This window comes from Diaminobutyricimonas aerilata (assembly GCF_002797715.1).
Taxonomy (GTDB): Bacteria; Actinomycetota; Actinomycetes; order Actinomycetales; family Microbacteriaceae; genus Diaminobutyricimonas; species Diaminobutyricimonas aerilata.
On record NZ_PGFF01000001.1, the window covers coordinates 1524279 to 1581256 of the forward strand.

Below are 56978 nucleotides of genomic sequence, written 5' to 3' on the forward strand. Positions count from 1 at the left end.
CGGCGAGCGGTGAGGCGAGGATCGACTGGGTGTCCTCGACGTTCTGCCGGCGCTTGAAGCCGTTGACGATGCGATCGACGACGGCGCGGATGACGAAGTGCAGGATGATGCGCACCACCGCGAGGATCGCGATGATGATGAGCACCGTCAGGAACTTGCCGAGCGGCGACTCCCAGTTGAAGACCGCGTCGAGCATGTCTTGCGGGCCCGGGCTCGGGGACGGCGGGGCTTCGGTCGCGAACATACGCCCTCCAGTGTAGGCAGCACCCGCTGGGCGGGTCCCCGGACGCCGTGGCGCCGGGGACCCGCCGCGATCAGGCGCGGTCGCGCTGCTGCGCGGCGAGGGCGCGCTCGACGCCCGCGAGGTTCTCGCTCACGAGGCGGCGCAGCGCCGGGATCTCGTCGTTCGCGTCGAGCCAGGCGCGCGTCGCGTCGACGAGTTCCTGCGAGGCGAGCGGCGTCGGGTAGAGACCGACGACGACGTACTCGGCGATCTTGTACGAGCGCGAGTTCCAGATGTCGGTGAGCATCGCGAAGTACGGCTCGATGAGCTCGCCGAGCACCGCGGGGTCGCTCACGTGCTGGAAGCCCATCGTGACGTTGCGCACGATCGCGTTCGGCAGTTCGTCGCTCGTGACGAGGGAGTCGAACGCGGCGCGCTTGCCCTCCGCGGTCGGCAGCGTCGCGCGGGCGCGGGCCGCCGCCTGCTGGCCGTTCGCGGTGTTGTCCGCCTCGAGCGCCGCGTCGATCGCCTCCGCGCCGGCGGCGCCGGTGAGCACGAGGCCCTCGAGCAGCTCCCAATCGAGGTCGGTGTCGACCGTCAGGCCCGGCAGCGTGATCGAGCCGTCGCGCAGCCCGCGGAGTGCGGCCGCGTGCTCGTCGGTGCTCGCGACGCTCGCGAAGAACTTGACGAACTGGAACTGCGCGTCCGAGCCGGCCTCGGCCGACTGGGCGAGCGCCCAGAGCCCGTCGGCCACGGCGCGCACGGTCTCCGAACGCGTCGCCGGGTCGACGTAGAGCCGCGCGACGGTCGTCAGCTGCGTCAGGGTCGTGCGGATGGTCGTCGACTCCGTCTCGGACGCGATGTTCCCGAGGACGAGCCGCACGTAGTCGCGCGGCGCCGTCTCGGCGTCGCGCGTCGAGTCCCACACGGAACCCCACACGAGGGAGCGCGCGAGCGGGTCGCTGATCCGCGAGAGGTGTTCGATCGCGACCGCGAGGGAGTCCTCGTCGAGACGGATCTTCGCGTAGGCGAGGTCGTCGTCGTTGAGGAGCACGAGCGCCGGCTTCGACTCGCCGACGAGTTCGGCCACCTCGGTGCGTTCGCCGTCGACATCCAGCTCGATCCGCTTCACGCGCACGAGCGCGTCGTCCTGCAGTTCGTAGAACCCGATCGCCATGCGGTGCGGGCGGATGGTGGGGTAGTCCGGGTGCGCGGACTGCAGCACGGCGAACGAGGTGATGGTGCCGTTCTCGTCGGTCGCGATCTCGGGACGGAGGGTGTTGACCCCCGCCGTCTCGAGCCACTGCTGCGACCACGACGACAGGTCGCGGCCGCTCGTGGTCTCGAGCTCGGTGAGCAGATCCGTCAGCTCGGTGTTCGAGAACTCGTGCTTGGCGAAGTAGGCGGCGACGCCGGAGAGGAACGCCTCACGTCCCACCCACGCGCTCAGCTGCTTGAGCACCGAGCCGCCCTTGGCGTACGTGATGCCGTCGAAGTTGACCTGCACGTCCTCGAGGTCGTTGATGGTCGCGACCACCGGGTGTGTCGATGGCAGCTGGTCCTGCCGGTACGCCCAGCTCTTCTCCATCGCCTGGAACGTCGTCCACGCCTCGGTCCACTCGGTCGCCTCGGCGGTCGCGAGGGTCGAGATGTACTCGGCGAAGGACTCGTTGAGCCAGAGGTCGTTCCACCACTTCATCGTCACGAGGTCGCCGAACCACATGTGCGCGAGCTCGTGCAGGATCGTGACGACACGACGCTCCTTGATCGCATCCGTCACCTTGCTGCGGAAGACGTAGGTCTCGGTGAAGGTGATCGCTCCCGCGTTCTCCATCGCGCCCGCGTTGAACTCGGGCACGAAGAGCTGGTCGTACTTCGCGAACGGGTACGGGTAGTCGAAGATGCGCTCGTAGAACTCGAACCCCTGGCGGGTCTTCTCGAAGATGTAGTCCGCGTCGAGGTATTCGAAGAGCGACTTGCGGGCGAAGACGCCGAGCGGGATGACGCGGCCGCTCGCGCTCGTGAGCTCGCTGTGCACCGACTCGTACGGTCCGGCGACGAGCGCGGTCACGTAGCTCGACAGCACCGGGGTCGGCTCGAAGTGCCAGGTGGCCGCATCCGTGCCCTCGACGGGCGCCGGCTCGGGGGTGGGGGAGTTGCTGACGACGCGCCAGCGCGCCGGAGCGGTCACGTGGAAGGTGAAGGTCGCCTTGAGGTCGGGCTGCTCGAAGACGGCGAAGACCCGGCGGCTGTCGGGCACCTCGAACTGCGTGTAGAGGTACACCTCGCCGTCGACCGGGTCGACGAACCGGTGCAGGCCCTCGCCGGTGTTCGTGTACTCGGCGTCGGCGTCGACCTCGAGCACGTTCTCGGCGGCGAGGCCGTCGAGACGGATGCGCACGCCGTCGCTCACCTCGGCGGGGTCGAGCTCGCGGCCGTTGAGGGTCACGGCGTGGACGGTGCGGGTGAAGGCGTCGATGAACGTCGACGCGCCCTCGGAGCCCGTGAACTCGACCCGGGTGCGGGAGCGGAACACCTCGTCGCCGGTCGTGAGGTCGAGTGCGACGTCGTAGCTGCGCACGTCGATGAGCGCCTTGCGCTCCTGGGCTTCGAGGCGGGTGAGGTTCTCTCCTGGCACGGCGGCGTCTCCTGCGGCTTCGGTGGGGTGCGGCGGCGCGCGGACGCGCCTGAACCACCCTAACCGGGCTACCGCGCGAGTGCCGTGGGCCCGGAGGCCGGAATCCGCTGGGCCGGTGCAGGAGTGGGCGGCGTCGTGACCGGCCGCGTCGCGAGGGCGACGTCGATCGCCTCGGCGAGCAGTGCGCGCAGGCGCCGCGACGGGTCGGGCACGCACGCGGTCGCGATGCCGAGCAGCGCCGTCTCGACGAGCTGATCGGTCAGCCGCGCCTCGGCGCGCCGGCTCAGCCGCGTCCCCAGCCGACGCTGGAAGTCGCGCGCCCACCGGGTCGCGTGCGGAACGAGCTCGAGTGCGTCGGCGATGCGGTCGCGAAGTTCGGCGGTCTGCGCGTCCTCACGGCGGAGCAGCATGACGTCGATGCTCAGTAGGCCCGCGGCGAGGGCGCGCTGGCGGGTCTCGTTCGCGATCGGCAGGGCATGCACGGCGGCGGTGACCGCGACGGCGGTGGCGATGGCGCCGTCGTCGTCGACGAGCCCGACCACCGAGGGGATGAGCCGCACGAGATCGCCGCGGTCCTCGTCCGGCACGAGGTCGTTGACGCCGCGGGCGAGGAGGGCGAGGGTGCCGTCGGTGCAGCGCGGATGGTCGCTCCAACGCTCTCCGGCGAGGTACGACGCGTACTCCATGAAGCAGGCGCCGCCGAGATGCAGGCGGTGCCGCCCTGCGCTCAGAACGGGCATTCCGTCGGGTGCGATGTGAGCCATGGGGACGCCTTCCTCGAGCGCCGGAACCGGGACACGATTCTTCTCCGGTCGCCCGCGTCGCACCAGGGCCCGAGGGCGGATCGCAGCGCGTATTCAGGTAGCGGACGTCCCTAGACTGCTGGCATGCGCATCCACATCGCCACCGATCACGCGGGTCTCGAGTTCAGCAGCGATCTGCAGGAGCACCTGACCCGCGAGGGGCATGAGGTGGTCGACCACGGACCGCAGAGCTACGACCCGCTCGACGACTACCCGAGCTTCTGCATCAACGCGGCGCGCGCCGTCGTCGCCGACCAGGAGGCGGGCGTGCAGGCGCTCGGAATCGTCTTCGGCGGATCGGGCAACGGCGAGCAGATGGCCGCCAACAAGGTGCGCGGTGCGCGTGCGGCACTCGTCTGGAACCTCGCCACCGCGAAGCTCGCCCGCGAGCACAACGACGCGAACGTCATCGCCATCGGCGCACGCCAGCACTCGATCGACGAAGCCGTGCTCTTCATCGACACCTTCATCGCCACGCCCTTCCCCGGCGAGGAGCGGCATGCGCGCCGCATCGCCCAGCTCGCCGAGTACGAGACGACCGGCGCGATCGCGGGCCGCGAGATCGACTGACCCATGCCCGAGGGTCATTCCGTCCACCGCATCGCCCGCCAGTTCGCCCGGCACTTCGTCGGGCACGAGGTCGCGGCGTCGTCGCCGCAGGGACGGTTCGCGGCGGGCGCGGCCCGGATCGACCGGCGCACCATGATCGACTCGCGCGCCGTCGGCAAGCAGATGTTCCTCGAATTCGACACGGGCGACTTCCTGCGCGTGCACCTCGGCATGTACGGCGCGTGGGACTTCGCCGGAGAGGTCGCCCTCGACGCGACGGCCGCCTCGGCGAACGGGCGGATGGGGCAGACCAACCAGCGCGGCACGGTCGTGGGCGCCTTCGAGGACTCGCTGTCGAGCATCGGTGCGCCGCGGCGCACGCGGTTGCGGATGGCCGAGCAGGAGAGCCTGCGCGACGACGGTGCCGCCGTGCCGGACGTGTTCCCCCCGGATCCGATCGGGCAGGTGCGCGTGCGCCTGCTCACCGAGACGGTCGTCGCCGACCTGCGCGGACCGACCGCGTGCGACGTGCTCGAACCCCTCGAGGTCGCAGCCGTCATCGCGAAACTCGGCCCCGATCCGCTCGTCGACGACCTCGACGAGGGCGAAGCGCGATTCGTCGCGACCGTGCGTCGCAAGCCGACGCCCATCGGGCTGCTGCTGATGGACCAGTCGGTCGTGAGCGGCATCGGCAACGTCTACCGCGCCGAACTGCTGTTCCGTGCGCGGCTCAACCCGCACACCCCGGGCCGCAACCTCACGGACGAGCAGGCCCGCGGGCTCTGGCGCGACTGGGTGCACCTGCTGCGCGTCGGGGTCGACACGGGGCAGATGATGACGATAGAGGACCTCGATCCGGAGGCGTACGCGCGGGCGCTCGCGAGCCGCGACGACCGGCACTGGGTGTACCACCGCACCGGTGAGCCCTGCCGGGTGTGCGGGACGCCGATCGTGATGGAGATCGCCGCCGGCCGCAAGCTGTACTGGTGCCCGAAGGACCAGGCATGAGGCGCACGCCCGCGTTCCTGCTCGAGGACGAACGCGAAGTACGACGGCTGGTCACCGAGAACCCGTGGGCGACCATCGTCTCGGCGCCGGAATCCGGACTCGTCGCGTCGCACTACCCGTTCTTCATCGACGACGAGGCGGACGGCCTCACCCTGCTCACGCACGTCGGACGCCCCGACGAGACGCTCCACGAGCTCGGCCGCCACGAGGTGCTCGTGATCGTGCAGGGGGCCCACGGCTACATCTCGCCCGGCTGGTACGGCACCGAGGAGTTCATCCCCACCTGGAACCACGTCACGGCGCACCTCTACGGCACACCCGAGATCCTCTCCGACGAGGAGAACCTCCGCGTGCTCGGCGAACTCGTCGACCGGTTCGAACAGCGGATGCCGGAGCCGCGCAGTCTCGCGATCGACGCCGACTACGCCGCCCGCATCGCGCGCGGCACCGTCGGCCTGCGCATCCCGATCACGCGCATCGACGCGCGGCTCAAGCTGAGCCAGAACAAGCCGCCGAAGGTGGCCGCGCGCATCATCGGCGCGCTCGAGGGCGACGGCCCCTACGCCGATCCGGCGCTCGCCCGCGAGATGCGTCGCGTGCACGGGGACCCCCATGCTGCTCTCTGAGGCGCGCCTCGGCGACTGCGTCGTCGACGTGCGCATCGAAGGCGGCGTCATCCGAGAGATCGGCGACCTCGGCGGCGGCGGTGTGCCGCTCGGCGGGCGGTGGCTGCTGCCCGGGCTGTGGGACGAGCACGTGCACCTCACCCAGTGGGCGGCGAGCCGGCGTCGGATCGACCTCTCGGCGGCCGCGTCCGCAGCGGACGCGGCGCGGCTCGTCGCCGACGCCGCGGCGACCTCGGCCGGGACGGTCGTCGGTCGCGACTTCCGCGACGCCTTGTGGCCGGACCGCCCGACCGCCGCGGTGCTCGACGCGGTCGTTGCCGACCGGGACGTCGTGCTCGTGAGCGCCGACCTGCACAGCTGCTGGCTGAACAGCCGCGCCCTCGCGCGCTTCGGACACACCGGCTCCGACGGCCTGCTGCGCGAGGAGGACTGCTTCTCCGTCGTCCGGCGGCTCGACGAGGTGCCTGTCGAGGAGTCCGACGCGTGGGTCGCCGATGCGGCGGCGGCCGCGGCCGCCCGCGGGGTCGTCGGCGTCGTCGACCTCGAGATGGCGTGGAACATCGACGTGTGGCTGCGCCGACGTGACGCCGGCTTCGCGGCGCTGCGCGTCGACGTCGGCGTGTATCCGCCGCACCTGCAGCTCGCCGGCGACCGGGGGCTGCGCACCGGTCTCCCGCTCGACGAACTGATCACCGTGGGTCCGGCGAAGATCATCACCGACGGGTCGCTCAACACCCGCACCGCCTACTGCGTGCACCCCTATCCGGGAGAGACCGAGCATCCCTACGGTCTGCTCACGGTGCCGCCCGACGAGCTCGAGCGCTGGCTGCGCGCGGCACACGAGATGGGCATGACGCCCGCGGTGCACGCGATCGGTGACGAGGCGAACCGGCTCGCGCTCGACGCGTTCCAGACCGTCGGATGCCCGGGCCGCATCGAGCACGCGCAGTTGCTGCGCTGGGAGGACCTGTCGCGGTTCCGCGAACTCGGCGTCGTCGCGAGCGTGCAGCCCGAGCACGCCATGGACGACCGCGACGTCGCCGAGAGGCACTGGGCCGGACGCACCGACCGCGCCTTCCCGTTGCGCAGCCTGCTCGAATCCGGTGTCGAGCTGCGCTTCGGCTCCGACGCTCCGGTCGCGCCGCTCGACCCCTGGGTGACGATCGCCGCGGCGGTCGGCCGCACCCGCGGGGACCGGGCTCCGTGGCATCCGGAGCAGACGATCGGCGTCTCCGACGCGCTCGCTGCGAGTGCGCGCACCCGCGTCGAGGTGGGCCAGCCGGCCGACGTGTGCGTCGTCGAGCGGGACCCGTGGGCGGCGTCGCCCGAAGAGCTGCGGACGATGCCGGTCGCCCTCACGGTGCTCGCGGGTCGCGTCACCCACGACGCCCTCTGACGGCGGCACCGGTCCGTTCCCTGAGCCTGTCGAAGGGAACCGTCCGCACTACCCGCTTCGGCAGGCTCAGCGAGCGTGGTCGTGCGCGTGCCGGTCGGGGGTCCACGTCGGCCCGTCGCGGAGCCCGAGAACGGTCACCGACGTGCTCGTCGGCGGCACCGACAGCGGAATGGTGTCGCGGCACGCCGCCCGGGGAGGGGCGAGCGCGGGGTGTCGACCGGATCGTCCGCGCTCAGTGCCGTTCGACCGCCGGCCGCGGGGTCCTGGAACGACGAACGGCCGCCCCGAGGGGCGGCCGTCCGTGAGTGCGGAGCTCAGCTGGCGCTGATGTGCGCGAAGAGGAACCAGCGGTCCTTCTCGAGCGCGCGGGCGATCTCGATCGCGACGTCCTGGCTCACCGGATCCAGCTCGGCGAGCTCGTCGATGGCCGTGCGCAGCGAGCCGAGGGCGGCGTCGATTGAGGCGATGACCTCCGCGATGGCCTGCTCGGCGCGCTGGAAGCCCGGCGTCATGACGGGCGTCGAGGTCTTCGCGCCGACCGTCTGCACGCGGGCGTCGACGGGCAGCCCGAGGGCGACCACGCGCTCGGCGGCCGTGTCGGCGTACTCGCGGGCGTGGTCGACGATCTCGTCCAGCAGCAGGTGCACCGCCTGGAAGTTCGCGCCGCGCACGTGCCAGTGCGCCTGCTTGCCGTCGACGGCGAGGGCCGTCAGGTCCACGACCACCGGGCCGAGGAACTGGGCGACGCCCGACGTGACGTCAGGATCGATGGAGCTCTGGGGGACCGTCTGCACGGTGCTCATGCGGTGTTCCTTCCTCGCGGAGTGCCGGTTACGCTTCCGAAATTACGCCGCTGGGAGATTTCCGCAAGCAAGCTGAGGCTGCACTAACCCTCACTTCACGCCCGCGGGATGCGCACCGTCACGATCTCGAACGGCCGCAGCCGCAGGAGCGTCGGGTCCTCCGGCTGCGTCGCGAGCGGTCGCTCCAGCAGGTCGGTGCGCACCGCGGCGCCGGCCGGGAACCCCGGCGTCAGACGCGCCGTCGACCGGCCGCCGGTGGCCTCGTAGAGGCGCACGACCACGTCGCCCGAGCCGTCCTCGGCGAGCTTGACCGCCTCGACGACGACCGCCGGGTCGTCGACGGTGACGAGCGGCTCGACCGGTGCCGACCCGCGCACCGCACGCACCGGGAGGTTGAGCCGGTAGCCCTGCTCGGCGGCGCCGAGCGCATCGACCCCGATCCGCACCGCGGTGCGGAGCACGTGTTCGCCCTGATCCGCTCCGGGATCCGGGAACAGCGGGGCGCGCAGCAGCGACTCGCGCACGACGGTCGTCGTGCCGCCGCCCTCGCGGGTGTGCCGCGTGATGTCGTGTCCGTAGGTCGAGTCGTTCGCCACGGCGACCCCGAATCCCGGTTCGCCGACGTGCACCCAGCGGTGCGCGGAAGTCTCGAACCGCGCCACATCCCACGACGTGTTGGCGTGGGTCGCCCGGTGCACGTGACCGAACTGCACCTCGTACGACGCGCGGTCCGCGTGCACGTCGAAGCCGAACGCGAGCTTGAGCAGCTTCTGCCGCTCGTGCCAGTCGACGGTCGACTCGAACAGCAGCGCGCCGCTCTCGTCGTCGAGGGTCACGACCTGCCGCACGCGCGACCCGCCGAAGGTGCGCACGATCTCGAGCGCCTCCCCGGCCGAGGTCGACACGACGCCGATCCGTTCCACCTCGACGAGGTCGGTGCCGACGCGCGAGTACGCCGCGTCGATGTCCCACGCGTCCCACTGGTTCGGGGTGTCGCGGAAGAGCTGCAGCAGGTTGCCCGGCTCGCCCGGGGCGACGCTCTCACGGCCGCTCACGAGGTCGACGAGGGAGACGAGCAGGCCCGCCGCATCGAACTCGGCGCGGACGCGCGAGCCCTCGAACACGAACCGGTCGCCGTCCGCGGAGACACGCACACCGCGTCCGTCGGTGGACGGGGCGGCGCCGAGCGCCGGGGCGCCGTGCACCGGGAACGGGCTCGCGTTGAACACGAGTTCCGTGTCACCCTCCCCGGCGAGCGCGCCGATCGAGCTCGCGATGAGCTGCTCGAGCTCGATCGCGACGCGCGCGTACTCGCGTTCGGCCTGCTGGTGCACCCACGCGATGGAGGAACCCGGCAGGATGTCGTGGAACTGCTGCAGCAGCACGGTCTCCCATACCGAGCGGAGGGCGTCGGCCGGATACTCCGCGCCGGTGCGCACGGCGGCCGTCGCCGCCCACAGTTCCGCCTCGCGCAGCAGGTGCTCGCTGCGGCGGTTGCCCCGCTTCGTGCGGGCCTGCGACGTGTACGTTCCGCGGTGGAACTCGAGGTAGATCTCGCCCGACCACACGGGCGGGTTCGGCAGGGTGTCGCGCGCCTCCTCGAAGAACGCGGTCGGGGTGTCGAGCCGCACGCGTGGCGACCCCTCGAGGTCCTCCTTCCGGTGGGCGGTCGCGAGCATCTCGCGGGTGGGACCGCCGCCTCCGTCGCCGTAGCCGAAGGGCACGAGCGAGAGGTCGGAGACCCCCTTCTCGGCGTACTGCCGTTCCGCCCGGTCGAGGTCGACCGCGGAGAGATCGGAGTTGTACGTGTCCACCGGCGGGAAGTGCGTGAACACCCGCGACCCGTCGATGCCCTCCCACAGGAAGGAGTGGTGCGGCATGACGTTGGTCTCGTTCCACGACGCCTTCTGCGTGAGGAAGAACTCGCTCCCTGCCGCCTTCACGATCTGCGGCATCGCCGCGGAGTAGCCGAACGAGTCCGGCAGCCACACCTCGCGCGGCTCGACGCCGAACTCCCGCAGGAAGAAGCCCTTGCCGTGCACGAACTGGCGCGCCATCGCCTCACCGCCCGGCAGGTTGGTGTCGGATTCGACCCACATGCCGCCGACGGGCACGAAGCGTCCCTCGGCGACCCGCTCCCGGATCCGCTCGAACAGCTCCGGGTAGTACAGGCGCATCCACTCGTACTGCTGCGCCGACGAGCAGGCGAACACGAAGTCCGGGTCCTCGTCCATGAGGTCGAGCACGTTCGAGAACGTGCGCGCGCACTTGCGGATCGTCTCGCGCACGGGCCACAGCCACGCGGAGTCGATGTGGGCATGACCGACGGCGACCACGCGGTGCGCGGTCGGGACGGCCGGCCGGTCGAGGGCGTCACCGAGCACCTCCCGGCCGGCCGCGGCGGTGCCGCGCACGTCGTGCGGATCGAGCACATCGACGGCGCGCTCGAGGGTGCGGAGGATCGTCGCCCGCCGTGCGCTCTCGGCGGGCAGGGTGCCGAGCAGGCCGAGGAGCGTCCACATGTCGCGCTCGAGCTCCCACGCGTCGCTGTGCACCTGCACGATACGGGCGTGACCGAACCGGTAGAGCGGCTCGTCGCCGGCGGTCTCGAGGTCGCCGAGCGGTGTCGGCTGAAAGCTCCACTCACCGCCGATGTTCGGGTTCGACGCCGCCTCGATGAGCAGTTCCACGTCGTCGCCGGGCTTGCCGTCGAGGCGGACGTGCCCGTTGAGCGGCTCGAGCGCCTTCAGGATGCGGCCCTCGGTCGTGTGCACGAGTCCCTCGGCCTGGAACCCCGGTCCCGCCCCCGTGAAGCCGAGGTCGACCGAGAGCTCGATCGCGCCGTCGTGCTTGGACCAGTCCTCCGGGATGGTGCCGGACACCCGGAACCACGTCGTGCCCCACGGGCGGCCCCACAGCGTGCCGGGCTCGAACGGCTCGAACTGCTGGGTCACCGCCTCGGCGAACGGCACCGGCTCGCCCGGCACCGTGTACGCGGCGATCGCGAGCGGCACGTGACGGGCGTGAGCGGCTCCGACGACGCGCTCGCGGTAGAAGCGCTGGATGCGGGCCTCGACGAGGCGGGAGTTGTCGTGCATGGGGTCCTTTCGAGGGTCAGCCCTTGACCGCGCCGGCCAGCGCGAACGAGCCCCCGAGCGTTCGGGAGACGACGGCGTACAACGCGATCACGGGAATGGAGTAGAGCAGCGAGAACGCGGCGAGCTGCCCGTAGGCCACCTCGCCGTACTGCCCGAAGAACGAGTAGATGCTCACGGCGGCGGGTTGGGCATCCGGGCTCAGCAGCAGCAGGAACGGCACGAAGAAATTCCCCCACGCCTGGATGAACACGAAGATGAACACCACGCCGATGCCGGGCCGCATGAGCGGCACGACGATGCGGATGAGGGTCTGCCACATCGAGGCGCCGTCGACCCAGGCCGCCTCTTCGAGGCTCACCGGCACCGAATCCATGAAGTTCTTCGCCATCCAGATCGCCATCGGCAGGCTGCTCGCCGCGAGGAACAGGATGACGCCGGGAACCGAGTCGATGAGGTTGAGGCTCACGAACAGGCTGTAGACCGGCACCATCATCGCCGTGATCGGCAGGCAGGTGCCGAACAGGATGCCGTAGAGGAACGGCTTGTTGATCCGCAGCCGGTACCGCGAGAGCGGGTAGGCGGCGAGGATGGACACGACGACGGTCACGACCGCGCATCCGCCCGACAGGATCAGGCTGTTCAGCAGCGGCACGAACGAGATCTCCGGCGTGAGCACCGCGGCGAAGTTGTCGAAGGTCACCCGCTCGGGCAGGTCGACCGAGAGCGTCGCGGTCGGATCGACCGAGGCGAGCAGCAGCCAGGCGAGCGGCAGCAGGAACGCGATCGTGACGAGCACGAGCACGCCGTTCGAGACGACCCTCAGCGACCGGCGGCTGGGGGAGGAGAGGGCGGTCAACTCAGTCCACCTCCGGCTTGAGTGCCCGGATGTACGCGATCGAGAAGATCGCGCCGACGAGCAGCATGATGGTCGCGATGGCCGTGCCGAAGCCGAGTTCCGAGAACCGGAACGCCTCCTGGTAGGCCAGCAGCGGCAGGGTGGAGCTGTCGGTGCCGGGACCGCCGCCGGTCATCACGAAGATGAGCGTGAACACCGACAGGGTCTGCAGCGTGGTGAGCATGAGGTTCGTCGAGATGCTGCGGCGGATCATCGGCAGCGTGATGAACACCAGCCGTTGCCACCCCCGCGCCCCGTCGACCTCGGCGGACTCGGTGATCTCCGGCGGCACGTCGTTGAGCGCCGCGGAGTACACGAGCATCGAGAATGCGGCGCCGCGCCAGATGTTGGCGAGGATGACCGAGAGCATCGGGTACTCGTAGAGCCAGTTCGCCCCCGTGCCGCCGACCATGCCGAGCAGCGTGTTGAGCGTGCCCTCGTCGGCGAAGAACGCGTACGCCGCGAACGACGCGACGATCTCGGGCAGCACCCACGCCACGACGACGACCGTGCCCACGGTCGTGCGCACGAAGCGATTCGCGCTGCGCATGAGGATGGCGAGCCCGAGTCCGAGCACGTTCTGACCGATGATCGCCGAGGCGATGAGGAACACGAGGGTCAGCACGACGGACTTCGGGAAGTCCTCGTCCTGGAAGAGGTCGATGTAGTTCTGCAGGCCCACGAACTCGGAACCCTGCGCGGCAGCGCCGGTCAGCGAGCTGTTCGTGAGCGAGCCGTAGAAGCTCGTGATGACGGGGCCGGCGAGGAAGATCGCGAGGAGCACGACGGCCGGCAGCAGCGGGATCCCGCGCGCGAACTCGCGGCCGCCGCGCCGGGCGCGGGGAGTCCTCCCCGCGCCCGGCCGGGCCGACGTCGGTGGCGTCTGCGTGACGGTCATCCGTTCAGCCCTTGGTCGTGTTGTCCTCGCCGACGATGCCGATCACGGCTTCGTCGTACTCGGCTGCGGCCTCCTCGGGTGTCTGCTGACCGGTCATCACCGCCTCCATGGCGACCGTGATCTCGTTCGAGATCTTCGAGTAGTCGGAGGTCGCCGGACGGAAGTGGGTGTACTCGACGATCGAGGAGAAGAACTCGAACGAGGGGTTCGCCTCGACGTAGGCCGGGTCTTCCGACACGTCGGTGCGCACCGCGATCTGGCTCGCCGCGATGTCGTACGCCTGCGAGTTCTCCTTGTTGAGGGCCATCGCCATGAACTCCCACGCGAGGTCCTTGTTCTTCGACTTCTCGCCCATCGCGAGCGTCCAGCCGCCGGACATGCTGACGGCGCCGGGCTCCTGGCCGTTCTGCGTCGGCATCGGCGCGGTGCCCATCACGTCATCCCATTCGGGCCACGGCACGTTGCCGCTCTCGAGCCACGTGCCGCTCGTCCACGAGCCGTCGAGGTTGATGGCGAGCTGGTCGTTCGGCAGCCACTCTCCGACGACCTTCGTGCCGATGTTCTTGTCGAGCGCCTGCTGCGGGGTCGGTCCGAGGCCTCCCTGATAGACGTCGGCGATGAACTGCAGGCTGTCGATGAAGCCCTGCGAGCCGACGACCCACTTCTGCTCGTCCTCGTCGTAGAGGGTGTCCTCGGTGCCGTAGAGCAGCATCTCGAAGCCCTGCATCGCGGCGGCCTCGCCCTGCGGTTTGCCGGAGTAGATGTTGAAGGGGACCACCTCGGGCAGCTTCGACTTGATGGTCTCCGCCGCGCTCAGCACGTCGTCCCAGGTCTTCGGCTCCCACGGCACGGGGATCCCGGCCTGCTCGAAGAGCTTCTCGTTGTACCAGAGGGCACGGGTGTCGGTGCCCATCGAGACGCCGTAGATCTTGCCGTCGTCGCCTTCGCCCGCCTGCTTGGCGTTGTCGAAGAACTGATCCCAGTCCTCCCAGTCGGCGAGGTACTCGTCGAGTGGAGCGAGATAGCCGGCGTCGACGTCCGACTTGATCATGAACGTGTCCTCGTACATGACGTCGGGGGCGGTCGCGTCCGACCGGTTCATGAGCGCCAGCTTGGTGAAGTAGTCGTTCTGCTGCGCCTCGATCGGCACCAGCTCGACGGTGACCCCTTCGTTCTCGGCCTCGAAGTCCTCCTTGACCTGCTTCATGTGCTCGTCGAGCTGCACGAAGTTGCCGAACTTCTGGTAGGCCACCTTGATCGTGTTCGGGTCGTCCCCTGGACCCGCGCATCCTGCGAGGGTCAGACCCGCGACCGCCGCGACCGCGGCGAACGTCATCCTTCTCATCGAAGCTCCTTTGCTCGGACGGTTCCCGTGGGTGGGCACGGGTGATGGCATTACTCAAACGTATGGATAAATTGCTGTCAAGGCTTTCGGGCCCTCGGATGCGGGACAGCGCAGAGGTGCGCTCAGCGCCCGATGAGCAGGGTCGACGGCCGAGGCGAGAACGTGTTGTCGAGCACGAGGCATGCGGCGCCGATCGCGGCGACGTCGGCTCCGACCGCGGACGAGGTGATGCTGATCGGGGCGAGCCGGATGAGCGCCGAGGAGTCGGCGACGTGCCGGGCGACGCGCTCGAGCGCCACACCCGCGAGGCGGTCCCAGAACGGGCCCCCGAACACGACCCGCTGCAGGTCGAGGAGGTTGACGATCGTCACGATGCCGCGGGCGAACCGCCGGCAGAGCTCGTCGATGAGCGCCACGGCCTCCGGCTCCCCGGCGGCGGCGGCCGCGGTGACCTTGCCGAACAGCTCGTCGATCACGGGGAGGGTGAGCGCGCGCGGGGGCTCCGCGATCACCCCGCGCGCGATGGCGTCCTGCACGACCGTGCGCGGCAGCGTCAGATCACCGAGGCACCCGCGCTGGCCGCACCGGCACACCTCGCCCTCGTCGCTCACGATGATGTGGCCGGCGTCGCCCGCGTTGCCGCTCGATCCGCGCACGGGCGCATGGTCCACCGCGATGCCGAACCCGACGCCCGTGCCGTAGTAGAAGAAACCGACGTCGTCGCTGCCCGCCTCGTCGTGCATCCAGAGTTCGGCGGCGACGGCGGCGGTGACGTCCTTCTCCAGCAGCACGGGCAGTCCGAGCGCCTCGAGCAGGCTGTCGCGCAACGGCACGCGGTGCCACCCCTCGAGCAGCGGCGGATCGACCACGACGCCGAGAGCGTCATCGATCGGGCCCGGGGCGGCGATGCCGAGTCCGAGGATCTGCTCGGTGCGCACCCCCGAGGCGGCGATGAGCGACGAGATCGCCTGCGCCATCGATTCGACGAGGCGCGGCGGGCGCGCCGCGGACGGCGTGCGGGCGCGCGACTGCGCGACGACGGTGCCCTCGAGGTCGAGCACGACGTAGGTGATGACGGCGGGATCGAGGTGCACTCCGATCGCGTACCGCGACTCCGGCTCGAGCTGCAGGATGGTGCGCGGCTTGCCGGGACCATTGATGCGTTTGCCCGCTTCGCGCACGAGTCCGGTCTCGATCAGTCGGCGGCTCACGTTCGTGACGGTCTGCGCGCTCAGCCCGGTGAGCTCGGCGAGCTCGACCCGGCTCAGCCCGTCTCGTGAGCGGCGCACCCGGTCGAGGATGACGGCCTGGTTGAACTCGCCGACGGCGGGCAGATTGGTGCCGCGACGCATCCGACTCCTTCCACCGTGGTGGGAACCAGTATGCACAGGCGGCCCCGCCGGCCGGAGCGGGGGGAAACCCCACCATGCATCCGGGAGGCCGTCGGATGGGGGCCGCGGGCGCGCCCGGCGAGGCTCGATGCATGACTCCGCGCCCCGTCCTCCGACCTGCCGCCGCCCTCGCCGCCGCGGTGCTCGTCACGGTGACGAGCGCCTGCGGACTGACCGGCGGCACTCCGATCAGCACCGTCGGCGAGGTCGAGTTCGAGCGTCCCCTCGCCGTGCCCCCGCTCGCCCCGTCGAGGGTGGATGCGGACGGCGTCCGGGTGTTCTCCCTCACGGCGCAGCAGGGCGAATCCGAGTTCGAGGAGGGGGTGCGCACGACCACCTGGGGGTTCAGCGGCGCCCACCTCGGCCCGACCCTGCGGGCGAGCCGAGGGGAGCGCGTGCGCGTCGAGGTGACCAACGAGCTCGAGGAAACGACGACCGTGCACTGGCACGGGATGCACCTCCCGGCGGCGATGGACGGTGGACCGCACCAGCCGATCGCCCCCGGTGGGACGTGGGCGCCGGAGTGGGTCATCGATCAACCGGCCGCGACGCTGTGGTACCACCCGCACCCGCACGGGGAGACGGAGGAGCACGTCGCACGCGGGCTCGCCGGGGCGTTCCTGCTCGACGACCGGGACGCATCCGCTCTGCCGCTGCCCCGCGAGTACGGCGTCGACGACGTGCCCGTCATCGTGCAGGACGTGCGCTTCGACGGTGACGGCGAGTTCGAACGCGGTCAGGGCGACTTCGTCGGCCCGCTCGGCGACCGGCTGCTCGTCAACGGGACGCTGGGTCCGTTCCTCGACGTGACGACCGAATCCGTGCGGCTGCGGCTCGTGAACGCGTCGCCTGCTCGCGTGTACGACTTCGCCTTCGCCGACGACCGGTCGTTCGACCAGATCGCGACGGACGGCGGACTGCTCGCGGCGCCCCACCGCACCGACCACGTGCGGCTCTCGCCGGGTGAGCGCGCGGAGATCGTGGTCCGCGTGGGGCCGGGCGAGCGGGTGGTGCTGCGCTCCCGGCCTCCGGAGCTCGGCGGCACGGTGCCGTTCGGCGGCTCGAACGGCGGAGGCGACAGCTTCGACGTGCTCGAACTCAGAGCCGCGGATGCGCTGCGGCCCTCGCCCGCCGTGCCGACGTCCCTCGTCGCGCTCGAGGACATCCCGGATCTCGACCGGCCCTCGGCGGAGCGTCGGTTCACGCTCGACAGCACCCAGATCAACGGGCAGAACATGGACATGGCGCGCATCGACGAGGTCGTCACGCTCGACACGACCGAGATCTGGCACGTGCGCAACGACATGGCGATGCCGCACAACTTCCACGTGCACGACGTGCAGTTCCGCGTACTCAGCGTCGGAGGCGAGGTCCCGCCTCCCGAGCTGAACGGGTGGAAGGACACCGTCTACCTGCCGCCTCAGGTGGAGTTCCGGCTCGGACTGCGCTTCGAGGACTACGCCGACCCGGCCTCGCCCTACATGATCCACTGCCACCTGCTGCGTCATGAGGACACCGGCATGATGGCGCAATTCGTGGTGGTCGAGAAGGGGCAGAAGCCCGCCATGATGATCGGAGAGAACGATGAGCACCACACCCACTGAGCGTCGCCCGCTGTACCCCCGCCTCTGGGCGGGGGTGCCGCGCGAGCTCGGCTACCTGCTGCCGCTCCTGCCGATCGTGATCGTCTCGCAAGTGGTGCTCGCGGTGCTGTTCTCGCTCGGGATCGGTCTGCTTCCGATCGTGCTGGGAGTGTTCGTGCTCGTCGGAGCGCTCTACACCGCGCGCGGCGCCGGGACGTTCGAGCTGGCGCGGCTACGACTGGCCGGAACCCCGCCCATCCGCAGGCCCTCGTGGTCGTCGAGCGATGACGGCGGCTTCTGGCGACGGCTGACCCGCCCGATCATCGGCGGTCACTACTGGCTGTACCTGCTGCACTCGGTGCTCGTCGTGCCGATCGTCGGCTCACTCGTCTGGTCGGTCACGATCGCGTGGCTGTCGATCGCGCTCGGGGGGACGTCGTACTGGATCTACTCGCGATGGATCCCGTCGGAGCGCGACTGGAACTTCCTCGACATCACCGTCGGATTCCTGTTCCCGGGCTCCGACCCGTCGACGGAGCAGCGGCTCGCCGACAACGTGTTCTTCTTCATCATCGGGGTCATCGCCCTCGTCACCCTGCCGTTCGTCACGCACGCCCTGACGCGACTGCAGTGGGCGATCGCGCGGGTGATGCTCGCCGCGTTCGACAGCGAAGCGCTCCAGCGCCGGGTCGCGGAGGTCTCCGCCTCGCGCACCGCCGCGGTGGCCGCCGAGGGTACCGCCCTCCGCCGGCTCGAGCGCGACATCCATGACGGACCGCAGCAGCGTCTCGTGCGCCTGCAGATGGATCTCGCCGCGGCGGAGCGGCAGCTCGAAGGCGACCCGGATCGCGCGCGGGAGCTCATCGCGGAGGCACGCCGGCAGTCGAAGGATGCGCTCGACGAGCTGCGTGCCCTGTCGCGCGGCTTCGCACCGCCGCTCCTGCTCGACCGGGGGCTCGTCGCCGCGCTCGATTCGCTCGCCTCACGGAGTCCGCTGCCGACGACGTTCGTCGACGAGAGCCCGGCCGGGATCGACCTGCCCGACGAGGTGCAGCGCGCCGCCTACTTCGTCGGGAGCGAGGCCCTTGCGAACGCCGCGAAGCATGCGGAGGCGTCGAACGCCGAGATCCGGGTGGCCGTGCGCTCCGGAGAAGAACCGGCATCGGGATGGCTCGACGTCATCGTGTCGGACGACGGCCGCGGGGGCGCGAGCGCGGTCGAGGGGCACGGGCTCGCGGGGCTCGACGAGCGGGTGCGCGGGGTCGGCGGCACCCTCGAGGTGTTCAGCCCGGCCGGTGGCCCGACAATCCTGTCGGCCCACCTGCCGGTGGGCATCCCGGTGGCACCGTGACCGCACGGTGACCACTGCGGAGTCCTACGCTGGCGGGGTGAGTTCCGCCCGCGTCGTCGTCGCCGACGATTCCCTGCTGTTGCGCGAGGGTCTCGTGCGCATCCTCGAGGAAGCCGGCCACGAGGTGGTCGGCGCCTTCGGCTCGGCCGATGCACTGCTCGCGGAACTCGCCGACCTCGCGCCGGAGCTCGTGGTGCTCGACGTGCGCATGCCGCCCGACTACCGCGATGAGGGGGTGCGGGCGGCGATCGAGATCCGTCGCCGCTCCCCGGAGGTGGGCATCCTGCTGCTGTCGCAGTACGTCGAGGTCACCTACGCGCAGGAACTGCTGTCGTCGGGGCGCGGCGGCGTCGGGTACCTGCTGAAGGACCGGGTCGCGTCGCTGTCGGAGGTCGCCGAGGCGATCGACCGCATCCGCGACGGGGGCACGGTGCTCGACCCGGAAGTGGTCGCCCAGCTGCTCGGTCGCCGTCACGACCCGCTGTCGACCTTGACTCCTCGGGAGCGCGAGGTGTTGACGCTCATGGCGGAGGGGCGCACGAACGCCGCGATCGGCGAGCGGCTCGTGATCGGGGTGGGTGCGGTGGAGAAGAACGTCACCGCGATCTTCTCGAAGCTCGGGCTCGAGGACTCGGGCACCGATCATCGGCGGGTGCTCGCGGTGCTCGCCTGGTTGCAGCACAGCGCCTGAACCGGCCGCGTTCGGACGGCTGCGCGGATCAGCGCAGCGCGGAGATGCCGCGAATCGCGTCGCGCACGTTCTTGCGGCGCTGCTCGTAACGGGCGGCGAGCACGGTGAGCAGGATGCCGCCGAGAGCGAGCCACAGCCACGGCGGCACGGTCTCGTACACGGCGCGGATCTGCGGCGCGAACGTCGCGATCGCGTGCACGAGGGTGACCGCGATGCCGATCAGGAACGGGGCCTGCAGCCGGCGTACGACGCCGATGACGACGACCGCCACACCGGCCACGCCGAGGGCGACGAGCCGCCACAGCGGCCGATCCCACAGGGTGGCGACGAGCGAGGGGATGAGCAGCACGGCCACGCCCGGTCCGTACCAGGGCCAGCTGCGGGCGCGCGGGTCGCGGGTCATCACGATCGTGCCGCCGGCGAGCAGCACGAGGGCGAGCGGCACGCTGCCCCATTCGACCGGCTCGAGTGCGGCCACCGCGACGCCGGCGACCGCGGTCGCGCCTGATCCGCCGAGGGCGACCCAGCCGACGACCCGGTCGATCGGCGGGCGGGGCGCGGCGAGCCCGGCGAGGTGCACGAGACCGAGGACGGCGATGAGGGCGAGCGCCCGGAGGCCACCGAGGGTGCCGTCGTCGAGCAGCGGCAGTTCGACGAGGAGTGCGGCGGCGATCGCGGCGAGCACGAGGGCGCTCGCCACCCGCGCGCGGGCCGGGGAGGGGGTGCCGTGCGACTGCAGCGCGGCGACGATCGCGAGCGCGGCGACGACAGCGATCGCCCAGAGGTCGGGTTCCGGCCCGGTGCTGCCGTGGCGGCTCGTCCACAGCGCTCGTCCGACGCCCGCGATGGTGATGCCGAGCACACCCGCGGCGACGACAGCGTCGAGGTACGGCCGCGCTCCCGTCGACGGGCGGAACGCGCTCGCGAGGATCGCGCCGATCGCGCAGACGGCGGCGATGACGACGATGCGGAGCGATCCGCCGTCGAAGGCGTCGAGCGCGAGCGGGACGACGGAGACCAGGAGGGCGGCGAGGGTGAGCGAGGGCGGCACGAGCTCGGCGGCACGCCCCGAGCGTCGCGCCCGCCACAGCAGTGCCGCGACCGCGAGCAGCGCACCCGTCACCGGCAGCAGGTAGGCCTCGAGCGCGTCGACCCCGTCGCCGCCGAGCCGCCACCAGAGGCCCCCGATGGCGAGGGCGAGGGCGAGCCAGCCGAGGTGCCGTCGATTCGAGCTCGAGCCGAACAGTCCGTCCCGGTCCACGGCCGCGATCAGCACGGCGACCGCCGCGAGTACGAGCACGAGCCACCCCGAGTCGTCTCCGCGCCCGAGCGCGGTCGCGACGGCGGGGAATCCGACGACGAGCGCGCCCGCCTCGCCGGCGATGCGGGGGACCCCGGGGTCGGTGCGGACGGCGCGGGCGAGTGCGGCGGCGGCCACGAGCAACGCCGCGACGACCGGCACGCTCAACGCGGCGACAGCGTGGATCCCGGTGAGCCGAGCGAGCGCGTCGAGGGCGAGAAACAGCGCGGGTCCGGTGGCGACGGCGGCCGCGACACGCTCCGGGCGCAGCGGGCGGAGCGACGGCGCGGCGGACCAGAGAGCGAGAGCGACCACGAGGGCCGAGCCCACGACGAGCGAGCTGAGCGGCTCGAGGAGGAGTTCCGGCGTCGCCCCGGCGTTCAGCGCCGCGGCCAGTGCGGCGAAGGCCGGCAGGCCGATGACGAGGCCCGACCAGAACAGGGCGCGTCGCTCGAGCGCCGGGATGCGGGGGAGGACCGCAGCGGTGAGGAGCACGACGACGGCGAGCACGGTGACGAACCGGTGGCCGTCGAGGGTCAGCGCCGGCTGCGGCGCGGCGACCGCGGCCGCGGCGAGGCCGATCGCGAGCCCGGTGGCGACACCGACGCTGAGGGCGACGGCTGTCGTCCGTGCGATGACGCCGGCCCCCGGCGTGGACCGGGCGAGCACGAGCAGTGCGATGACGATGAGGCCGGTGGCGATCCAGGTGCCGTCGGCCGCCCACCCGGTGAGGTAGCCGAACAGCGACGCCACCGGTGCCGTCACGGCGAGGGTGAGGGCCAGCGCCGGCCGCCCACGCACGGCGGCCGAGCGCAGAGCGGCCATGGCCGCGAGCGCGATCCCGAGCCACAGCGCGGTGCGCACGAGCGGGACGGGCACCGCGGTGACGGCGAAGACGACGACGACCGCCGAAGCGGCGAACACGATGCCCAGCGGTCGCAGGTGCCCGCCGAGGCGGCGGGCCGCCACGAGGAGGCCGACGACGGCGGCGAGCCCCGCGATCGACCACGGCAGCGTCGGGTCCGTGTCGACGACGACCTGGACGGGTTCGACCGTCCACGCGCCGACGACGGCCTCCGCCAGCACGACGAGCGTGCGGATCACCGCGACACCGAACGGAACCAGCAGGATGAGTGCGGCGAGCACACCGGCGGCGATCGCGGCGGCGGTGAGCGCGGAACGGGCCCTCCCGGCCCGCGCACTCGCGACGTCGGCGCCGAGCGCCACGGCGGCGGTCGCGAGGGGCGCGATGGCCAGGAACGGCTCCGGATCCTCGACCCGGGTCGCCATGAGCGGCGCGATCGCCGCGAGCGCGACGGCCGCCCCCACGGCGAACAGGTGGGGACGGATGCGGGGCGGCGTGTCGTCGCGCAGCGCGCGGAACGCGACGGCGGCCCACAGCACGGCCGCGACGCCGAGCGCGACGCCGACCTCCCAGGCCCGGTCACCGACGAGAGCACCAGTGGCGAGGGCGCCCGTTCCCGCCAGGGCGGCGCCGACGAGCACGACGTAACGCTCGAACACTGCAGGCCGACGCTCGGCGAGCACCGCGAGCGGGATGAGCAGCGCGACGAGGGACGCCACGAGCGAGGCGGCGAACGCGCGCGTGGTGTCGGGGAGCTCCGCGGCGACGCCGGCGGTGAGCAGCCCGACCCCCGGAGTGACGAGGAGGGCGGCGGCGACGAGCGGGGTGCGCAGTCGAGCCGCTCGGCTCCAGACCGCCGCGCCGACGGTCACGACGGTCAGGCCCGCTCCCCAGTACAGCGTGCTCTCCGCGCCGGCGGCGCCGAACAGGTCGTTGGCGCGGACGGCCCAGACGTCGAGCAGCACGAGGACGACGGCGAACACGGCGATGCCCTCGCCGGTCGCGTCGAGCCCGCGCCGTCGCAGCAACGTGGCGACGGCGATCGCGGTGAAGGTGACGGCCGCGATGACGATGCTGCGGCCGACCACGCCGAAGGTGAACAGCGCCAGCACCGTGAAGACGATCGCGGCGATCGACAGGAGCGAGATGCCCGCGATCAGCAGGAGCACCTGCACTCCGGACCGGCGCCCGCGGGGTTGCTCCGCCGCGGGCGGCGGGCTCCCGAGACCGGGGGGCGCGGGACGGTCGGCGGACGGAGCGGAGGAGGGTTCCGCGGGCGACGCCCAGGGGGCTGGGGAGGCGACCGGTCCGGTGGGGGGCACGGGCGGGCGCGGAGCGACCGGGGAGGGCACAGGGGGAGCGGCCACCGGGCGAGGTGCGGCGACGGCGTTCGACTGCGCGGATACGGGGCTGGACGCTGCCGCGGGCGCCGGCGCGGGGATCGGGGGCGCCGTGGGCGTGCCGGGTGCCGTCTCGGCAGTCGGGGTCACCGCAGCAGGGGCCGGATGCGCGGTCTCATATCGGATGCGCCCGATGATGCGCAGGCGCTCGTCGAGCAGTTCCGCGGCCCGGGTGGACGCGGAAGCGAGCTCCGTGGACGCGGGGTGGGCGAGGTCGAGCCCGCAGACATGACAGGTCGACGCGCGCAGTGGGGTGAAGCACGCGGGGCAGCGACCGGTGTCCGTCAGATCCCGCGGTTCACGGGGGAACAGCACGCGCCCCACGTAACGGAGGTAGTCGATTCCGGCCATGCTCCCGTTCCCCTGTCGTCGCCTCACGTTAGCGGCGTTCCAGCGTGCAGGTGAGTGCTCCTCGCCGCAATGGGGAGAACGACCCACCGGTTCACGAAGGGGGAGGAGACACCAGCGCCGCCGGGCACCCCCCTTTCAGGGGTCACTCAGGTGCCTCTCATAGGAAAGACATGCGGGTTGAAGCCGACCCGCAGGAACAGGGAGGAACACCATGCCTCGTCAAGCGCGTCCCGTCACCGAAGCGGACATCCGCCTCACCCCGATGCCCGGCGGTTGGGCTGTGCGCGATCGCCGTGCCCCGGCGACCGGCCTCGACGGCCTGCTCGCCTTCGTCACGCAGCGCGGCGACCTGTTCGAGGTCGTCTGCGTCGGCCGTGCCGACGTCCGCAGCTACTGCTCCTCGATCGAGGACGTCGCGCGCCAGGTCGTGCGACGCCATGTCTTCATGCCTCCGCTGCCCGCCCTCATCCCGCCGATGCGGGCGACCGAGAAGGCGACGGCGGAGCCGGAACCGGCTCGGCAGCGACGCCTCGCCGCCGCCTGATACCGACCGGCCTGTCCCGGGAGGGGCGGGCCGTTCCCGCATGCGGCAGCATGGCGTCATGATCCTCGAACACGCGCCGCTCACCGTCCGACCGGGCATGGAGGACGACTTCGAGCGTGCGTTCGCCCGTGCATCCGCGATCATCGCGTCGATGCCGGGCTTTCTCGACCTGGCCCTCGCGCGGTGCGTCGAGCGACCGAACGGCTACCTCCTGCTCGTGCACTGGGAGAGCGTCGAACACCACGAGGTCGGGTTCCGCGGTTCGCCCGAGTATCAGGAGTGGAAGGCGCTGCTGCACCACTTCTACGACCCGTTCCCCACGGTCGAGCACTTCGAGACCGTGCTGACCGCGGACCCCCGATGACGCGGTGGCCGGTCTGGCTGCGCAGCGTCGTCGTCGCCGTCTGCACAGCGGTCGTGGTCATCGACATCGCCGCGTTGCCCTTCGCGCTCAGCGTCGGCTCGTCCCTCGCGGCGTTCTTCGTTGCTCCGCTGACGGTCGTCTGGCTGGCGCTCGGCTTGTGGCCGCACCTCCTCGCCCCGGTGTTGTTCGGCGCGGCCGCGCCGGCCCTCGCGGCACGGTGGCCTTCCCGCGGGGGCCGGCTCGCGGCGGTGGCACTCGGTGGCGCCGCGCTGTTCGCCGTGCTCGCGACGATCTACTCGAGCACCGACGGGAGGGGCGGGACCGCGGTCCTCACCGGGATGGCCGTCGCGGTGATCGGTGCGCTCACAGCGGTCCATCCGCAGATGGAGGTGCCCGGGCAACCGCTGACGGGGCGACAGTGGAGGGGATGACGGGAATCGAACCCGCACCATCAGTTTGGAAGACTGAGGCTCTACCATTGAGCTACATCCCCGCGGTCGCCGAGGCGACTGCGGACCTACTGTACCGGACGCGTGAGACCGGCGCCGTCGCATCCGGAATACCGCGGCGCGAATCGGGCTAGACTTCACGAGGCCTTTTTCGGACGATCCGCATCGTGTCGATCGGATTCGGCCGTACCGCATGCCGGGGCGTAGCTCAGCTTGGCTAGAGCGCCCGCTTTGGGAGCGGGAGGTCGCAGGTTCGAATCCTGTCGCCCCGACCATCCGGACCTGACACCCCTACCTCAGGAGACATCGAATCGTGAAGACCACGGTTGAGAAGCTCAACCCCACCCGCGTCAAGCTCACCATCACGGTGACCCCCGACGAGCTGAAGCCCAGCATCGACCACGCCTACAAGCACATCGCGGAGCAGGTGAACATCCCCGGCTTCCGCAAGGGCAAGGTGCCGCCGCCCATCATCGACCAGCGTGTCGGTCGCGGCGAGGTGCTCAACCACGCGGTGAGCGAAGGCCTCGACCGGTTCTTCCGCGACGCGGTCGAGCAGGAGAAGGTGCGTCCGCTGGGTCGCCCCGAGGCGGACATCGCCGAGTGGCCGAGCGAGAAGGACTTCTCCGGCGACCTGCTCGTCACCGTCGAGGTCGACGTGCGTCCCGACTTCGAGCTGCCCGAGTACGAGGGCCTGCAGGTCGAGGTGGATGCGGCCGAGGTGACGGATGACGAGGTCGAGCAGGAGCTCGAGAACCTCCGCAGCCGCTTCGGCACGCTCGTCACCGTGGAGCGTCCGGCGAAGTCCGGCGACTTCGCCCAGATCGACCTCATCGCCCGCATCGGCGACACCGAGGTGGACACGGCTCAGGGCATCTCGTACGAGATCGGCTCCGGCGAGCTCATCGAGGGCATCGACGAGGCGCTCGACACCCTCACCGCCGGCGAGACCACCACGTTCGAGTCGAAGCTGCTCGGCGGCGACCACGAGGGCGAGACCGCGCTCATCGAGGTGACGCTCACGTCGGTGAAGGAGCGCGAGCTGCCCGAGGCCGACGACGACTTCGCGCAGATCGCGAGCCAGTTCGACACGCTCGACGAGCTCAAGGCCGACCTGCGCGAGCAGCTCGCCAAGTCGAAGGTGTTCGGCCAGGGTGCCTCCGCCCGCGACAAGCTCGTCGAGGCGCTGCTCGAGAAGGTCGAGATCCCGGTGCCGCCGTCGCTCATCGAGCAGGAGGTGCACCGTCACCTCGAGAACGAGAACCGCCTCGAGGACGACACCCACCGCGCCGAGGTCACCGAGGCGAGCGAGAAGACGTTCCGCAACCAGCTGCTGCTCGACGCGATCGCCGAGAAGGAGGAGGTCAAGGTGAGCCAGCAGGAACTCACGACCTACCTCGTGCAGGGTGCCGCCCAGTACGGCATGGAGCCGGGCGAGTTCATCCAGGTGCTCGACCAGAACGGCCAGATCCCGGCCATGGTCGGCGAGGTCGCGCGCTCGAAGGCGCTCGCGGTCGCGCTCGGCAAGGCGAAGGTCGTCGACACCAACGGCAACGAGATCGACCTGAGCGAGTTCACCGCCGCGGGCTCCGCGCCGGTCGACGAGCCCGTCGAGATCGACGAGCACGCGGGTCACGACCATGACCACGACCACGGTCACGAGGGCCACTCGCACTGATCGCGAGCCTCTCCACCGAACGCCGACCGGATCCGTCCGGTCGGCGTTCGTCGTTCCAGGGCCGGCATTTCCCGTCGCGAAATGCGGGTCGGGGAAGCCACGACCCGCAATGTGCGACGGGAGATCGACCGGGGGAGGTGGGGGCCCGGTGGCTCAGGATGCCCGGGCGGCCGACCCGGGTGGTCAGCTTGCGGGCGTCCCAGCCTCGGTGGCGGCCGCGGATCCGGCGGTCTGTGGACGCAGCGGCACGTTCCGGATCGTGAGCGCGAAGAGCACGACCGCGCCGACGAACAGGGCGATGTCGGCCACGTTGCCGATGAACCAGTCGAAGTAGGCGATGAAGTCGACCACGTGTCCCTGGCCGAACGACGGCGCGCGCAGCAAGCGGTCGCCGAAGTGCGTCACCGCGCCTCCGAGCAGCAGGCCGAGGCACACGGCCCAGAGCCGCGAACGCACGCGCACCACGAACCACGCGATCCCGAGCATCGCGAGGCCGGCGAGGATCGTGAAGACCCACGTCACGTCCTCCCCGAGCGAGAACGCCGCGCCCGGGTTGTAGGCGAGCTGGATCCCGAGTGCGTCGCCCAGCACGGGGGTGCGGGTGCCGAGCTCCAGATTCTGCTCGGCCCAGAGCTTCGAGAGCTGGTCGACGACGACCACGACGAGAGCGATCGCGGAGGCGATCCAAGGGGCGCGGTCCGACCAGCTGGCCGGCCGCCCCGCGCCGTCCGGATGGGTGCCTTCGGCGGTCGGCGTGCCGGCTGTGTCGCTCATCCCGATGATTCTCTCAGCCCCGACGGCATGTCGGTGCCCCGGCATAGCCTCGCCGCATGGACGTCATCCTCATCCCCGGTTTCTGGCTGCGCGGCGACTCGTGGGACGGCATCGCGCCGGCCCTGCGGGATGCCGGGCACACCGTGCACACGCCGACCCTGCCCGGACTCGAGAGCGCGGAGGCGGACCGGTCCGAGGTGACCTTGCGCACTCACATCGATTCGGTCGTCGCCCTCGTCGACGCGATCGAAGCACCCGTCGCGCTCGTCGGGCATTCCGGTGGCGGCGTCATCGCCTACGCGGTGACGGACGCGCGACCCGAACGCATCTCCCGCGTCATCTATGTCGACTCCGGCCCGCTCGGCGAGGGGGACAGCATCAATGACCAGCTCCCCAGCGACGGTGCCGACATCCCGCTGCCCGACTGGACGTTGTTCGACGACCGGCAGCTCGTCGGTCTCACCGACGAACTCCGGGCCGCCTCCGTGCCCGCGCGGTGTCGCAGCCGGCGCGGGTCGCGATGGACCCGCTGGAGCTCTCCGGCGGCGACGCGCACCGCGACATCCGCTCGGTGGTGATCACGTGCACGTTCCCGGCCGAGCAGTTCCGTGCCCTGATCGCCCAGGGACACCCGTACACGACGGAGCTCGCGACACTGCGGGACTACAACCTCGTCGAACTCCCCACCGGGCACTGGCCGCAGTTCACGCGTCCGGCCGAACTCGCCGCGACGATCGTCGCGGCGCTCGGTCAAGACAGCTCGCGGGCGTAGCGGGCCACCGCGCCGCCGAACTCCGGCAGCGTGGGAGCGAGTGCGGTCAGGGCAGCCGCAAGGGCATCGTCCGGTCGACCGGCGTCGCGCAACGTGAGCGCACGGAACGCCGCGGCCGCGGGAGCGAGCGGATGCCCGTCGTCGACACCGTCGAGCACCTCGAGTGAGGCGTCGTAGTCCGAGAGGTTGCGCAGCGTGCTACCCAACTGGATGAGCGCGCGCGTACGGAACGGCTCGTCCAGTCCGGCCTCGAGCGCCTCCCGGTACAGCGGGGCGGCTTCCGCCTCGAGTCCCGCGTAGTCGCGGCCTGACGCGGCCTCGAAGAGCGCCTCGGCGTCGTCATCCGGCCGCTCGGCGACGAGCGCGTCGATCGCCGCGAGCACCTCCGCATCCGACAGCTCCGACGTGCGATCCCACACGTGCTCGACCCGATCGCGCCAGTGCTGTTCCATCACGGGAGCCCACGCTATCGCCGCATGCGGCCACCGGATCGAGGATTCCGGAACCGAACATGTCGATCCGGCCGATCTCGCCCGTCAGAGAGGTGACAGCAACCTCAACGAACGAAAGGATCGGACCATGACGACCTACGCCGTGCTGCTGCCCGGGGACGAGGCGGTCTGGGAGGCCGCGACACGGGAGGAGCGGGAGCAGACCTACGCCCGCCACGCCGAGTTCGCTCGGCTGCTCGCCGAACGCGGCCACCGGATGACCGGGGGCGCGGAACTGACCCACTCGCGCACCGCGAAGGTCGTGCGGTCGACCGGAGACGGCGACCTCACGATCACGGACGGCCCGTACGCGGAGACTGTGGAGCAGCTCTCCGGCTTCTACCTCGTCGACTCCGACGACCTCGACGACCTGGTGCGGATCTGCGGGATCATCGCCGGCTCGGACGGCGGCGTGGAGGTCCGCGCCGTCGTCGACGGGAGCACCCCGGACGGCGCTGAGCCGGCCGGAGGAACCGACATCGTCGACGAAGCGGCGGTGACCTCGTGAAGTTCCTCGTGCTGATGACGGAGCCCGACCACTTCGACCGTTGGGACGCGAGTAGCGACGCGGACCAGCAGGCGGTCTTCGACGCGTTCCGTGCCTTCACCGACGCGGTCCGCGCGCGCGGTGTGCTCCGCTACGGCGACGCCCTGAGCCGACCGGAGGAGGCCGTCACGCTGCGGCCAGGATCCGCCGCCGGCCGTCCGCTGACGCACGGGCCGTACGCGGAGTCGGTCGAGCAGGTGGGAGGGTTCTACGTCATCGAACTCCCGGATCTCGACACGGCGGTGGAGATCGCCCGATTACTGCCTTCGGAGTACACCGTCGAGGTGCGTCCGCTCCTCGACGTGTACCCGGACGTCGCCTGGGGCGACCGACGGGGCGTCGACTGAGGTGAGCGACGCGATCGGGCCGGCGGAGGTGCTCGCGCTCGTCCTCCGCGAGGAGTGGGGGCGGCTGCTGGCACTGCTGGCCGCGGGATCCCGCCGGCTCGATCTCGCCGAGGATGCGCTGGCGGATGCGTTCGAGGCGGCGGCGCGCACCTGGCCGGTCGACGGCGCACCCGCACAACCGGCCGCGTGGCTGCTCATCGCCGCCCGACGTCGGCTCGTGGACCGCGTGCGGGCGGAGGCGGTCGCCGCGCGCACGCTGCCGCTGCTGCGCGTGGACGCGGAACTGCACGAGTCCGCCCGCGCCGCCCTCACCGACCCGGTCGGCATCGCGAGCCGGGAGGAGGGTGGCGAGGTGAAGGAGCGGCCCATTCCCGACGAACGGTTGCGTCTCGTGGTGCTGTGCGCGCACCCGAGCCTTCCGCGGCATGCCGCGGCGGCCCTGACCCTCCGGCTCGTGCTCGGCATTTCCACGGACGACCTCGCCCGGCTGTTCCTGGTCCGTCCCAGCACGATGGCCGCGCGGCTCACGCGTGCCCGCAAAGCGCTCGCCACGCAATCGTTACGACTGCCGGGCGGACGCGAGCTCGCGGAGCGGATCGCGGTCGTCGCCGACATCGCGTATCTCGCCTTCACCTCCGGCTACGCGCCCGGCTCCGGCGTCGACGCCCTACGCGCGGACGTCGCCGGAGAGGCGATCCGTCTCGTCCGCGTCGTGCGGCAGCTGCTCGACGGAACGCACGAGGCGGACTCGGTGGACCGTTCCGAACTCGACGCCCTCCTCGCCCTCCTGCTCCTGCAGCACGCCCGCCGGGACGCGCGGGTGCGCGACGGCCGGCTCGTGCTGCTGCCCGAGCAGGACCGCAGCCTGTGGCGGACCGACGAGACGCTCGAGGCGCTCGCGCTGCTCACGCCGCTCGCCCACGCACCCGCCGCGCCGTACCTCCTCCAAGCGCTCATCGCGGCCGAGCACGCGATCGCCCCGAGCGCCGCCGAGACCGCGTGGGAACGGATCGTGCAGCGCTATGACGAACTCGTGACACTCACCGACTCGCCGGTCGTGCGACTCAACCGGGCCGTCGCGATCGCCGAACTCCGCGGTCCCGAGGCGGGGCTCGCCGAACTGGACGCACTCCCGCCCGAGCACGTGGATGCGCTCACTTCGCCCGGGCATCGATTCCCTGCCGTGCGGGCGGAACTCCTTGCCCGGGCGGGACGCCCCACCGAAGCGGTCGCGGCCTACGACGACGCGCTCGCCCGATGCGCCAACGACGCCGAGCGTGAGCACCTGACACGACGGCGCTCCGACGCCGTCCGCGCGCGCCACGCCTGACGTCGATCCACCCACGGCGCAGTGTCGATCTGCCCACGGCGAACAGTCCATTTCGGATGCGTTGGCTCCGATAGATTCGACACCACAACGAGTGATAGGGAGCTCTTCACATGGCCGAAGCAACACTGGCCCCCAGTGTTTTTGACCGACTTCTGAAAGACCGCATCATCTGGCTGGGCTCCGAGGTTCGCGACGACAACGCCAACGAGATCTCGGCGAAGCTGCTGCTGCTCGCGGCGGAGGACTCCAATAAGGACATCTACCTCTACATCAACTCGCCCGGCGGCTCGATCACGGCCGGCATGGCGATCTACGACACCATGCAGTTCGTGCCGAACGACATCGTGACCGTCGGCATCGGCATGGCCGCGTCGATGGGTCAGCTGTTGCTCACCGCGGGCACCAAGGGCAAGCGGTACATCACGCCCAACGCACGCGTGCTGCTGCACCAGCCGCACGGCGGCTTCGGCGGCACCAGCTCCGACATCCAGACGCAGGCGCAGCTCATCATCGACATGAAGAACCGCCTCGCCGAGATCACCGCGGAGGCGACCGGCAAGTCGGTCGAGCAGATCAACCGCGACGGTGACCGCGACCGGTGGTTCAACGCCCAGCAGGCGCTCGAGTACGGCTTCGTGGACCACATCCGCGAATCCGCCAGCGACGTCATCGGCGGCGGCGGAACCAACGACAAGTGACCGCCCGATCGACTAAGGACACCTTCATGAACATCCCCACCTTCGGCGGCACCGCGGCGAACATGCCCGAGAGCCGTTACGTGCTGCCCTCGTTCGAGGAACGCACCGCCTACGGCTACAAGCGGCAGGACCCCTACGCGAAGCTCTTCGAGGACCGCATCATCTTCCTCGGTGTGCAGGTCGACGACGCGTCGGCCGATGACGTGATGGCCCAGCTGCTCGTGCTCGAGAGCCAGGACCCCGACCGCGACATCGTGATGTACATCAACTCGCCCGGTGGCTCGTTCACCGCGATGACGGCGATCTACGACACGATGCAGTACATCCGCCCGCAGATCCAGACCACCGTGCTCGGCCAGGCCTCGTCGGCCGCGGCGGTGCTCGCGGCCGCAGGTGCCCCCGGTAAGCGGCTCGCGCTGCCCAACGCCCGCATGCTGATCCACCAGCCGGCCACCGGTGACGCCGGTCGCGGTCAGGCGTCGGACATCGAGATCCAGGCCCGCGAGGTGCTGCGCATGCGCACCTGGCTCGAGGAGACGCTCGCCAAGCACTCCAACCGCACGCAGGAGCAGGTGAACGCCGACATCGAGCGCGACAAGATCCTCTCCGCGCAGGAGGCGCTCGAGTACGGCCTCATCGACCAGGTGCTCACGAGCCGCAAGAGCGGCACCGCGTTGGTCAAGTAGTTCACGCGCCACGCGAAACGGCCCCGCATCCTTTCGGATGCGGGGCCGTTCCCGTATGCCGACGTCAGTCGGCCCGGCGACGTCCCGCGACGAGCAACGCGACCACCACGGCCGCCGCGACGGCGAGCACGGCACCGCCGATCCAGAGCAGATCGGCGAGCGGCACAGCGGCCCCCGCGTCGTCAGCCGGCCCGTCGGCGTTCCCGCCGTCCGCCTCGGACGGCGGGGCCGGATCGACGGTGCCGCCGCAGTCTCCCGGGGAGTCCGCCCCCTCGGCCGGCGCGTACCCGGCGGGCGGCGCCCATTCGAACGAGAGCTCGTCCGACACGGTGTGACCGTCCGCCGAGACCACCTGCCAGCCGAGCGTGTACGCGCCCGGCTCGCCGAGCTTCGCCGTGGTGGACACGGTGGCCCCCTCGATCGTGAGGCAGCCGTCGCCGTAGTAGCGACCGTCGGCATCGCGCACCTGCAGGGCGAAGCCGGCCGCCTCGCCGGTGACGTCGAGCACGTTCTCGTTCATGGTGACCGAGAACAGCTCCGGCGCCTCCGTCACGGTACTGTCGGCGACCGGTGTCGAACCCACGAGATAGCTGTGGGCGGAGGCCGCGAGCGGTGCAGCGACCGCGACGCCCACCCCGAGGGTGAGCGCCGCGATCGCGACGAGGGGCCGTCTCACGCGGCCCGCCGGCGTGACAGGAGCGCGATGACGACGCCGACCGCGCCGACGACGAGACCGAGCACCCCGAGCACACGGGCGAGCACGTCGACCGGCGCCGCATCCGTCGTCTGCGCGGCGGAGTCGGTCTCCGGTTCGGCGGCGTCCGATCCGTGGTCGTCCGCCGCGGCACCGTGGTGGCCCCCGGCGGGCTCATCGTTCACATACAGCGCGGGAGCGGGGTGCTCGGCGTCGGGGTCCTCCTCGCTCCAGCTCACCACCTCGCCGTCGGTGTAGGTCTGGTCGGTGGGCAGGAGTACCGTGCCCGTGTCGGGCACCGGTCCGAGGGACAGCTGGAAGGTCTGCAGCTGGCCGTCGGCGATCTCGGATCCCGGCGCGGCGGTCCACACGACACGGGTGACCGCCTCGGTGATCTCGTTCTCGCCGACCGTGACGGGCTCATCGAGCGTCTCCCGCTGCAACTCGACGGTCCACCCGGGCACCGGCACGAAGCGCACGCTCGTGAACGGGGTGTCGGAGGGGAGTGTCATCGCCACTTGCGAGGTTCCGGCGGTCGCCGACTCGTTGGGCACCTTGACGGTGACGAGGGCGTAGTCGCCGGGATCGACATCATCCGGTGCGACGGTGACGTGGGCGGAGGCGGCGAGCGGGGCCGCCACCGCGAGCGCGCCTCCGGCGAGGAGGGCGAGTGCGGGCAGGGTGAAGGTGCGTGTACGCATGCGTGTTCTTTCGGTTCTGTTCGCCGCGGAGCGCGGCGCGGATCGGGGTCGCGGAATCCGCCCGATCCGGGAACCGGGTCAGGCGGATGCGGCGAGCGGGGGACCGCGGCGGGGGAGCTGCGCCACGGCGCGGGCCACGAGACGCGGCACGTCGCGCCCGATCGGCGGAGCCGGGGGGACGGATCGCGGCGGGGCGACCACGACGGGACGCAGCCGCCGCAGCAGCAGTCGGGCGAAGGCCGAGGCGCCCCAGACGACGCGTTCCGCGCTCCGCAGGGCGATGACCGTGATCATCGCGGCGACGCCGTGGGCCAACCACATCATCGGTCCGGAGTGGTGGGCGACCGCGTCCGCCTGTCCGGCGGCGAGATGCAGCATGCCGTGGTGTCCGGCACTCGTGACGGCGACATCGCCCGTGCCGGCCAGGGTGAAGACGAGGTGGAACATCACCTGCCCGAGCGCGACCGCCGCGGCCAGCCGACCGGTCGAGAGGGTCCGGCCGATGAGAGCCATGCCGCCGAGCCCGGAGAAGGCCGCCGCGAGCAGGATCGCACCGATCGGGGGGAACCCGCCCCCCGCCGACGCGTGCAACACCGCGGCGACGACACCCGTCACCGCGGCGCCGGACCACGCGCGCACGAGACGTGCCGAGCGGCTGAGCATGCGACGGGCCTCCACGCGGATGATTCGCAGCGGACGCTGCACCGGTTGGGTCGCCACCACCCTACGGGGTTCGCTGACGACGAACTGAGCCGCAACATGCGTGCACAGTGGCCTCCCGGGACGGAGGATCGGGTTAGGCTCGGGTACACGCGGTACTCGGCACGAGGGAGGCACGGTATGGCGAGGATCGGGGAGAGCGCCGACCTGCTCAAGTGTTCCTTCTGCGGCAAGAGCCAGAAGCAGGTGCAGCAGCTCATCGCGGGTCCCGGGGTGTACATCTGCGACGAATGCGTCGAGCTGTGCAACGAGATCATCGAGGAACGACTCGCCGAGGCGAGCGAGGAGACCTCGAGCGAGTTCGAGCTGCCCAAGCCCAAGGAGATCTACTCCTTCCTCGAGGAGTACGTCATCGGACAGGAGCAGGCCAAGCGCGCGCTCTCCGTCGCGGTCTACAACCACTACAAGCGCATCCGCTCCCGGCAGACGCTCGCCGCCGCCGACGCGGTGATCGACGATGTCGAGATCGCCAAGAGCAACATCCTGCTCATCGGGCCGACCGGTTGCGGCAAGACCTACCTCGCCCAGACCCTCGCGAAGCGGCTCAATGTGCCCTTCGCGGTCGCCGACGCGACGGCGCTCACCGAGGCCGGCTACGTCGGTGAAGACGTCGAGAACATCCTGCTCAAGCTCATCCAGGCCGCCGACTACGACGTGAAGCGCGCGGAGACCGGCATCATCTACATCGACGAGGTCGACAAGATCGCCCGCAAGGCGGAGAACCCGTCGATCACCCGGGACGTGTCGGGCGAGGGTGTGCAGCAGGCGCTGCTGAAGATCCTCGAGGGCACGGTCGCCTCGGTGCCGCCGCAGGGTGGACGCAAGCACCCGCACCAGGAGTTCATCCAGATCGACACGACGAACGTGCTGTTCATCGTGGCGGGCGCGTTCGCCGGTCTCGAGGACATCATCTCGCAGCGTGCGGGCAAGCGCGGGATCGGCTTCGGAGCCCCGCTGCACAGCAAGAACGACGACGTGAACCTCTTCAGCGAGGTGCTGCCGGAAGACCTGCACAAGTTCGGGCTGATCCCCGAGTTCATCGGTCGTCTCCCGGTCGTCACGACGGTCACGCAGCTCGACCAGGTCGCGCTCATGGAGATCCTGACGGTGCCGAAGAACGCGCTCGTGCGGCAGTACCAGCGCATGTTCGAGATCGACGGGGTCGAGCTCGAATTCGATCAGGGCGCGCTCGAGGCGATCGCCGATCTCGCCGTGCTGCGGCAGACCGGTGCGCGCGGTCTCCGCGCGATCCTCGAGGAGGTGCTCGGGCCGATCATGTTCGAGGTGCCCTCCGACGACGAGGTGGCTCGAGTGGTCGTCACCCGCGCGGCCGTGCTCGAGAACGCCGCCCCCACGATCGTTCCGCGCACGCAGCTGCGCACCGAGAAGTCGGCCTGAGCCGTCCACGGAGCGCCGATTGGCCTCGCGGATGAGCGCGGCCTGACCCCTCCGCGTGCCTAGGCTGGGGGCTCGCCCGACGGGAGTCGCCGCATGATCCAGCCCCTCGCCGCCGGCGTCATCGGCGCCGTCACCGGCTTCGCGAGCTCGTTCGCGATCGTCATCGCCGGTCTGCAGGCCGTCGGCGCCACCCCCGCGCAGGCCGCATCCGGTCTGCTCGTGCTCTGCATCGGACAGGGGGTGCTCGCGGTGCTGCTGAGCTGGCGCACCCGGCTGCCGTTGTCGTTCGCCTGGTCGACGCCCGGTGCGGCGGTGCTCGTCAGCGCGCACGCCGTGACCGGCGACTTCCGCGCGGCGGTCGGGGCGTTCCTGGTCTGCGGCGTGCTCATCCTGGCGACCGGATTGTGGCCGTGGTTGCGCCGCACCGTCGTGCGCATTCCGCGCCCCGTGGGCAGCGCCATGCTCGCGGGCATCCTGTTCCCCATCTGCATCGCTCCGGTCACCGCCTCGATCGAGATCCCGCTGCTGGCGCTTCCGGTCGTCGGGGTGTGGCTCGTGCTGGTGCGGCTCGCGCCCCGCTGGGCCGTTCCCGCGGCGATGGTCGTGGCGGCGGTCGGCATCGGCATGACCGCCGGGGGAGACTGGCTCGTCGGCGACGGGGTCGCGCCGCGCGTCGAGTTCGTGGTGCCGGTGTTCGACCCTCTCGTCATCGTGAGCCTGGGGCTGCCCCTCTACATCGTCACGATGGCCGGTCAGAACGTGCCCGGTTTCGCCGTGCTCACGACCCTCGGCTACGACGACCCGCCGGCGCGCGCGGTGCTCGTCGGCTCCGGTGCGGTGACCGCTTTCGGCAGCGTGTTCGGGGCGCACGCGGTCAACCTCGCCGCGCTCTCCGCCGCGATCATGGCCGGCCCCGACGCCCATCCGGACCGCTCGAGACGATGGATCGCGGCCGTCTCGGGCGGCGTCGTGTATCTGGCGCTCGGACTCGCCGCGGGACTCGCGAGCGCGCTCGTCGCCGCGGCGCCCCCGGTGCTCATCACCGCTGTCGCGGGCCTGGCCCTCTTGAGCGCCCTCATCGCCGCCGTCGTCGCGGCACTCGAGGAGGCCGAGCACCGGATCGCCGCGATCGCCACCTTCCTCGTCGTCGCCTCGGGCGTCACCATCGCCGGGATCGGGTCGTCGTTCTGGGGTCTCGTCGTCGGCGGGGTCGTCATGGCCTGGCTCGGATGGGGTCGCCGGCGCCTCTCGCGGTGACCGGTGCGAACTGCTCCTGCCGCACAGGAATGCCGTCGGGGGCGCACCTGTTGTACGAAGGAATGGACGCTCCGCTCTCCGTACTCGATCTCGCCACCGTCTTCGAGGGTTCGACGCACGCCGCCGCCCTCGCCGACAGCATCCAACTCGCCCAGGAGGCCGAACGGCTCGGGTACACCCGGTTCTGGGTCGCCGAGCACCACAACATGCCCGCAGTCGCCTCGTCCGCCCCGCCCGTGCTGATCGGCGCGATCGCGGCGGCGACCGAACGCATCCGGGTCGGTTCCGGCGGTGTGATGCTGCCGAACCACTCCTCGCTCGTCGTGGCGGAGCAGTTCGGCACGCTCGTCGCCCTTCACGGCGACCGGATCGACCTCGGGCTCGGTCGTGCGCCCGGCACCGATCCGGTGACCTCGAACGCCATCCGCCGCAACGTCGGCGCGGAGACGGTCGACGACTTCCCGAACCAGATCATCGAGCTGCTCGCGTATTTCGGCACGATCCCCGCTCTCGAGAACGGCGTCGGCTCCCGCGTCATCGCCGTGCCCGGCATGGGCGACGCCCCCGAGCTGTGGCTGCTCGGCTCGAGCGATTTCAGCGCTCGGCTCGCCGGCATGATGGGGCTGCCGTACGCCTTCGCGCACCACTTCGCCGGTGGTCCGAACACCCCGGTCGCGTTCGACCTCTATCGCGACGCGTTCACGCCGTCCGTCGTGCTGACCCGGCCGAAGTCCGCGGTCGCCGTGGCCGCGCTCGTCGCCGACGACGCCGCGGAGGCCCGCCGGCTCATGCTGCCGCAGCTTCACACCCAGCTGCAGTTGCGTCGCGGCTCCCGTCCCGGCCGCGTCGTCTCCCTCGAGACGGCCGAGGCGGCGTCGAAGGACTGGTCGCAAGCCGAATGGGCGATGCTCGAACAGCGGATGGTGCACCAGGCCGTCGGCGACGCCGAGCACGTGCGAGCTCGGGTCGCCGAGCTGCGGCAGGCGACCGGCGCCGACGAGGTCATCGTCGCTCCGCAGGGTCCGACGCTCGAGCAGCGGGTGCGCACCCTCGCCGAGCTCGCCGCCTGACGATTCCGCGATCAGTCGAGGGCACGCCCCGCGAGCAGCGCCGACGCGAGGTCGGTGCGCAGGTACAGCACGCTGCGCCCGGCCCGGGTGGCCGACACGAGTCCCGCCTCGCGCAGCACACGCAAGTGCTGCGCGACGGCCGACGGAGTGACCCCGAATCGGGCGGCGAGCGACGTGGGGGAGCCCGGGTCGCGGAGGGCGACGAGCAGGTCGGTGCGCGCGGCGCCGAGCAGCGCCGCGACGGCGGCCGGGTCTCGATCCGGTTCACGCGGCAGCAGGGTGCCGGCACCGCGGGCCGAGTAGAGGATGAGCGGAGGCCCGTCGTCGACCGGGACGGATGCGCGGCGGGTGAACATCGTCGGCACGAGGGTGAGGCCCGCCCCGTCGGTCGCGAACTCCCGATCCCGCGGGTCCTTCATGGTGACGCTCACGACGTCGTCGGCGAAGCTCACCGTCGGTGCCAGCCCGTTGAGCATCGCGGCCAGACCGTGTCGGGCGACCTGTCGCCCGCGGTAGGCGATGTCCGCGTCGAGGACCGCGCGCATGCGCGGCCAGTAGGGCGCGAAGCACGCGTGCCACAGCTCGCGCAGGGCGCGCACGACGCGATCCCGAGCGGCGCGGGGATCCGCGGCGATCCGCTCAGGCACGTGTCCGTGTACCGACGCGATCTGCCGGGCGAACACGTCGGGGTCGAGGCGTTCGAGCGCGGCGAGTTCGTCCTCCACCCGGGTGAGCGGCGACTCGGGACGCGGGTTCAGAAAGTCGGGCGACCAGGTGCGGTCGTTGAGCAACGGCAGCAGCGCGTCGAGGTCGACACGTGATCGTGCGCGTTCGGTCGCGCGCAACCAGCCGACCTGCAAGGGGAAGCGGGAGGGGTCGCGGATGGCGCGCAGCGAGAGTCCGAGTTCGCACAGCGGGGAGATGCCGAACCGCACCTCGCCGAGATCCGAGCCGGTCAGCCGATACCGCAACATGTAGCGCAACGCTACATCGTTTCCCTCCGTCGATGGCGGGTGGCAGAAAGGACGGGTGACCGCACCCACCGCATCCGCCCCGACCGGCGAGATCCCCAGCCAGGAGCCGTCCGAGGCCGCCGAGAACGGCTCGAGCGCGGCAGCGCAGACCGCCGGCGCACCCCGTGCCGCTGGGCGGATGCGCCTGGGTCGTCGGTGGGTGGACGCGGACCCGGTGCTCAGGGCGCTCTCGGTCGCGACCTTCGTCTCCGCGCTCGGGCGCGGCATCTTCCACGCGGTCACGGTGCTGTACTTCACGTTCGTGGTCGGCCTCCACATCGGGGAGGTGGCCGCCGTGGTCACGGTGGGCAACCTCGTCGGGATCGTCACCTCGCAGCTCGGCGGTCAGCTCGCCGACCGTTTCAGCGCCCGTCGCATCGTCATCGGTGCGGCCGTCATCGAGGCGGTCGGGTTCTTCGCCTACACGACGGTCACCACACTGCCGCTCGCGATGCTGGTGGCGAGCGTCGTGGTCGGGGCGAACAGTGCCGGTCACTCGGCCCGGTCGGCGATCGTCGCCCGGGCGTTCACGAGCGAGGCGCGCGTGGGCGCCCGCGCGGTGCTCCGCACCGTGATGAACCTCGGGATCGCGATCGGCTCGGCGGGCGCGGGTGCGGCGCTGGCCGTCGGCACGGCCGACGCGTACCGTCTGACGCTCGTCGTCGCGGGCCTCGCCTACCTCGCGAGCGTGCTGCCGCTGCGTCGCCTGCCCGCCCGGGTGGACGCCGCGCGACCGGAGTCGAAGCCGACCGTGGAAGAGCGGCGGCGGTACCGCAGTCTGTCGCCCTGGCGCGACCGCCGCTACCTCGCCCTCGCCGCGCTGAGCGGCGTGTTCGGGATGCAGTTCGGGCTCGCGGAGGTGGGGGTGCCGCTCTGGATCGCACACCATACCGAGGCGCCGGAGGTCATGGTCGCCGTGCTCCTCGTGCTCAACACGACGGTCGTCATCCTGTTCCAGGTGCCGCTCTCACGCGGTACGCACGAGATCCGCTGGGCGGGCACGATCACGGCGATCGCCGGGGCGCTCATGGTCGCCGCGTGCCTCGTGTACGCCGGTGCCGCCGAGTTCGCCGCGACGGGCGCGATCGTCATGCTCGTGCTCGCGGCACTCGCGCACGCGTTCGCCGAGGTCACCTCGCAGGCCGGCATCTGGGGACTCGGCTTCGAACTCGCCCGTCCCGAACGCGCCGGCGCGTATCAGGGGCTGCTGTCCACCGGTTACGCCATCGGGTCCACCGGGGCCCCGCTGCTCGTGACGGTGACCGCGTTGACCCTCGGCTGGTGGGGGTGGGGCATCCTCGCGGCCGTCTTCGGAGTCTCCGCGCTCGGGACGACCGCGATCGCCTGGCGCGCGGCGCCGCGTCGGCGCTGACCCTCAGTCGAGTCCGCGTCGGCGCAGCAGTGGTGCGATCTCGGCGTCGCGGCCGCGGAACTCGCGATACGCGTCGAGCGGTTCGCGCGTGCCCGCGGTCTGCAGCAGCAGCCGGCGGAACCGCTCGCCGTTCTCGCGGGTGAGTCCGCCGCTCTCGCGGAACCACTCCACCGTGTCCGCGTCGAGCACCTCGCTCCAGATGTAGGAGTAGTAGCCGGCGTCGTAGCCGCCCGAGAAGACGTGCGCGAAGTAGGTGCTCGAATACCGCGGGGGGACGGCCGGATGGTCGAGTCCGACTCGGGCGAGGGCGTTCCGCTCGAACTCCTCCACGTCGTCCACGGGGTCATCCGCGGTGATCCCGTGCCACGCCTGGTCGAGCAGCGCCGCGGCGAGGTACTCGCTCGTCGCGAACCCCTCTCCGTATGAGCGGGCGGCGCTGACCTTCTCGGCGAGCTCCGTCGGCATGGGTTCTCCGGTGACGTGGTGCACGGCGTAGTTCGCCAGCACTTCGGGCCACAGGGCCCACATCTCGTTCACCTGGCTGGGGAACTCGACGAAGTCCCGGTACACGTTCGTGCCGCCGAGCGACGGGTACGTCGCGCGGGCGAAGAGCCCGTGCAGGGCGTGCCCGAATTCGTGGAACAGCGTCGTCAGCTCGTCGAGCGTGAGCAGGGTGGGCTCGCCCTCGGCGGGCTTCGGCACGTTGAGGTTGTTCACGACCACGGTCGGGTGATCCAGCAGGGCGTTCTGCTGGATCAGCGAGTTCATCCAGGCCCCGCCGCGCTTGGTGGGTCGGGCGTAGAGATCGAGCAGGTAGAGGCCGACCGGGGTACCGTCGTCCTCGGTCACCTCGAAGACGCGAACATCCGGGTGATACCCGACGAGGTCGTGCCGTTCGGTGAAACGGATGCCGTAGAGACCCGTCGCGGCGAAGAACACCCCGTCGCGCAGCACCCGGTCGGCCTCGAAGTAGTCGCGCATCGCGCTCGTGTCGACCGCGAAGCGTTCCGCGCGCACGCGATCGGCGTAGTATGCCCAATCGGCGGCGGTCACCGGCGCGCCCGCGAGGGCCTCGAGTTCGGCGTGCTCACGGGCGGCGTTCCGCGCCGCGGCGGGAGCGAGCCGTTCGAGGAGCCCGGCCACCGCCTCGGGGGTCCCGGCCGTCTCGTCGGCCGTGACGGTGCCGGCGTGGGTGTCGAAGCCGAGCAGCCGGGCCCGTTCCGCACGCAGCCGCACGATCTCGAGCAGCACCGGCCGGTTGTCGTGGGCGGTGTCGCGGGAGCCGCGCGCCCGCGACGCCGCCATCACCCGCTCCCGTGTCGTCGGCGAGCGGAGCGACGCGAGCCACGGGTGCCCCGTGTAGAGCACGAGGGTCACGAGGTAGCCCTCGAGCCCGCGCTCCTGGGCCGCCGACCGGGCCGCGGAGAGCTCGCCCGGCGACAGGCCGTCGAGCTCCTCGGCGCTGGCCACGTGGACGGCGAGGTCGTTGCCGTCATCGAGGAGGTTGCGTTTGAAGCGGGTGGTGAGCTCCGACAGCCGCGAGTTGATGGCTCGCAACCGCTCCGTCGTGGCGGCGTCGAGTCCCGCACCGGCGAGGGTCATGTTGCGATACCGCCGCTGCAGCAGGTAGCGCTGTTCCTCGTCGAGCCCGAGCGCGTCGATGTCGTCGTGCAGCTGCCGCACGCGCGCGTACAGGCGTGCATCCAGCAGGATCGCGTCGCGGTGCTCCGCTTCGAGCGGCGCGACCCGTTCGTCGATCTCGTCGATCTGCCCCGTCGCGTGCGACGACGACAGGTTGCCGAAGACGCGGCTCACCCGCTCGAGCAGCCGCCCCGAGCGCTCCCACGCGGCGATCGTGTTCTCGAAGCCGGGTGCCTCCGGGTCCGACGCGATGCGCTCGAGTTCCTCGCGCTGTTCGGCGAATCCGCGTTCGAACGCCGGGAGGTAGTGCTCCGGCTCGATGTCGGCGAACGGCGGCAGACCGTACGGCAGCGGGCTCGGTGCGAAGAGCGGGTTGTCCATGCTCCCGATGCTATTTCCGTAGAGTGCGAACATGACGCGTGAGAGCTACACCCACGGCCACCATCCCAGCGTTCTCGCCTCGCACACCTGGCGCACGGTGGAGAACTCGGCCGCCTACCTCATCCCGCACCTGGCGGCGGGACTCGATGTGCTCGACGTGGGCAGCGGTCCCGGCACCATCACGGTCGACCTCGCCGAGCGAGTCGCGCCGGGCCGGGTGACGGGCGTCGATGCGGCCCCCGGCATCGTCGAGCAGGCGCAGGCCCTCGCCGACGAGCGTGGTGTCGGCAACGTGCGGTTCGCGGTCGCGGACGCCTACGAGCTCGACCTGCCCGACGCGAGCGTCGACATCGCGCACGCGCACCAGGTGCTGCAGCACGTGGCCCGACCGATCGAGGTGTTGCGGGAGATGCGCCGGGTGGTGCGGCCCGGGGGAGTCGTGGCCGCGCGAGATGTCGACTACTCCGGCACGATGTGGTTCCCGCTCCTGCCGGGGCTCGCCGAGTGGCTCGACCTGTACTTGCGCGTACACCGCGGCAACGGCGGCGAACCGGATGCGGGACGCCGGTTGAAGAGCTGGGCTCGGGCGGCGGGCTTCGCCTCGGTCGCCTCCTCCACGTCGATCTGGTGCTTCGCGTCGGATGAGGAGCGGGCGTGGTGGGGCGGCTCGTGGGCCGAGCGCGCCACCGAGTCGCAGTTCGCCGCAGACGCGATCGACAACGGGCACGCGACGCGGGCGGACCTCGAAGGGATCGCGGCGGCGTGGCGGGAGTGGGCCGAGCACCCCGACGGGTGGTTCGCGATGCCGCACGGCGAGATCCTCGCCCGGGACTGACCCCGGCTCGAACTCCCAGGCTCCTCACGACCGCTTGACACCCGATCGGGGGTCGGTGAGGGTAGTCGTGAGCTTCCGGGTGGGAGCGCTCCCACGGGAGGCGCCCGCTCGCGTCGCTCCGACGCCGGTCACTGACGACCGGCGCATGAATCCGGGAGAAAGCAGAATGACTCGCATCTCAAAGACGAGACGGATCTCCGCGGTGCTGGCGACCGCAGCCCTCTCGCTCGGCGGCCTCGTGGCCGCCCAACCGGCCCTCGCGGCGAACGACGTGATCGGTCCGGACGACGAGCTCTTCGTCAACCCGCAGAGCACGACCCTGCAGGCGGCGGCCACGCTCGACGGCCAGGCTCGCGCCGACGCCCAGTTGCTCGGGAGCTTCGCCTCCGCGAATTGGTTCACCGAGGGCACGCCCGACCAGGTGCGCGACGAGGTCGCCGCCCTCGTCGGCGCGGCGGACGCCACCGACGAGGTCCCCGTGCTCGTGGCCTACAACCTGCCGTTCCGCGACTGCGCGCAGTACTCCGCGGGCGGCGCGGCCGACACGGCCGCCTACACCGCATGGATCGACGGACTCGCCGCCGGCATCGGCGACCGCGACGCCGTGGTCATCCTCGAGCCCGACGGTCTCGGGATCATCCCCTGGTACACGACGATCAACGGGGAACTGGAGTGGTGTCAGCCGGCCGAACTCGATTCGGCGACCGCCGCATCCGACCGGTTCGTGCAGCTCAACCATGCCGTCGACGCCCTCACGGCGTTGCCGAACACCGCGGTCTACCTCGACGGCACGCACAGCGGCTGGCTCGGTGTCGGCGACATCACGGACCGCCTGATCAAGGCCGGCGTCGAGCGGGCGGACGGATTCTTCCTCAACGCGTCGAACTACGTGCAGACCGAGCGCCTGCAGAAGTACGGCACGTGGATCTCCGATTGCCTCAACCTCTCGGTGAACAGCTGGTACGAGCCCGCGTTCTGCGGCAGCCAGTACTACCCGGCGAGCCCGGACGACTTCTCCACGTGGGGCCTCACCGACGCCGCGTACGACCAGGCCTACGCCGACACGGGCGTGACCCGTGACCCCGCGGCGCAAGCCCACTTCGTGATCGACACGAGTCGCAACGGCCAGGGACCCTGGACGGCGCCCGTCGGCAAGTACACCGATCCGGAGGTGTGGTGCAACCCGCCCGCCCGCGGCGCCGGGCTGACGCCGACGACCGAGACCGGTGAGCCGCTCATCGACGCCTACTTCTGGATCAAGGTCCCGGGGGAGTCCGACGGTCAGTGCTACCGCGGCACCGGCGGCCCCGAAGACCCCGAACGCGGCATGATCGACCCCGCCGCGGGGCAGTGGTTCCCGGAGCAGGCGCGCGAGCTCGTCGAACTCGCCGAGCCCGCGCTTCCGACCCAGACCTGCCACGTCTCCTTCGACGTGAAGGGTCCGCTCAAGGGCAACTTCGCCGCGACCGTCCGGGTGCGCAACACCGGCACCGAACCGACGGGGGACTGGTCCCTCGCGTGGTCGTTCGCCGGGGCCGAGACGGTTCACCGGGCGCTCCCCGGCTCGTTCACCCAGGACGGTGTCGAAGTGGCGGTGACCGGGTCGCGGTCGATCCAGCCGGGTCGTACGACGGTGGTCGCGCTCGTCGGCAAGACGAACGGCAGCACGATGAGCGAGCCGTTGCTCTTCACCCTCGACGGATCGCCGTGCGTCTCGTACTGATGGTCTGATCCTCGGCTCCTATCCGGGAGCCACGCGAACGGCGGGGTCGCCGCGGCGGCCCCGCCGTTCCGCATGTCCCGGGGATGGCGTGCAGGGGAAGAATGCAAAGAAACCCATGCAAAGAAATCCTTGCAAAGGAAATCGTGCAAAGGTATCTTTGCAGACATGGCCGACGAAACCCCTCCCGAGAACATCGAGATCGACTTCGCGTCGCTCAAGGGACTCGCGCATCCGCTGCGCGTGAAGATCCTCGACGTGCTCTCGGTCTACGGACCGCACACCGCGAGCGGCCTCGCGGATCGACTCGGCGAGACGAGCGGGGCGACGAGCTACCACTTGCGGCAGCTCGAGCGTCACGGCTTCGTGCAGGAGGTCGCCGACCGCGGCAGCGGTCGCGAACGCTGGTGGGAACGCCGACCCGGTGGCATCAACATCGAGCCGCGCAAGCTCCCGCAGGCCGCCCGTCCGGCGAGTGATCTCGTCATGAGGGAGTGGCAGCGCAACCGTGCGGAGCTGCTCGACGCGTTCCTGCTGCGCGGCGAGGACGAACTCCCCGAGCGGTGGATCTCCGCGACCGTGTCCAGCACGGCGAACCTGTTCCTCACCGACGAGCAGTTGCGCTCGCTCAGTGCGGAGCTGCTGGCGCTCGTCGACGGCTACGTCGACCGGTACCGCCACCAGAAACACCACCCTGTGCCCGGATCGCGTCCCGTGCAAGTGCAGATCGACGCGTTCCCCGTTCTCGACGGAGTCGAGACCCCGGCCGACGACCGCCCCGACGTCGGAGGCCCCACCTACAGTGACGATCAGAAGAGAGGCAGATCATGACCACGGTTACGGCTCACCACCGGCACCTCCGTCGCGCGAGCCACCTCGAACGATTCGCCGTCTGGCTGGGCATGCTGCTCGTGGACTGGGGGCGGCGCAACCGTTACCAGCCCGCGCGCGAGGCCGCCCTGCTGCGGCGCGCCGTCGAGCGTGAGCTGCGCGAAGAGGCCGCCCGGCGCGCGTACGACGTCTTCGGCTGAGCGACGACGGGCTAGAGCTCGTCGTGGGCGACGGTCACCGTGCCGTCACGCCCGACCCGGATGACCGTCCCGTCGTCCAGCTCGACGACGGGGCGGTTCTCCAACCAGGTGAGCGTCCAGCGCCAACGCGACGTGTCCGCATCGGCGAGTTCCGCCTCGACTCCGCGCACGGCCTCGACGACCGCCTCGGGAAGTCGCGCGGGCGGTTCGCCGCCCACAGCCCAGCGGGTGCCGATCTGCATCAGGACTCCGTCTCTTCGAGTTCGATCGCCGTCACCGACACCTCGTCCGCCTCGACGAACTCGAGCTCGCGGATGCGGCCGACGGCCTTGAGGTCGACGGCGGCCTGGGCGAGGAGCGCGGGTCCCGCGATGACGGCCCGCGTCACGGGCGTCTTCTGGCTCGCCTTAGCCTCGGTCTTCGCCCGCCGGATGCCGATGAGGGCCGAACTCGTGAGCGCGAGCAACCCGGTCGGCTCGTCCGCGGTCGGCGCGGTCGGCCATGCGGCGGTGTGCACGGAGCCCTCGTGCGTCCAGCTCCACACCTCCTCGGTGGCGAACGGGAGCACCGGGGCGAACAGCCGCAGCGTGACGTCGACCGCCTCCCGAAGAGCGGTCACGGCACTCGCCTGGCCCGCGGCGTCGGAGGTGTCGTAGGCGCGTTCCTTGACGAGTTCCAGGTAGTCGTCGCAGAAGGTCCAGAAGAACTGCTCCGTCGCCTCGAGCGCGCGGGCGTGGTCGTACTCCTCGTACGCCGCGGTCGCGGTGCGCACGACGCGTGCGAGCTCGGCCAACATGTCGGCATCGAGGGGCTCGGTCACCGCCGCATCCGCGGGCTCGGGGAAGGAGTAGACGAACTTCGCCGCATTGAGGATCTTGATCGCCAGACGTCGGCCGATCTTGATCTGCTTCGGGTTCTGCGGGTCGAAGGCGGCATCCGTGCCCAGGCGGCTCGACGACGCCCAGTAGCGCACCGCATCCGAACCGTGGTCGTCGAGCATCGCGGCCGGCGTGACGACGTTGCCCTTCGACTTCGACATCTTCTTGCGGTCGGGGTCGACGATGAAGCCCGAGATGCCGGCGTTGTGCCACGGCACGGTGCCGTGCTCGAGCTGAGCCCGCAGAGTCGTCGAGAACAACCAGGTGCGGATGATGTCCTGTCCCTGGCTGCGGAGCGAGTACGGGAACACCAGGTCGAAGAGCTCGGGATCGGTCTCCCAGCCGCCGGCGATCTGCGGGGTGAGCGACGAGGTCGCCCACGTGTCCATGATGTCGATCTCGCCGATGAACCCGTTCGCCTGACCGCGCTGCGACTCGTCGTACCCGGGAGGCGCTGCGGAGCTCGGGTCGATGGGCAGCGCGTCCTCGCCGGGCACGATCACCTCGCCGTGGATCGGTTCGCCGTCGGGTCCGAGCGGGTACCACACGGGGATCGGCACCCCGAAGAACCGCTGCCGGGAGATGAGCCAGTCGCCGGTGAGGCCGCCCACCCAGTTCTCGTAACGCACCCGCATGAAGTCGGGCACGAAGTTGATCTCGCGGCCGCGCTCGAGCAGCGCCTCACGGAGCTGTTCGTCGCGCGCACCGTTCTTGATGTACCACTGACGGGTCGACACGATCTCGAGCGGCCGGTCGCCCTTCTCGAAGAACTTGACCGGGTGGGTGATCTTGCGGGGCTCACCGATGAGGTCACCCGAGTCGCGCAGCAACTCCACCACGCGCTGCTTCGCGCTGAAGACGGTCTTGCCCGCGAGCTCCGCGTAGGCGGCCCGGGCCGTCTCGGTCTCGAGGGCGGCGGGCGGGTCGGCGACGAGTCGGCCGTCGAAACCGATGATGGCGCGGTTCGGCAGGTCCAGTTCGCGCCACCAGACCACATCCGTCACGTCGCCGAAGGTGCAGATCATGGCGATGCCGGAGCCCTTGTCGCGCTGGGCGAGGTGATGCGCGAGCACGGGCACCTCGACCCCGAACAGCGGGGTGGTGACGGTCGTGCCGAAGAACGGCTGGTAGCGCTCGTCGTCCGGATGGGCCACGAGCGCGACGCACGCGGGAAGCAGTTCCGGCCGGGTCGTCTCGATCTCGATCGTCTCGCCGTCGGGGCGGTGGAACGACACCCGGTGGTACGCGGCGGGCTGCTCCTTGTCTTCGAGCTCCGCCTGGGCCACGGCGGTGCGGAAGGTCACGTCCCACAGCGTCGGCGCATCCGCGCGGTACGCCTCGCCGCGGGCGAGGTTCCGCAGGAAGGCGCGCTGCGCGGCCCGCTGCGCGTCGTCGCCGATCGTGCGGTAGCTCTGGGTCCAGTCGACCGAGAGACCCAGCTTGCGCCAGACGTCTTCGAACTGCTTCTCGTCTTCGAGCGTCAGTCGCTCGCACAGCTCGATGAAGTTGCGGCGGCTGATCGGCTGCTGATCGGCCGCCTTCGAGCTCGCGTTCTCGCCGCCTTCGAACGGCGGGGTGAAGTCGGGGTCGTACGGGAGCGACGGGTCGCAGCGCACCCCGTAGTAGTTCTGCACACGCCGCTCGGTGGGCAGGCCGTTGTCGTCCCAGCCCATCGGATAGAAGACGCTGCGGCCGCGCATCCGCTGGTATCGGGCGGCGAGGTCCATGTGGGTGTAGCTGAAGACGTGCCCGATGTGCAGGCTGCCGGATGCCGTGGGCGGCGGCGAGTCGATCGAGAAGACGTTCTCACGGGTCGTCGCGGCGCGATCGAAACGGTAGGTGCCCTCACGCTCCCACTCTTCGCCCCACTTCTGCTCGAGTCCTTCGAGGGCGGGCTTGTCGGGCAGGGCAGCGGACATGAAGGACTCCAGAGCGATATGTGCGGCACCGCGTCGGTATGGGTGCCTGAGTGTGGGTTGCGCCGACCATCCTATCGGCCGGGAGTCGCGGAACGCGGACCGGCCGTGCCCGTCGCGGAGCGCTCCCCATGGCGGAGGCGGCCGGTCGACCTCTACCCTGGCGGGCGGTGCCGCGCCTGCCATCCGGCGGCCGTCAACCGTTTCACCCCCGTCCCCGATTCGAGGAGTACCGTGTCCGACCCCGCCCTGAACCCGTCGCAGCCGCAGGCCGCGCCCGAGACGTTCCCCGGCAAGACGCTCGGAATCGTCGCCATCCCCGTCGCCGTCTTCGCCAGCATCGTCGGGCTCATCCTCGGCATCGTGGCGCTCAGCCAGTCGAAGAAGGCCGGCTACCGCAACACCCCCGCGAAGGCGGCGATCTGGGTCGGCGCGATCGTGCTCGTGCTGCAGATCATCGCCGCGGTGGTCGTCGTCAGCATCATCGGCGGCGTCGTCGCGCAGTGCGCGGAACTCGGACCCGGCGAGCACCTCGTGAACGGCGTCACCTACAGCTGCGGCTGAACCCTGCAACGACGACGGGACCGGGCCCCCTGGGGTCCGGTCCCGTCGTCGTTCGGGCACTCAGGCGTCGACGGAGCGCTTGCGGGCCGCGGCGATCGCGGCCACGAGGGTGACCGCGGACATGATCGCGAGCACGATGCCCGGGTGCCACCAGGCGTTGTCGGTCTCCCGCGCGACGACGGCCGTGAGTGCCGGCACGAAGCCCGAGAGCACAGCCGCGACGCTGTACGCGATCGACAGCGCCGAGTAGCGGTAGTGGTCGGCGAACAGGTCGGCCATCAGACCGCCGAGCGCCGCCCAGCTGAGGGTGGGCAGGATCCCGCCGATGAGCATCGTCGCGACGAGGATCTCGAAGGTCGAGAACTGGAGCAGGTAGTACATCGGGAACGTCACGATGAGGGTGCCGGCGGCGCCGATGGCGACGACGCGCGCCGAGCCGATGCGGTTCGCCCACGCCCCGAAGAGCGGGATCGTGACCAGCTGCAGCAATCCGCCGATCGTCGTCGCGATGAGCAACTGGGTGTAGTCGAACCCGAGCGAGGTGACGCCGTAGTTGACGGTGTACGTGTTCATCAACGAGTACGAGCCGATGCCGAGCAGCGCGGCGCCCACCGCGATGACGAGGGCGGTCGGCTGCTGCGCGAACACCTTCGCGAGCGGCACCCGGTCACGACGTCCCTCCTGCACGATATCGCGGAAGACCGGGGTCTCGTCGATCGACCAGCGCAGGTACAGCGATACGAGCAGCAGCGGGATCGCGGTCAGGAACGGGATGCGCCAGCCCCACTCGGTCATCGCCTCCGGCGAGAGCGAGGCGGTCATCACGAGGAAGACCGCAGCGGCGAGGATCGATCCGATGGGCGAGCCCAGCTGCGGCATCGCGGCGGCGAAGGCGCGGCGCTTCAGCGGCGCGTGCTCGCTCGCGAGGAGGATGGCTCCGCCCCACTCGCCACCGAGCGAGAAGCCCTGCACGAGCCGCAGCAGCACGAGCAGGATCGCTCCGACCCAGCCGGCAACGGCGTACGGCGGCAGCAGGCCGATGAGTCCGGTCGCGACGCCCATGATCGCGATGGTCACGAGCAGGGTGCGGCGGCGTCCGATCCGGTCGCCGAGGTGACCGAACACGATCGCCCCGAGGGGGCGCACGATGAACCCGACGCCGATCGTGATGAACGCCGACAGGGTCGCGGCGAACGCGCCGAGCGACTCGAAGAAGAGGGGGCCGACGAAGAAGGCGGCGAAGTAGGCGTAGACGTAGAAGTCGTACGACTCGAGGGCGGTGCCGACGAGCGAGGCCCACGTGACGCGGCGCGCGGTGCGCAGGCGTTCGGGGTCGACGGCGGGAGCGGATGCGGGAGTGGCGGTCGCGGTCACGGGAGCCTTCCGGGAATCGGGTGCGTATTCTTGGACGCAGTCCAGAAACCTAACACGGAAGGACGGCCGTCTATGCCCGCCGAGGATCCCCGCGTCGGACGCCCGCGATCGTCGTCCCGCGCGACGCTCGAAGAAGCTGCGACCGAGCTGTTCCTCGAGCAGGGATACGAGGCCACGACCGTCGGCCAGATCGCCCGACGCGCCGGGGTGAGCCGTACCTCCTTCTTCAACTACTTTCCGACCAAGGCCGACGTCGTGTGGGTCGCGGTCGACGACGCCCTCGACGCCCTGCGCGTCGCCCTCGCCGGCGCCGAAACCGCCGAGGACGTGTTCGAGGGGGTCCTCGCCGTCGGTGCGCGCGTGGACGCGCAGCACGTGCCGCTCGCCATCACCGAGACCGAGGCGATGGGCGGCGCCGCGGAGATCGAGGCGGCGGGACTCGCGCGTGCCGCCCGGCTCGGGCGGGAACTGCGCGACGCCCTCGGCCGCGGAGCGACTCTCGACGCCGAGACGACGGACGTCATCGCCCGTATGACCGCCGGAGCGGTCGCCGCCGCGTGGCAGGCGTGGGCCGGTGCCGGGGTGCGGCGGGGCGAGCTCCGCGACCGCCTCGCGCGGGCTCTCGACCTCGTGCGGTCGGGAGTGCGTGAGGCGGTCGGGGAGTCGCCGCGCCGCTAGCGGACGATCAGCGTCCGCGCCCGCGCAGGTCGAGCTGTGGCACCGGCACGGTCGACCAGTCGGTGTCGGAGGCGAGGTAGAAGCCCGGATACGACGGCTGGTTGTAGGTGGTCTGCTGGCGAGCCACCTCCGCCCGGTACTGCACGTCGTGCATGAGCGTGTACAGCTTGCGATCCGTGAGCTCGGTGCTCGTGAAGATGCGGATCGCCGAGCTGTCCGCCGTGCGCACGAGCAGCTCCTCCCGCCAGTCGCCGAACACGTCGGCCACGAGTGACGGGTTGCCCTTCGTGCCGTTGTTCGATCGCGTGCCGGTCGCCGTCAACAGTCGCCCGCGCGTCCAGTCGTCGATCGTCACATCGCCGTCACCGGTTCCGTTCACGAGCTGCGTCGTGCCGTCCGCCGCCCAGCGGATGCTCTGGTTGGTGCCCGGGATCTGCGACGACAGCTGCTCGCCAGACGCGCTGCGCATGCCGATCGCCCAGGTCTCGATGCCCGGCACGTCCGGGCGGACGTCGCCGATCATGCCGCGCCCGGTGTCCCGACCCGAGTAGGCGCCGTAGATCACCTCGCCTGTCGCGGCGTCGCGGAGCGCGTAGCCGTACGGAGCCGAGGTCGCCCCCTCGTGCACGGTGTAGATCTCGAGCCCGGGTCGCGCCGGATCGATGTCGGTCACGTGCATCGCGTCGCCGTGGCCCAACCGCGCAACCGTTCCGGGCGCACTGCTGCCGGCCGGCAGCACGTCCGCCGAGGAGTAGAGCACCGAGCCGTCGTCGTCGAGCGTCGCGGATCCGTAGACGATCTCGTGCCGGCCGTCGCCGTCCACGTCGGCGGCACTCAGCGAGTGGAATCCCTGCGTCGTGATCGATCCGTACTGCGGGTCGGTGCCGTCGCGGCCGTGCGGGCCGTCGTTGAACGGATTCGTCATCGGTACCCAACCGCTGTCGGCGTGCCAGCGCTGCGTGAGCCGCTTGCCGTCCCAGTCGTACGCGACGATATTCGCCCGGGTGTAGTAGCCGCGGGCGAAGATCGCGGAGGGGTGCTCGCCGTCGAGGTAGGCGACGCCGGAGAGGAAGCGGTCGACCCGGTTGCCGGGCTCGATGCGCGACATCGCGTAGTCGCCCCACATGAGTCCGTCGTCGTGCCGCTCCGGCGTGTACCGCACGGTCTGCAGCTCGCGCCCGGTCCGTCCGTCGAACACCGTCAGGTACTCGGGGCCGGAGAGGATGAAGCCCGCGAAGTTGCGCAGCTGGTTCCGGGCGGATCGTGACGGCGCGTAGACGTCGATGAAGTAGTCGACGAGCTCCGCGGCGGCCTCGCGGGTGAGCGGGTACTCGTGCGTCACCGGAATGCCGAAGGCCTCCTCGAGGGTCGCCGGCCAATTGCCCGCCATCACCTCGGGGTGTCCGCTCCAGCCCTGGAAGACGTCGGTCAGGTGTTCCTCGTAGTCGGCGGCGCTCATCCGGTAGTCGTCGTCGTTCGTATATCCGGCAGCGCGGTCCTCGCGGGGGAGGGTGATCGCCCGCGACTCGGCGGGGTCGCCACGCTTGTCGTAGCGGGTCACCGTGGTGCCGGGCGCGGTCTTGAGCATCGTCTCGGCTCGTCCGTCGCCGTCGAAGTCGTGCACGAGGAACTGGGTGTAGTGGGCGCCGGCGCGGATGTTCACCCCGAGGTCGATGCGGTGCAGCAGCGTGCCGTCCTGCTCGTAGGTGTCGAGGTACACGTTGCCCGTGTAGCCCACCTGCGAGACGTCCTTCGCGTTCGACGGGTCCCACTTGACCACGTACTCGTAGGCGCCGTCGCCGTCCACGTCGCCGACGCTCATGTCGCCCGCCGAGTAGGTGTAGGCCTCACCGGCGGGGGTGACGCCGTCGGCGGGCTTCTGCAACGGGATGTCGACCGAGGCCTGCGCCCAGGGCGTCACCTCGGTCTTGTGCCCGCCGTGCCGGCCGCGTTCGTCCGTCGGCTGCACGCGGTAGCGCGCGGCGGCCGTGCCGTCGGGGTCCAGGAAGTTGGTGCTGTCGGTCACCGTCGCGATGCGCCGCCCGTCGCGGTAGACATGGAAGTCGGTGCCGCGCATGCCCGTGTCGGTGTGGCCGGTCACCTCGGTGCCGAGCAGCCGCCAACTGAGGAACACCCCTTCGGGCGTACTCGCGGCCACGAGGCCGCGGTCGAGGGGCTCCAGGTGGGCGCCGTCGTCGCGCCCGTTGCCGTTGCCATTGCCGTTGCCCTGGACTTCACCCGGGGCGGCCGTCGCGGCGCCCGCGACACCCGTGGCGGCGAGTGTCCCGCTCAGTGCGACGGCGAGGAGGGCGCGTCGGAATGATCGTCGTTCGGAATTCATCGTCGAATCCTTGCTCTCGGAGTAGCAGCGGGATAACGCTTTCCCGCCGCCTCCAGGGTACCCCTCATCCGGGGGACGCCACCAGTCCGCCGCTCGGCGGACACCCCACCCGCGCCGCGACGTGACGAACGGCGGCGGGCGCCCCTCCATCGAGCGTGCCCGTTCGCGACGCCGCAATCGTTCCCAGGCGGCCGGAAACGTCGCAAACGGGCACGCTGGGCGGCGCGGCGCGCGCGGTGACGGGTGCGGCACCCGGCTCCCCGCGGGCGGCATGCGGCCGCACCTCGCGCCGCGATATGATGAGGGCACAGACTGCGAACCGGCCATCACCGGGGAGTCCTCGGAAGAACGGCGCGAGCCCAGTAGAACCGAGCGGGTCGGCCCGTCATCGCCGCAACGAGCGGTCGCTCGTCCGCACCCGCGGACCGGGCGGCAAGCGAGGTGGTACCGCGGCGCAAGTCGTCCTCGTGCAGAGCACGAGGAGTACCCATGGTCTACCCCCGCAGTCCGCGCGCCGGCGGCGTGCCCGCATCGCCCGACTTCCCGACGATCGAGCAGGGCATCCTCGCCTTCTGGAAGGGCGACGACACCTTCCGCGCCTCCGTCGAGCAGCGCAACGGCTGCGAGGAGTGGGTCTTCTACGACGGGCCCCCCTTCGCCAACGGGCTGCCGCATTACGGCCACCTGCTCACCGGCTATGCGAAGGACGTGTTCCCGCGCTACCAGACGATGCGCGGCAAGCAGGTGCACCGCCGCTTCGGCTGGGACACCCACGGTCTGCCGGCGGAGCTCGAGGCGATGCGCCAGCTGGGGATGACCGAGAAGCATGAGATCGAGCGGATGGGCATCGCCGCGTTCAACGGCAAGGCCCGCGAATCGGTGCTGCGGTACACCCGCGAGTGGCAGGAGTACGTCACCCGCCAGGCGCGCTGGGTGGACTTCGAGAACGACTACAAGACGCTCGACCCGTCGTTCATGGAGAGCGTGCTCTGGGCGTTCAAGACGCTGCACGACAAGGGCCTCGCGTACGAGGGCTACCGCGTGCTGCCGTACTGCTGGCGTGACGAGACCCCGCTCAGCAACCACGAGCTCCGCATGGACGACGACGTCTACAAGATGCGCCAGGACCAGTCGGTCACCGTCACGTTCCCGCTCGTCGGGGTGAAGGCCGAATCGCTCGGGCTCACGGGCGTGCGCGCCCTCGCCTGGACGACCACGCCCTGGACGCTGCCGACCAACCTCGCCCTCGCCGTCGGTCCGGAGATCGAGTACGCGGTGATCCCGAGCGGCCCGCTCGGCGCCGCGGATGCGGCGACCCACGGTGACGGCACGAGCGAGCGCACCGAAGAGGGCGTGGGGGAGTACCTGCTCGCCGTCGACACCGTCGGCGCCTACGCGAAGGACCTCGGCTACGCGACGCCGGAGGACGCGCGCGGCGCGATCACCCGCACCCTCCTCGGCTCCGAGCTCGAGGGCGTGCTGTACGACCGGTTGTGGGACTACTACGCCGACATGGACGCGTGGGGCACCCACAACGCCTGGCAGGTGCTCGTCGCCGACTACGTCGCCACGGGCGAGGGCACCGGCATCGTGCACCAGGCCCCCGCGTACGGCGAAGACGACCAGATCACGACGGCGAAGGCCGACATCCCCATCATCATCTCGGTCGACGACGGCGGCAGGTTCCTGCCCTCGGTGCCGGATGTCGCCGGGCTGCAGGTGTTCGAGGCGAACAAGCCCCTCATCCAGAAGCTGCGTGCCGAGGGCCGGCTGCTGCGCGTCGCGAGCTACGAGCACTCGTACCCGCACTGCTGGCGCTGCCGGAATCCGCTCATCTACAAGGCGGTGTCGAGCTGGTTCGTGCGCGTGCCGGAGTTCCGCGACCGCATGGGCGACCTCAACCAGCAGATCACCTGGGTGCCCGAGAACGTCAAGGACGGACAGTTCGGCAAGTGGGTCGCCGGGGCCCGCGACTGGTCGATCTCCCGGAACCGCTTCTGGGGTTCCCCGATCCCGGTGTGGAAGAGCGACGACCCGGCCTACCCGCGCATCGACGTGTACGGCTCCCTCGCCGACCTCGAGCGCGACTTCGGCGCGCTGCCGCGCAACGAGCAGGGCGAGGTCGATCTGCACCGCCCGTTCATCGACGAGCTGACGCGTCCGAACCCCGATGACCCGACCGGCCGGTCGACGATGCGGCGCATTCCCGACGTGCTCGACGTCTGGTTCGACTCCGGGTCGATGCCGTTCGCGCAGGTGCACTATCCGTTCGAGAACCGCGAGTGGTTCGACGAGCACAGCCCCGCCGACTTCATCGTCGAGTACATCGGCCAGACGCGCGGCTGGTTCTACACGATGCACGTGCTCTCGACGGCGCTGTTCGACCGTCCCGCCTTCTCGAACGTGATCAGTCACGGCATCGTGCTCGGCAGCGACGGGCAGAAGATGTCGAAGAGCCTGCGCAACTACCCGGACGTGTCCGAGGTCTTCGATCGCGACGGCGCGGATGCGATGCGCTGGTTCCTGATGTCGAGTTCGGTCATCCGCGGCGGCAACCTCATCGTCACCGAAGAGGGCATCCGCCAGGGCGTCCGCGAGCTGCTGCTGCCGCTGTGGAGCACGTACTACTTCTTCACCCTCTACGCGAACGCCTCGGACTACACGGCGACCTGGCGCACCGATTCGACGGATGTGCTCGACCGGTACCTACTCGGCAAGACCGGCGAGGTCGTCGAGCAGGTCACCCGTCACCTCGACGGGCTCGACAGCCCGTTCGCCGCGGCCGCGCTGCGCGACTTCGCCGACGTGCTCACCAACTGGTACGTGCGGCGCAGTCGCGACCGGTTCTGGGCGGGGGAGGCCGGTGGCGATGACTGGCGCGACGCGTTCGACACGCTCTACACCGTTCTCGAGACACTCACCCGGATCGCCGCTCCGTTGCTGCCGCTCGTGGCCGAGGAGGTGTGGCAGGGTCTCACCGGCGGCCGCAGCGTGCACCTCGAGGACTGGCCCGACGCGCCGGCGTTCCCGCGCGACGAGCACCTCGTGCGCGCCATGGACCGCGTGCGCGAGGTGGCCTCCTCCGGGCTCGCCCTGCGCAAGGCGCGGCAGCTGCGCGTGCGGCTCCCGCTCGCAGCGGTCACCGTCGTCACCGCCGATCCGGGCGCGCTCGAACCGTTCACGGGCATCCTGCGCGACGAGCTGAACGTCAAGGACGTGCGCCTCGAGCAGCTCGTCGACGAGAGCGTCGGCGACTTCGGCATCACCCGGCGCCTGACGGTGAACGCGCGGGCGCTCGGCCCGCGTCTCGGCCGCGAGGTGCAGAAGGTCATCCAGGCGGCGAAGTCCGGCGACTGGATGACCACCTCGGACGGCGTCACCGTCGGGGGTGTCGCGCTGCTCGACGGCGAGTACGACCTCGTGCTCGAGTCGGCCAACGCCGACGACGCGATCGCGTTCCTGCCCGACGGCGGATTCGTGGTGCTCGACACGGTCACGAC

General features: G+C 70.9%; 50 protein-coding genes and 2 tRNA genes (2 of these 52 cut by a window edge). 30 read left to right on the forward strand and 22 right to left on the reverse strand.

What is annotated here, in order from left to right:
• The 3 genes from CLV46_RS07310 to CLV46_RS07320 form a co-directional block, all read right to left on the reverse strand.
• Positions 1-244: the start of a mechanosensitive ion channel family protein gene (locus CLV46_RS07310; RefSeq protein WP_245866628.1), read on the reverse strand. Its footprint begins 800 nt before the window's first position; only the first 244 of its 1044 coding nucleotides appear in the window; the start codon lies at positions 242-244; its stop codon lies off the left edge, out of view.
• Between the two features lie 70 nt (positions 245-314).
• On the reverse strand, positions 315-2861 hold the full coding sequence (gene pepN / locus CLV46_RS07315; RefSeq protein WP_100364165.1) for an aminopeptidase N: 2547 nt from the start codon (positions 2859-2861) through the stop codon (positions 315-317).
• Positions 2862-2929: 68 nt separating this feature from the next.
• Positions 2930-3625: a hypothetical protein gene (locus CLV46_RS07320; RefSeq protein WP_100364166.1), complete on the reverse strand. Its 696-nt coding sequence runs from the start codon at positions 3623-3625 to the stop codon at positions 2930-2932.
• A gap of 123 nt (positions 3626-3748) precedes the next feature.
• Here CLV46_RS07320 and CLV46_RS07325 point away from each other — a divergent pair, with 123 nt between their 5' ends.
• The 4 genes from CLV46_RS07325 to CLV46_RS07340 are packed head-to-tail and all read left to right on the forward strand — an operon-like array spanning position 3749 to position 7243.
• Positions 3749-4234, forward strand: a complete 486-nt coding sequence (locus CLV46_RS07325) for a ribose-5-phosphate isomerase (protein WP_100364167.1) — start codon at positions 3749-3751, stop codon at positions 4232-4234.
• Between the two features lie 3 nt (positions 4235-4237).
• Complete coding sequence (locus CLV46_RS07330; protein WP_100364168.1) at positions 4238-5221, forward strand: Fpg/Nei family DNA glycosylase; 984 nt, start codon at positions 4238-4240, stop codon at positions 5219-5221.
• Positions 5218-5847 carry an FMN-binding negative transcriptional regulator gene (locus tag CLV46_RS07335; RefSeq protein ID WP_100364169.1) on the forward strand — a complete coding sequence of 210 codons (630 nt, stop codon included), beginning with the start codon at positions 5218-5220 and terminating at the stop codon, positions 5845-5847. The genes CLV46_RS07330 and CLV46_RS07335 overlap by 4 nt, the downstream gene beginning before the upstream one ends.
• Positions 5834-7243, forward strand: a complete 1410-nt coding sequence (locus tag CLV46_RS07340) for an amidohydrolase (protein ID WP_100364170.1) — start codon at positions 5834-5836, stop codon at positions 7241-7243. Before CLV46_RS07335 ends, CLV46_RS07340 begins: the two co-directional genes overlap by 14 nt.
• A gap of 314 nt (positions 7244-7557) precedes the next feature.
• On the opposite strand, the gene CLV46_RS07345 is transcribed toward CLV46_RS07340, so the two are convergent.
• From CLV46_RS07345 to CLV46_RS07370, 6 genes are all read right to left on the reverse strand, one after another.
• Positions 7558-8046, reverse strand: coding sequence for a Dps family protein (locus CLV46_RS07345; protein WP_100364171.1), 489 nt, complete (start codon positions 8044-8046; stop codon positions 7558-7560).
• Between the two features lie 95 nt (positions 8047-8141).
• A complete protein-coding gene (locus CLV46_RS07350) occupies positions 8142-11144 on the reverse strand; it encodes an alpha-mannosidase (RefSeq protein ID WP_100364172.1) in 3003 nt (1000 codons plus the stop codon).
• Between the two features lie 16 nt (positions 11145-11160).
• Complete coding sequence (locus CLV46_RS07355) at positions 11161-12000, reverse strand: carbohydrate ABC transporter permease (protein ID WP_100364173.1); 840 nt, start codon at positions 11998-12000, stop codon at positions 11161-11163.
• 1 nt (position 12001) lies between these two features.
• Positions 12002-12937, reverse strand: a complete 936-nt coding sequence (locus CLV46_RS07360; RefSeq protein ID WP_100364174.1) for a carbohydrate ABC transporter permease — start codon at positions 12935-12937, stop codon at positions 12002-12004.
• 4 nt (positions 12938-12941) lie between these two features.
• Positions 12942-14282: an extracellular solute-binding protein gene (locus CLV46_RS07365; protein WP_100364175.1), complete on the reverse strand. Its 1341-nt coding sequence runs from the start codon at positions 14280-14282 to the stop codon at positions 12942-12944.
• A 122-nt stretch (positions 14283-14404) separates the two neighbouring features.
• Positions 14405-15634: an ROK family transcriptional regulator gene (locus tag CLV46_RS07370; RefSeq protein ID WP_100364176.1), complete on the reverse strand. Its 1230-nt coding sequence runs from the start codon at positions 15632-15634 to the stop codon at positions 14405-14407.
• A 131-nt stretch (positions 15635-15765) separates the two neighbouring features.
• On the opposite strand from CLV46_RS07370, the gene CLV46_RS07375 reads away from it, so the two are divergent.
• Genes CLV46_RS07375 through CLV46_RS07385 form a run of 3 tightly spaced genes read left to right on the forward strand, consistent with a single transcriptional unit; the run spans position 15766 to position 19298 of the window.
• Positions 15766-17277: a multicopper oxidase family protein gene (locus tag CLV46_RS07375; RefSeq protein ID WP_100364177.1), complete on the forward strand. Its 1512-nt coding sequence runs from the start codon at positions 15766-15768 to the stop codon at positions 17275-17277.
• On the forward strand, positions 17258-18607 hold the full coding sequence (locus tag CLV46_RS07380; protein WP_100364178.1) for a sensor histidine kinase: 1350 nt from the start codon (positions 17258-17260) through the stop codon (positions 18605-18607). Before CLV46_RS07375 ends, CLV46_RS07380 begins: the two co-directional genes overlap by 20 nt.
• 37 nt (positions 18608-18644) lie before the next feature.
• A complete protein-coding gene (locus CLV46_RS07385; RefSeq protein WP_100364179.1) occupies positions 18645-19298 on the forward strand; it encodes a response regulator transcription factor in 654 nt (217 codons plus the stop codon).
• Between the two features lie 28 nt (positions 19299-19326).
• On the opposite strand, the gene CLV46_RS07390 is transcribed toward CLV46_RS07385, so the two are convergent.
• Positions 19327-22632 carry an SCO7613 C-terminal domain-containing membrane protein gene (locus tag CLV46_RS07390; RefSeq protein WP_157802261.1) on the reverse strand — a complete coding sequence of 1102 codons (3306 nt, stop codon included), beginning with the start codon at positions 22630-22632 and terminating at the stop codon, positions 19327-19329.
• A 793-nt stretch (positions 22633-23425) separates the two neighbouring features.
• Between CLV46_RS07390 and CLV46_RS07395 the strand changes: the two genes are divergently transcribed.
• Genes CLV46_RS07395 through CLV46_RS07405 form a run of 3 tightly spaced genes read left to right on the forward strand, consistent with a single transcriptional unit; the run spans position 23426 to position 24553 of the window.
• Positions 23426-23758 (forward strand): hypothetical protein, encoded by a 333-nt coding sequence (locus tag CLV46_RS07395; protein ID WP_100364181.1) that lies wholly within the window; start codon positions 23426-23428, stop codon positions 23756-23758.
• A gap of 58 nt (positions 23759-23816) precedes the next feature.
• Positions 23817-24122, forward strand: a complete 306-nt coding sequence (locus CLV46_RS07400) for an antibiotic biosynthesis monooxygenase family protein (RefSeq protein WP_100365949.1) — start codon at positions 23817-23819, stop codon at positions 24120-24122.
• Entirely contained in the window at positions 24119-24553 is a 435-nt protein-coding gene (locus tag CLV46_RS07405; protein WP_100364182.1) for a hypothetical protein, read from the forward strand. The genes CLV46_RS07400 and CLV46_RS07405 overlap by 4 nt, the downstream gene beginning before the upstream one ends.
• Here CLV46_RS07405 and CLV46_RS07410 read toward each other — a convergent pair.
• Positions 24542-24615 (reverse strand) — tRNA-Gly (locus CLV46_RS07410). The two genes, CLV46_RS07405 and CLV46_RS07410, sit on opposite strands and share 12 nt — an antisense overlap.
• Positions 24616-24768: 153 nt before the next feature.
• Here CLV46_RS07410 and CLV46_RS07415 point away from each other — a divergent pair.
• Positions 24769-24846: transfer RNA gene (locus CLV46_RS07415), tRNA-Pro, on the forward strand.
• Positions 24847-24884: 38 nt separating this feature from the next.
• Positions 24885-26249, forward strand: a complete 1365-nt coding sequence (tig, locus tag CLV46_RS07420) for a trigger factor (RefSeq protein WP_100364183.1) — start codon at positions 24885-24887, stop codon at positions 26247-26249.
• A 183-nt stretch (positions 26250-26432) separates the two neighbouring features.
• On the opposite strand, the gene lspA is transcribed toward tig, so the two are convergent.
• On the reverse strand, positions 26433-27023 hold the full coding sequence (gene lspA, locus CLV46_RS07425; protein ID WP_100364184.1) for a signal peptidase II: 591 nt from the start codon (positions 27021-27023) through the stop codon (positions 26433-26435).
• Positions 27024-27079: 56 nt separating this feature from the next.
• Here lspA and CLV46_RS07430 point away from each other — a divergent pair, with 56 nt between their 5' ends.
• Both CLV46_RS07430 and CLV46_RS17115 read left to right on the forward strand, forming a co-directional pair.
• Complete coding sequence (locus CLV46_RS07430) at positions 27080-27601, forward strand: alpha/beta fold hydrolase (protein WP_342746106.1); 522 nt, start codon at positions 27080-27082, stop codon at positions 27599-27601.
• Positions 27544-27795 (forward strand): hypothetical protein, encoded by a 252-nt coding sequence (locus CLV46_RS17115; RefSeq protein WP_342746107.1) that lies wholly within the window; start codon positions 27544-27546, stop codon positions 27793-27795. Before CLV46_RS07430 ends, CLV46_RS17115 begins: the two co-directional genes overlap by 58 nt.
• On the opposite strand, the gene CLV46_RS07435 is transcribed toward CLV46_RS17115, so the two are convergent.
• Positions 27774-28247: a tetratricopeptide repeat protein gene (locus CLV46_RS07435; protein ID WP_100364185.1), complete on the reverse strand. Its 474-nt coding sequence runs from the start codon at positions 28245-28247 to the stop codon at positions 27774-27776. The two genes, CLV46_RS17115 and CLV46_RS07435, sit on opposite strands and share 22 nt — an antisense overlap.
• A 127-nt stretch (positions 28248-28374) precedes the next feature.
• Here CLV46_RS07435 and CLV46_RS07440 point away from each other — a divergent pair, with 127 nt between their 5' ends.
• From CLV46_RS07440 to CLV46_RS07460, 5 genes are all read left to right on the forward strand, one after another.
• Positions 28375-28794, forward strand: coding sequence for a YciI family protein (locus CLV46_RS07440; RefSeq protein ID WP_100364186.1), 420 nt, complete (start codon positions 28375-28377; stop codon positions 28792-28794).
• Positions 28791-29180: a YciI family protein gene (locus tag CLV46_RS07445; protein ID WP_211282163.1), complete on the forward strand. Its 390-nt coding sequence runs from the start codon at positions 28791-28793 to the stop codon at positions 29178-29180. Before CLV46_RS07440 ends, CLV46_RS07445 begins: the two co-directional genes overlap by 4 nt.
• A gap of 1 nt (position 29181) precedes the next feature.
• Positions 29182-30510, forward strand: a complete 1329-nt coding sequence (locus tag CLV46_RS07450; protein ID WP_211282164.1) for an RNA polymerase sigma factor — start codon at positions 29182-29184, stop codon at positions 30508-30510.
• 110 nt (positions 30511-30620) lie between these two features.
• On the forward strand, positions 30621-31208 hold the full coding sequence (locus CLV46_RS07455) for an ATP-dependent Clp protease proteolytic subunit (RefSeq protein ID WP_100364187.1): 588 nt from the start codon (positions 30621-30623) through the stop codon (positions 31206-31208).
• A gap of 26 nt (positions 31209-31234) precedes the next feature.
• A complete protein-coding gene (locus tag CLV46_RS07460) occupies positions 31235-31894 on the forward strand; it encodes an ATP-dependent Clp protease proteolytic subunit (RefSeq protein WP_100364188.1) in 660 nt (219 codons plus the stop codon).
• Between the two features lie 64 nt (positions 31895-31958).
• Here the strand turns inward: CLV46_RS07460 and CLV46_RS07465 are convergent, their stop codons facing one another.
• The 3 genes from CLV46_RS07465 to CLV46_RS07475 form a co-directional block, all read right to left on the reverse strand.
• A complete protein-coding gene (locus tag CLV46_RS07465) occupies positions 31959-32570 on the reverse strand; it encodes a copper resistance CopC family protein (RefSeq protein ID WP_100364189.1) in 612 nt (203 codons plus the stop codon).
• A complete protein-coding gene (locus CLV46_RS07470; RefSeq protein WP_100364190.1) occupies positions 32567-33289 on the reverse strand; it encodes a YcnI family copper-binding membrane protein in 723 nt (240 codons plus the stop codon). Before CLV46_RS07470 ends, CLV46_RS07465 begins: the two co-directional genes overlap by 4 nt.
• 78 nt (positions 33290-33367) lie before the next feature.
• A complete protein-coding gene (locus CLV46_RS07475; RefSeq protein ID WP_157802262.1) occupies positions 33368-34009 on the reverse strand; it encodes a hypothetical protein in 642 nt (213 codons plus the stop codon).
• 120 nt (positions 34010-34129) lie between these two features.
• On the opposite strand from CLV46_RS07475, the gene clpX reads away from it, so the two are divergent.
• The 3 genes from clpX to CLV46_RS07490 all read left to right on the forward strand — a co-directional run bounded on the left by clpX (position 34130) and on the right by CLV46_RS07490 (position 37734).
• Entirely contained in the window at positions 34130-35407 is a 1278-nt protein-coding gene (gene clpX / locus CLV46_RS07480) for an ATP-dependent Clp protease ATP-binding subunit ClpX (protein WP_100364192.1), read from the forward strand.
• A gap of 93 nt (positions 35408-35500) precedes the next feature.
• On the forward strand, positions 35501-36664 hold the full coding sequence (locus CLV46_RS07485; protein WP_100364193.1) for a benzoate/H(+) symporter BenE family transporter: 1164 nt from the start codon (positions 35501-35503) through the stop codon (positions 36662-36664).
• A 62-nt stretch (positions 36665-36726) separates the two neighbouring features.
• Positions 36727-37734 (forward strand): LLM class flavin-dependent oxidoreductase, encoded by a 1008-nt coding sequence (locus CLV46_RS07490; RefSeq protein ID WP_100364194.1) that lies wholly within the window; start codon positions 36727-36729, stop codon positions 37732-37734.
• A gap of 11 nt (positions 37735-37745) precedes the next feature.
• Here CLV46_RS07490 and CLV46_RS07495 read toward each other — a convergent pair whose 3' ends face one another.
• Entirely contained in the window at positions 37746-38708 is a 963-nt protein-coding gene (locus CLV46_RS07495) for an ArsR/SmtB family transcription factor (RefSeq protein WP_100364195.1), read from the reverse strand.
• A gap of 55 nt (positions 38709-38763) precedes the next feature.
• Between CLV46_RS07495 and CLV46_RS07500 the strand changes: the two genes are divergently transcribed.
• Positions 38764-40119 carry an MFS transporter gene (locus CLV46_RS07500; protein ID WP_245866631.1) on the forward strand — a complete coding sequence of 452 codons (1356 nt, stop codon included), beginning with the start codon at positions 38764-38766 and terminating at the stop codon, positions 40117-40119.
• A 3-nt stretch (positions 40120-40122) separates the two neighbouring features.
• Here CLV46_RS07500 and CLV46_RS07505 read toward each other — a convergent pair whose 3' ends face one another.
• Positions 40123-42141: a M3 family metallopeptidase gene (locus CLV46_RS07505; RefSeq protein ID WP_100364196.1), complete on the reverse strand. Its 2019-nt coding sequence runs from the start codon at positions 42139-42141 to the stop codon at positions 40123-40125.
• Between the two features lie 31 nt (positions 42142-42172).
• On the opposite strand from CLV46_RS07505, the gene CLV46_RS07510 reads away from it, so the two are divergent.
• The 4 genes from CLV46_RS07510 to CLV46_RS07525 all read left to right on the forward strand — a co-directional run bounded on the left by CLV46_RS07510 (position 42173) and on the right by CLV46_RS07525 (position 45727).
• Entirely contained in the window at positions 42173-42976 is an 804-nt protein-coding gene (locus CLV46_RS07510) for a class I SAM-dependent methyltransferase (protein ID WP_100364197.1), read from the forward strand.
• A 166-nt stretch (positions 42977-43142) separates the two neighbouring features.
• Complete coding sequence (locus CLV46_RS07515; RefSeq protein ID WP_157802263.1) at positions 43143-44699, forward strand: glycoside hydrolase family 6 protein; 1557 nt, start codon at positions 43143-43145, stop codon at positions 44697-44699.
• Positions 44700-44864: 165 nt separating this feature from the next.
• Positions 44865-45527, forward strand: a complete 663-nt coding sequence (locus CLV46_RS07520; protein WP_100364198.1) for an ArsR/SmtB family transcription factor — start codon at positions 44865-44867, stop codon at positions 45525-45527.
• A complete protein-coding gene (locus tag CLV46_RS07525; protein WP_100364199.1) occupies positions 45524-45727 on the forward strand; it encodes a hypothetical protein in 204 nt (67 codons plus the stop codon). Before CLV46_RS07520 ends, CLV46_RS07525 begins: the two co-directional genes overlap by 4 nt.
• Positions 45728-45738: 11 nt before the next feature.
• Here CLV46_RS07525 and CLV46_RS07530 read toward each other — a convergent pair whose 3' ends face one another.
• Together CLV46_RS07530 and valS are read right to left on the reverse strand one after the other, a co-directional pair.
• Complete coding sequence (locus CLV46_RS07530) at positions 45739-45969, reverse strand: hypothetical protein (protein ID WP_100364200.1); 231 nt, start codon at positions 45967-45969, stop codon at positions 45739-45741.
• Positions 45969-48524: a valine--tRNA ligase gene (valS, locus tag CLV46_RS07535; protein WP_100364201.1), complete on the reverse strand. Its 2556-nt coding sequence runs from the start codon at positions 48522-48524 to the stop codon at positions 45969-45971. The genes CLV46_RS07530 and valS overlap by 1 nt, the downstream gene beginning before the upstream one ends.
• A 231-nt stretch (positions 48525-48755) precedes the next feature.
• Between valS and CLV46_RS07540 the strand changes: the two genes are divergently transcribed.
• The gene (locus CLV46_RS07540) at positions 48756-49085 is read left to right on the forward strand and encodes a DUF4190 domain-containing protein (RefSeq protein ID WP_100364202.1); all 330 of its coding nucleotides are present in this window, start codon (positions 48756-48758) and stop codon (positions 49083-49085) included.
• Between the two features lie 60 nt (positions 49086-49145).
• Here CLV46_RS07540 and CLV46_RS07545 read toward each other — a convergent pair whose 3' ends face one another.
• On the reverse strand, positions 49146-50459 hold the full coding sequence (locus tag CLV46_RS07545) for an MFS transporter (RefSeq protein ID WP_100364203.1): 1314 nt from the start codon (positions 50457-50459) through the stop codon (positions 49146-49148).
• 72 nt (positions 50460-50531) lie between these two features.
• Between CLV46_RS07545 and CLV46_RS07550 the strand changes: the two genes are divergently transcribed.
• Positions 50532-51137: a TetR/AcrR family transcriptional regulator gene (locus tag CLV46_RS07550; protein WP_100364204.1), complete on the forward strand. Its 606-nt coding sequence runs from the start codon at positions 50532-50534 to the stop codon at positions 51135-51137.
• A gap of 7 nt (positions 51138-51144) precedes the next feature.
• On the opposite strand, the gene CLV46_RS07555 is transcribed toward CLV46_RS07550, so the two are convergent.
• Entirely contained in the window at positions 51145-53478 is a 2334-nt protein-coding gene (locus tag CLV46_RS07555) for a rhamnogalacturonan lyase (protein ID WP_100364205.1), read from the reverse strand.
• A 489-nt stretch (positions 53479-53967) separates the two neighbouring features.
• Between CLV46_RS07555 and ileS the strand changes: the two genes are divergently transcribed.
• On the forward strand, positions 53968-56978 hold the 5' portion of the coding sequence (ileS, locus tag CLV46_RS07560) for an isoleucine--tRNA ligase (protein ID WP_100364206.1). The gene runs 259 nt beyond the window's last position; 3011 of the gene's 3270 nt are visible here — the first part of the coding sequence; it begins with the start codon at positions 53968-53970; its stop codon lies beyond the right edge, outside the window.

Bases quoted from the DNA above. Each gene is read 5' to 3' on its own strand.
- CLV46_RS07380 (WP_100364178.1), top strand. From the start codon at position 17,258: ATGAGCACCACACCCACTGAGCGTCGCCCGCTGTACCCCCGCCTCTGG.
- CLV46_RS07515 (WP_157802263.1), top strand. From the start codon at position 43,143: ATGACTCGCATCTCAAAGACGAGACGGATCTCCGCGGTGCTGGCGACC.
- CLV46_RS07375 (WP_100364177.1), top strand. From the start codon at position 15,766: ATGACTCCGCGCCCCGTCCTCCGACCTGCCGCCGCCCTCGCCGCCGCG.
- CLV46_RS07550 (WP_100364204.1), top strand. From the start codon at position 50,532: ATGCCCGCCGAGGATCCCCGCGTCGGACGCCCGCGATCGTCGTCCCGC.
- CLV46_RS07430 (WP_342746106.1), top strand. From the start codon at position 27,080: ATGGACGTCATCCTCATCCCCGGTTTCTGGCTGCGCGGCGACTCGTGG.
- CLV46_RS07330 (WP_100364168.1), top strand. From the start codon at position 4,238: ATGCCCGAGGGTCATTCCGTCCACCGCATCGCCCGCCAGTTCGCCCGG.
- CLV46_RS07485 (WP_100364193.1), top strand. From the start codon at position 35,501: ATGATCCAGCCCCTCGCCGCCGGCGTCATCGGCGCCGTCACCGGCTTC.
- CLV46_RS17115 (WP_342746107.1), top strand. From the start codon at position 27,544: ATGGACCCGCTGGAGCTCTCCGGCGGCGACGCGCACCGCGACATCCGC.
- CLV46_RS07325 (WP_100364167.1), top strand. From the start codon at position 3,749: ATGCGCATCCACATCGCCACCGATCACGCGGGTCTCGAGTTCAGCAGC.
- lspA (WP_100364184.1), bottom strand. From the start codon at position 27,023: ATGAGCGACACAGCCGGCACGCCGACCGCCGAAGGCACCCATCCGGAC.
- CLV46_RS07350 (WP_100364172.1), bottom strand. From the start codon at position 11,144: ATGCACGACAACTCCCGCCTCGTCGAGGCCCGCATCCAGCGCTTCTAC.
- CLV46_RS07490 (WP_100364194.1), top strand. From the start codon at position 36,727: ATGGACGCTCCGCTCTCCGTACTCGATCTCGCCACCGTCTTCGAGGGT.
- CLV46_RS07495 (WP_100364195.1), bottom strand. From the start codon at position 38,708: ATGTTGCGGTATCGGCTGACCGGCTCGGATCTCGGCGAGGTGCGGTTC.
- CLV46_RS07345 (WP_100364171.1), bottom strand. From the start codon at position 8,046: ATGAGCACCGTGCAGACGGTCCCCCAGAGCTCCATCGATCCTGACGTC.
- CLV46_RS07505 (WP_100364196.1), bottom strand. From the start codon at position 42,141: ATGGACAACCCGCTCTTCGCACCGAGCCCGCTGCCGTACGGTCTGCCG.
- CLV46_RS07435 (WP_100364185.1), bottom strand. From the start codon at position 28,247: ATGGAACAGCACTGGCGCGATCGGGTCGAGCACGTGTGGGATCGCACG.
- clpX (WP_100364192.1), top strand. From the start codon at position 34,130: ATGGCGAGGATCGGGGAGAGCGCCGACCTGCTCAAGTGTTCCTTCTGC.
- CLV46_RS07365 (WP_100364175.1), bottom strand. From the start codon at position 14,282: ATGAGAAGGATGACGTTCGCCGCGGTCGCGGCGGTCGCGGGTCTGACC.
- CLV46_RS07360 (WP_100364174.1), bottom strand. From the start codon at position 12,937: ATGACCGTCACGCAGACGCCACCGACGTCGGCCCGGCCGGGCGCGGGG.
- CLV46_RS07525 (WP_100364199.1), top strand. From the start codon at position 45,524: ATGACCACGGTTACGGCTCACCACCGGCACCTCCGTCGCGCGAGCCAC.
- CLV46_RS07455 (WP_100364187.1), top strand. From the start codon at position 30,621: ATGGCCGAAGCAACACTGGCCCCCAGTGTTTTTGACCGACTTCTGAAA.
- CLV46_RS07510 (WP_100364197.1), top strand. From the start codon at position 42,173: ATGACGCGTGAGAGCTACACCCACGGCCACCATCCCAGCGTTCTCGCC.
- CLV46_RS07460 (WP_100364188.1), top strand. From the start codon at position 31,235: ATGAACATCCCCACCTTCGGCGGCACCGCGGCGAACATGCCCGAGAGC.
- CLV46_RS07395 (WP_100364181.1), top strand. From the start codon at position 23,426: ATGCCTCGTCAAGCGCGTCCCGTCACCGAAGCGGACATCCGCCTCACC.
- CLV46_RS07320 (WP_100364166.1), bottom strand. From the start codon at position 3,625: ATGGCTCACATCGCACCCGACGGAATGCCCGTTCTGAGCGCAGGGCGG.
- CLV46_RS07340 (WP_100364170.1), top strand. From the start codon at position 5,834: ATGCTGCTCTCTGAGGCGCGCCTCGGCGACTGCGTCGTCGACGTGCGC.
- CLV46_RS07440 (WP_100364186.1), top strand. From the start codon at position 28,375: ATGACGACCTACGCCGTGCTGCTGCCCGGGGACGAGGCGGTCTGGGAG.
- CLV46_RS07400 (WP_100365949.1), top strand. From the start codon at position 23,817: ATGATCCTCGAACACGCGCCGCTCACCGTCCGACCGGGCATGGAGGAC.
- CLV46_RS07530 (WP_100364200.1), bottom strand. From the start codon at position 45,969: ATGCAGATCGGCACCCGCTGGGCTGTGGGCGGCGAACCGCCCGCGCGA.
- CLV46_RS07520 (WP_100364198.1), top strand. From the start codon at position 44,865: ATGGCCGACGAAACCCCTCCCGAGAACATCGAGATCGACTTCGCGTCG.
- CLV46_RS07370 (WP_100364176.1), bottom strand. From the start codon at position 15,634: ATGCGTCGCGGCACCAATCTGCCCGCCGTCGGCGAGTTCAACCAGGCC.
- CLV46_RS07405 (WP_100364182.1), top strand. From the start codon at position 24,119: ATGACGCGGTGGCCGGTCTGGCTGCGCAGCGTCGTCGTCGCCGTCTGC.
- CLV46_RS07555 (WP_100364205.1), bottom strand. From the start codon at position 53,478: ATGAATTCCGAACGACGATCATTCCGACGCGCCCTCCTCGCCGTCGCA.
- valS (WP_100364201.1), bottom strand. From the start codon at position 48,524: ATGTCCGCTGCCCTGCCCGACAAGCCCGCCCTCGAAGGACTCGAGCAG.
- CLV46_RS07335 (WP_100364169.1), top strand. From the start codon at position 5,218: ATGAGGCGCACGCCCGCGTTCCTGCTCGAGGACGAACGCGAAGTACGA.
- CLV46_RS07470 (WP_100364190.1), bottom strand. From the start codon at position 33,289: ATGCGTACACGCACCTTCACCCTGCCCGCACTCGCCCTCCTCGCCGGA.